General features: G+C 31.2%; 58 protein-coding genes (1 of these 58 running past the window's edge). 17 read left to right on the top strand and 41 right to left on the bottom strand.

Annotation, left to right across the window (positions count from 1 at the left end):
- The 3 genes in view from ACKTSW_RS01315 to ACKTSW_RS01305 are tightly spaced (at most 53 nt apart) and all read right to left on the bottom strand, a layout consistent with a single transcriptional unit that may run on beyond the window.
- Positions 1-426 carry the beginning of a TonB-dependent receptor gene (locus ACKTSW_RS01315; protein WP_408023474.1) on the bottom strand. 2,076 nt of this gene lie to the left of the window's left edge, so 426 of the gene's 2,502 nt are visible here — the first part of the coding sequence; the start codon lies at positions 424-426; its stop codon lies beyond the left edge, outside the window.
- Positions 413-1,324, bottom strand: a complete 912-nt coding sequence (locus ACKTSW_RS01310; RefSeq protein WP_408023473.1) for a FecR family protein — start codon at positions 1,322-1,324, stop codon at positions 413-415. Before ACKTSW_RS01310 ends, ACKTSW_RS01315 begins: the two co-directional genes overlap by 14 nt.
- A 53-nt stretch (positions 1,325-1,377) precedes the next feature.
- Complete coding sequence (locus tag ACKTSW_RS01305; protein ID WP_408023472.1) at positions 1,378-1,896, bottom strand: RNA polymerase sigma factor; 519 nt, start codon at positions 1,894-1,896, stop codon at positions 1,378-1,380.
- Between the two features lie 129 nt (positions 1,897-2,025).
- Here ACKTSW_RS01305 and ACKTSW_RS01300 point away from each other — a divergent pair, with 129 nt between their 5' ends.
- Entirely contained in the window at positions 2,026-3,420 is a 1,395-nt protein-coding gene (locus tag ACKTSW_RS01300) for a hypothetical protein (protein WP_408023471.1), read from the top strand.
- A 63-nt stretch (positions 3,421-3,483) separates the two neighbouring features.
- Here ACKTSW_RS01300 and ACKTSW_RS01295 read toward each other — a convergent pair whose 3' ends face one another.
- From ACKTSW_RS01295 to metG, 4 genes are all read right to left on the bottom strand, one after another.
- Positions 3,484-5,607 (bottom strand): Tex family protein, encoded by a 2,124-nt coding sequence (locus ACKTSW_RS01295; RefSeq protein WP_408023470.1) that lies wholly within the window; start codon positions 5,605-5,607, stop codon positions 3,484-3,486.
- 154 nt (positions 5,608-5,761) lie between these two features.
- On the bottom strand, positions 5,762-7,189 hold the full coding sequence (locus tag ACKTSW_RS01290; protein WP_408023469.1) for a hypothetical protein: 1,428 nt from the start codon (positions 7,187-7,189) through the stop codon (positions 5,762-5,764).
- Positions 7,190-7,264: 75 nt separating this feature from the next.
- Positions 7,265-8,761 (bottom strand): hypothetical protein, encoded by a 1,497-nt coding sequence (locus ACKTSW_RS01285; protein WP_408023468.1) that lies wholly within the window; start codon positions 8,759-8,761, stop codon positions 7,265-7,267.
- Between the two features lie 66 nt (positions 8,762-8,827).
- Positions 8,828-10,882 (bottom strand): methionine--tRNA ligase, encoded by a 2,055-nt coding sequence (gene metG / locus ACKTSW_RS01280; RefSeq protein ID WP_408023467.1) that lies wholly within the window; start codon positions 10,880-10,882, stop codon positions 8,828-8,830.
- Between the two features lie 77 nt (positions 10,883-10,959).
- On the opposite strand from metG, the gene ACKTSW_RS01275 reads away from it, so the two are divergent.
- Positions 10,960-11,352, top strand: a complete 393-nt coding sequence (locus tag ACKTSW_RS01275; protein WP_408023466.1) for a hypothetical protein — start codon at positions 10,960-10,962, stop codon at positions 11,350-11,352.
- Between the two features lie 82 nt (positions 11,353-11,434).
- Entirely contained in the window at positions 11,435-12,352 is a 918-nt protein-coding gene (locus ACKTSW_RS01270) for a S66 peptidase family protein (protein WP_408023465.1), read from the top strand.
- Here ACKTSW_RS01270 and ACKTSW_RS01265 read toward each other — a convergent pair.
- The gene (locus ACKTSW_RS01265) at positions 12,349-12,558 is read right to left on the bottom strand and encodes a YgaP family membrane protein (protein WP_408023464.1); all 210 of its coding nucleotides are present in this window, start codon (positions 12,556-12,558) and stop codon (positions 12,349-12,351) included. The two genes, ACKTSW_RS01270 and ACKTSW_RS01265, sit on opposite strands and share 4 nt — an antisense overlap.
- A gap of 39 nt (positions 12,559-12,597) precedes the next feature.
- On the opposite strand from ACKTSW_RS01265, the gene ACKTSW_RS01260 reads away from it, so the two are divergent.
- Positions 12,598-12,957 carry a YraN family protein gene (locus ACKTSW_RS01260; RefSeq protein ID WP_408023463.1) on the top strand — a complete coding sequence of 120 codons (360 nt, stop codon included), beginning with the start codon at positions 12,598-12,600 and terminating at the stop codon, positions 12,955-12,957.
- A gap of 63 nt (positions 12,958-13,020) precedes the next feature.
- Here ACKTSW_RS01260 and ACKTSW_RS01255 read toward each other — a convergent pair whose 3' ends face one another.
- Complete coding sequence (locus tag ACKTSW_RS01255; RefSeq protein ID WP_408023462.1) at positions 13,021-14,400, bottom strand: TlpA family protein disulfide reductase; 1,380 nt, start codon at positions 14,398-14,400, stop codon at positions 13,021-13,023.
- A 173-nt stretch (positions 14,401-14,573) separates the two neighbouring features.
- On the opposite strand from ACKTSW_RS01255, the gene ACKTSW_RS01250 reads away from it, so the two are divergent.
- The gene (locus ACKTSW_RS01250) at positions 14,574-14,888 is read left to right on the top strand and encodes an SDR family NAD(P)-dependent oxidoreductase (RefSeq protein WP_408023522.1); all 315 of its coding nucleotides are present in this window, start codon (positions 14,574-14,576) and stop codon (positions 14,886-14,888) included.
- Positions 14,889-14,951: 63 nt separating this feature from the next.
- On the opposite strand, the gene ACKTSW_RS01245 is transcribed toward ACKTSW_RS01250, so the two are convergent.
- Positions 14,952-15,308: a hypothetical protein gene (locus ACKTSW_RS01245; RefSeq protein WP_408023461.1), complete on the bottom strand. Its 357-nt coding sequence runs from the start codon at positions 15,306-15,308 to the stop codon at positions 14,952-14,954.
- Between the two features lie 81 nt (positions 15,309-15,389).
- Between ACKTSW_RS01245 and ACKTSW_RS01240 the strand changes: the two genes are divergently transcribed.
- On the top strand, positions 15,390-15,920 hold the full coding sequence (locus tag ACKTSW_RS01240; RefSeq protein WP_408023460.1) for a CvpA family protein: 531 nt from the start codon (positions 15,390-15,392) through the stop codon (positions 15,918-15,920).
- Between the two features lie 63 nt (positions 15,921-15,983).
- Here ACKTSW_RS01240 and ACKTSW_RS01235 read toward each other — a convergent pair whose 3' ends face one another.
- The 14 genes from ACKTSW_RS01235 to ACKTSW_RS01170 all read right to left on the bottom strand — a co-directional run bounded on the left by ACKTSW_RS01235 (position 15,984) and on the right by ACKTSW_RS01170 (position 30,185).
- Positions 15,984-17,846, bottom strand: a complete 1,863-nt coding sequence (locus ACKTSW_RS01235) for a SulP family inorganic anion transporter (RefSeq protein ID WP_408023459.1) — start codon at positions 17,844-17,846, stop codon at positions 15,984-15,986.
- A gap of 118 nt (positions 17,847-17,964) precedes the next feature.
- Positions 17,965-18,594: a carbonic anhydrase family protein gene (locus ACKTSW_RS01230; RefSeq protein ID WP_408023458.1), complete on the bottom strand. Its 630-nt coding sequence runs from the start codon at positions 18,592-18,594 to the stop codon at positions 17,965-17,967.
- Between the two features lie 21 nt (positions 18,595-18,615).
- Positions 18,616-19,413: a universal stress protein gene (locus ACKTSW_RS01225; protein WP_408023457.1), complete on the bottom strand. Its 798-nt coding sequence runs from the start codon at positions 19,411-19,413 to the stop codon at positions 18,616-18,618.
- An 11-nt stretch (positions 19,414-19,424) separates the two neighbouring features.
- A complete protein-coding gene (locus ACKTSW_RS01220; RefSeq protein ID WP_408023456.1) occupies positions 19,425-21,005 on the bottom strand; it encodes a SulP family inorganic anion transporter in 1,581 nt (526 codons plus the stop codon).
- A gap of 181 nt (positions 21,006-21,186) precedes the next feature.
- Complete coding sequence (locus tag ACKTSW_RS01215; protein WP_408023455.1) at positions 21,187-21,486, bottom strand: hypothetical protein; 300 nt, start codon at positions 21,484-21,486, stop codon at positions 21,187-21,189.
- A gap of 57 nt (positions 21,487-21,543) precedes the next feature.
- On the bottom strand, positions 21,544-22,296 hold the full coding sequence (locus tag ACKTSW_RS01210; RefSeq protein ID WP_408023454.1) for a tetratricopeptide repeat protein: 753 nt from the start codon (positions 22,294-22,296) through the stop codon (positions 21,544-21,546).
- Positions 22,296-24,059: a BatD family protein gene (locus ACKTSW_RS01205; protein ID WP_408023453.1), complete on the bottom strand. Its 1,764-nt coding sequence runs from the start codon at positions 24,057-24,059 to the stop codon at positions 22,296-22,298. The genes ACKTSW_RS01210 and ACKTSW_RS01205 overlap by 1 nt, the downstream gene beginning before the upstream one ends.
- Positions 24,060-24,111: 52 nt before the next feature.
- Positions 24,112-24,936, bottom strand: a complete 825-nt coding sequence (locus tag ACKTSW_RS01200) for a tetratricopeptide repeat protein (protein WP_408023452.1) — start codon at positions 24,934-24,936, stop codon at positions 24,112-24,114.
- 28 nt (positions 24,937-24,964) lie between these two features.
- On the bottom strand, positions 24,965-26,002 hold the full coding sequence (locus ACKTSW_RS01195) for a VWA domain-containing protein (protein ID WP_408023451.1): 1,038 nt from the start codon (positions 26,000-26,002) through the stop codon (positions 24,965-24,967).
- A gap of 5 nt (positions 26,003-26,007) precedes the next feature.
- The gene (locus ACKTSW_RS01190; protein ID WP_408023450.1) at positions 26,008-27,015 is read right to left on the bottom strand and encodes a vWA domain-containing protein; all 1,008 of its coding nucleotides are present in this window, start codon (positions 27,013-27,015) and stop codon (positions 26,008-26,010) included.
- The gene (locus ACKTSW_RS01185) at positions 27,002-27,919 is read right to left on the bottom strand and encodes a hypothetical protein (RefSeq protein WP_408023449.1); all 918 of its coding nucleotides are present in this window, start codon (positions 27,917-27,919) and stop codon (positions 27,002-27,004) included. Before ACKTSW_RS01185 ends, ACKTSW_RS01190 begins: the two co-directional genes overlap by 14 nt.
- A gap of 9 nt (positions 27,920-27,928) precedes the next feature.
- Positions 27,929-28,795 (bottom strand): DUF58 domain-containing protein, encoded by an 867-nt coding sequence (locus tag ACKTSW_RS01180; RefSeq protein ID WP_408023448.1) that lies wholly within the window; start codon positions 28,793-28,795, stop codon positions 27,929-27,931.
- Positions 28,795-29,124: a hypothetical protein gene (locus ACKTSW_RS01175; RefSeq protein ID WP_408023447.1), complete on the bottom strand. Its 330-nt coding sequence runs from the start codon at positions 29,122-29,124 to the stop codon at positions 28,795-28,797. Before ACKTSW_RS01175 ends, ACKTSW_RS01180 begins: the two co-directional genes overlap by 1 nt.
- 71 nt (positions 29,125-29,195) lie before the next feature.
- Positions 29,196-30,185, bottom strand: a complete 990-nt coding sequence (locus ACKTSW_RS01170; RefSeq protein ID WP_408023446.1) for an AAA family ATPase — start codon at positions 30,183-30,185, stop codon at positions 29,196-29,198.
- A 224-nt stretch (positions 30,186-30,409) separates the two neighbouring features.
- On the opposite strand from ACKTSW_RS01170, the gene ACKTSW_RS01165 reads away from it, so the two are divergent.
- Positions 30,410-33,007: a TonB-dependent receptor gene (locus tag ACKTSW_RS01165; protein ID WP_408023445.1), complete on the top strand. Its 2,598-nt coding sequence runs from the start codon at positions 30,410-30,412 to the stop codon at positions 33,005-33,007.
- A 46-nt stretch (positions 33,008-33,053) separates the two neighbouring features.
- Here the strand turns inward: ACKTSW_RS01165 and ACKTSW_RS01160 are convergent, their stop codons facing one another.
- On the bottom strand, positions 33,054-33,821 hold the full coding sequence (locus ACKTSW_RS01160; protein WP_408023444.1) for a UDP-2,3-diacylglucosamine diphosphatase: 768 nt from the start codon (positions 33,819-33,821) through the stop codon (positions 33,054-33,056).
- Between the two features lie 94 nt (positions 33,822-33,915).
- Here ACKTSW_RS01160 and ACKTSW_RS01155 point away from each other — a divergent pair, with 94 nt between their 5' ends.
- Positions 33,916-34,362, top strand: a complete 447-nt coding sequence (locus ACKTSW_RS01155) for a nucleoside deaminase (protein ID WP_408023443.1) — start codon at positions 33,916-33,918, stop codon at positions 34,360-34,362.
- Positions 34,363-34,429: 67 nt separating this feature from the next.
- Here ACKTSW_RS01155 and ACKTSW_RS01150 read toward each other — a convergent pair whose 3' ends face one another.
- A complete protein-coding gene (locus tag ACKTSW_RS01150) occupies positions 34,430-34,924 on the bottom strand; it encodes a methylated-DNA--[protein]-cysteine S-methyltransferase (protein WP_408023442.1) in 495 nt (164 codons plus the stop codon).
- Positions 34,917-35,681 carry a TatD family hydrolase gene (locus tag ACKTSW_RS01145; protein WP_408023441.1) on the bottom strand — a complete coding sequence of 255 codons (765 nt, stop codon included), beginning with the start codon at positions 35,679-35,681 and terminating at the stop codon, positions 34,917-34,919. The genes ACKTSW_RS01150 and ACKTSW_RS01145 overlap by 8 nt, the downstream gene beginning before the upstream one ends.
- 81 nt (positions 35,682-35,762) lie before the next feature.
- Between ACKTSW_RS01145 and ACKTSW_RS01140 the strand changes: the two genes are divergently transcribed.
- Complete coding sequence (locus ACKTSW_RS01140) at positions 35,763-36,242, top strand: retropepsin-like aspartic protease (RefSeq protein WP_408023440.1); 480 nt, start codon at positions 35,763-35,765, stop codon at positions 36,240-36,242.
- A 61-nt stretch (positions 36,243-36,303) separates the two neighbouring features.
- On the opposite strand, the gene ACKTSW_RS01135 is transcribed toward ACKTSW_RS01140, so the two are convergent.
- Together ACKTSW_RS01135 and ACKTSW_RS01130 are read right to left on the bottom strand one after the other, a co-directional pair.
- Positions 36,304-37,491, bottom strand: a complete 1,188-nt coding sequence (locus tag ACKTSW_RS01135; protein ID WP_408023439.1) for a pyridoxal phosphate-dependent aminotransferase — start codon at positions 37,489-37,491, stop codon at positions 36,304-36,306.
- A 25-nt stretch (positions 37,492-37,516) separates the two neighbouring features.
- Entirely contained in the window at positions 37,517-38,608 is a 1,092-nt protein-coding gene (locus ACKTSW_RS01130) for a fatty acid desaturase family protein (RefSeq protein WP_408023438.1), read from the bottom strand.
- 146 nt (positions 38,609-38,754) lie between these two features.
- Between ACKTSW_RS01130 and rsmG the strand changes: the two genes are divergently transcribed.
- Complete coding sequence (gene rsmG / locus ACKTSW_RS01125; protein ID WP_408023437.1) at positions 38,755-39,384, top strand: 16S rRNA (guanine(527)-N(7))-methyltransferase RsmG; 630 nt, start codon at positions 38,755-38,757, stop codon at positions 39,382-39,384.
- Here the strand turns inward: rsmG and ACKTSW_RS01120 are convergent.
- The 5 genes from ACKTSW_RS01120 to chrA form a co-directional block, all read right to left on the bottom strand.
- Positions 39,381-40,007 carry a low molecular weight phosphatase family protein gene (locus ACKTSW_RS01120; protein WP_408023436.1) on the bottom strand — a complete coding sequence of 209 codons (627 nt, stop codon included), beginning with the start codon at positions 40,005-40,007 and terminating at the stop codon, positions 39,381-39,383. The two genes, rsmG and ACKTSW_RS01120, sit on opposite strands and share 4 nt — an antisense overlap.
- 2 nt (positions 40,008-40,009) lie before the next feature.
- Entirely contained in the window at positions 40,010-40,480 is a 471-nt protein-coding gene (locus tag ACKTSW_RS01115; protein WP_408023435.1) for a DUF6428 family protein, read from the bottom strand.
- Positions 40,481-40,528: 48 nt separating this feature from the next.
- Positions 40,529-40,858 carry an ArsR/SmtB family transcription factor gene (locus ACKTSW_RS01110; RefSeq protein WP_408023434.1) on the bottom strand — a complete coding sequence of 110 codons (330 nt, stop codon included), beginning with the start codon at positions 40,856-40,858 and terminating at the stop codon, positions 40,529-40,531.
- A 79-nt stretch (positions 40,859-40,937) separates the two neighbouring features.
- Positions 40,938-42,170 (bottom strand): DEAD/DEAH box helicase, encoded by a 1,233-nt coding sequence (locus ACKTSW_RS01105; protein WP_408023433.1) that lies wholly within the window; start codon positions 42,168-42,170, stop codon positions 40,938-40,940.
- A gap of 49 nt (positions 42,171-42,219) precedes the next feature.
- On the bottom strand, positions 42,220-43,341 hold the full coding sequence (gene chrA / locus ACKTSW_RS01100) for a chromate efflux transporter (protein WP_408023432.1): 1,122 nt from the start codon (positions 43,339-43,341) through the stop codon (positions 42,220-42,222).
- Between the two features lie 155 nt (positions 43,342-43,496).
- On the opposite strand from chrA, the gene ACKTSW_RS01095 reads away from it, so the two are divergent.
- Entirely contained in the window at positions 43,497-44,132 is a 636-nt protein-coding gene (locus tag ACKTSW_RS01095; RefSeq protein WP_408023431.1) for a YceI family protein, read from the top strand.
- A gap of 60 nt (positions 44,133-44,192) precedes the next feature.
- Here ACKTSW_RS01095 and ACKTSW_RS01090 read toward each other — a convergent pair whose 3' ends face one another.
- From ACKTSW_RS01090 to pruA, 4 genes are all read right to left on the bottom strand, one after another.
- Positions 44,193-44,555, bottom strand: coding sequence for a hypothetical protein (locus ACKTSW_RS01090; RefSeq protein ID WP_408023430.1), 363 nt, complete (start codon positions 44,553-44,555; stop codon positions 44,193-44,195).
- Positions 44,556-44,601: 46 nt separating this feature from the next.
- Positions 44,602-45,513 carry a glutaminase gene (locus ACKTSW_RS01085; RefSeq protein WP_408023429.1) on the bottom strand — a complete coding sequence of 304 codons (912 nt, stop codon included), beginning with the start codon at positions 45,511-45,513 and terminating at the stop codon, positions 44,602-44,604.
- A 118-nt stretch (positions 45,514-45,631) separates the two neighbouring features.
- Positions 45,632-46,027 carry an RDD family protein gene (locus ACKTSW_RS01080; RefSeq protein ID WP_408023428.1) on the bottom strand — a complete coding sequence of 132 codons (396 nt, stop codon included), beginning with the start codon at positions 46,025-46,027 and terminating at the stop codon, positions 45,632-45,634.
- Between the two features lie 119 nt (positions 46,028-46,146).
- The gene (gene pruA, locus ACKTSW_RS01075; RefSeq protein WP_408023427.1) at positions 46,147-47,772 is read right to left on the bottom strand and encodes an L-glutamate gamma-semialdehyde dehydrogenase; all 1,626 of its coding nucleotides are present in this window, start codon (positions 47,770-47,772) and stop codon (positions 46,147-46,149) included.
- A gap of 140 nt (positions 47,773-47,912) precedes the next feature.
- On the opposite strand from pruA, the gene ACKTSW_RS01070 reads away from it, so the two are divergent.
- Genes ACKTSW_RS01070 through ACKTSW_RS01055 form a run of 4 tightly spaced genes read left to right on the top strand, consistent with a single transcriptional unit; the run spans position 47,913 to position 52,385 of the window.
- Entirely contained in the window at positions 47,913-48,629 is a 717-nt protein-coding gene (locus ACKTSW_RS01070; RefSeq protein WP_408023426.1) for an NRDE family protein, read from the top strand.
- Positions 48,630-48,659: 30 nt separating this feature from the next.
- Entirely contained in the window at positions 48,660-49,334 is a 675-nt protein-coding gene (locus tag ACKTSW_RS01065; protein ID WP_408023425.1) for a hypothetical protein, read from the top strand.
- Positions 49,335-49,341: 7 nt separating this feature from the next.
- Positions 49,342-51,051, top strand: coding sequence for a hypothetical protein (locus tag ACKTSW_RS01060; protein ID WP_408023424.1), 1,710 nt, complete (start codon positions 49,342-49,344; stop codon positions 51,049-51,051).
- A 5-nt stretch (positions 51,052-51,056) separates the two neighbouring features.
- Positions 51,057-52,385 (top strand): hypothetical protein, encoded by a 1,329-nt coding sequence (locus ACKTSW_RS01055; RefSeq protein WP_408023423.1) that lies wholly within the window; start codon positions 51,057-51,059, stop codon positions 52,383-52,385.
- Here ACKTSW_RS01055 and ACKTSW_RS01050 read toward each other — a convergent pair.
- From ACKTSW_RS01050 to ACKTSW_RS01040, 3 genes are read right to left on the bottom strand one after another with little or no spacing between them, the layout of a single operon-like run.
- Positions 52,382-53,494 carry a DUF3667 domain-containing protein gene (locus ACKTSW_RS01050; protein WP_408023422.1) on the bottom strand — a complete coding sequence of 371 codons (1,113 nt, stop codon included), beginning with the start codon at positions 53,492-53,494 and terminating at the stop codon, positions 52,382-52,384. The two genes, ACKTSW_RS01055 and ACKTSW_RS01050, sit on opposite strands and share 4 nt — an antisense overlap.
- On the bottom strand, positions 53,494-53,880 hold the full coding sequence (gene apaG / locus ACKTSW_RS01045) for a Co2+/Mg2+ efflux protein ApaG (RefSeq protein ID WP_408023421.1): 387 nt from the start codon (positions 53,878-53,880) through the stop codon (positions 53,494-53,496). Before apaG ends, ACKTSW_RS01050 begins: the two co-directional genes overlap by 1 nt.
- Positions 53,881-53,931: 51 nt before the next feature.
- Positions 53,932-55,164 (bottom strand): type IX secretion system plug protein, encoded by a 1,233-nt coding sequence (locus tag ACKTSW_RS01040; protein ID WP_408023420.1) that lies wholly within the window; start codon positions 55,162-55,164, stop codon positions 53,932-53,934.
- Between the two features lie 162 nt (positions 55,165-55,326).
- Here ACKTSW_RS01040 and ACKTSW_RS01035 point away from each other — a divergent pair, with 162 nt between their 5' ends.
- The gene (locus ACKTSW_RS01035; RefSeq protein ID WP_408023419.1) at positions 55,327-56,679 is read left to right on the top strand and encodes a Na(+)-translocating NADH-quinone reductase subunit A; all 1,353 of its coding nucleotides are present in this window, start codon (positions 55,327-55,329) and stop codon (positions 56,677-56,679) included.
- 3 nt (positions 56,680-56,682) lie between these two features.
- Positions 56,683-57,671, top strand: a 989-nt coding sequence (locus ACKTSW_RS01030) for an RnfABCDGE type electron transport complex subunit D (protein ID WP_408023418.1), incomplete at its 3' end; no start/stop codon positions are given.

Below are 57,671 nucleotides of genomic sequence, written 5' to 3'. Positions count from 1 at the left end.
TACCTTTTCAGAATTATTTCTCGTTTTAAGCTCAAAAAAACCATTATTATCAGTAGTAGTATAGTTGGTTTTTGCTTTAATAGTAGCACCAATTAAAGGTGCTTTTGTTTCGACGTCTTTCAAATAGCCACAAATTATTACTGGTGATGAAATACCAACTATTTGGGCATTTAAACGTGTAAAAATAAAATCTGTTTGTACCTCTAAGTTTTTAAGCTTTTCTTTTAAACTTAATTCTTTGGGAACAAGAAATACAGTGGTTTTTTTAATTGAATTACTATCATAATTAAATTGGATATTGTGAGCGTCAGCAATTTGCTCCAATACTTCTTTAAGAGGAGTTTTTTTTGGAACTTTTTGTGCTTGTAAACCAAAACAAAAAGACCAGAGGAGTATTAAAAAAAAGAAAGAATTATTGTTCTTCATCCCAAATAATAACCTGTTGCTTATTTTTAATTTCGTAAGATAAATTAAATGGATGAGTGATGGCTTTTAAAGCGTTTTCAAGATTATTGTTTGTAAATGCACCCGTAAACCTCATGCTATCATTACCTATAATGTTAATTTGCACCTTAACGTTGTATTGTTGCTCAAATTCAAAAATTACATCAGCAAACAATGTATTATCAAAAGCACTCATATTTTTTAGCCATTTTGGTTGTGCTAAAACAGTATGAGTATGCTGTTCAATATTTTTAACAATGGCAAATTCTTTTCCAGCTGGTAGTTTTGTAATTTTATTTTTGTAGGTAACCTCTACCAGTCCTTCATAGCAAGAAACTTTAAAAATACTATCTCTGTCAAGTACGTTAAATTCTGTTCCTAAAACACTTACAGTTCCGTTAGGAGTATTAACATCGAAACGCATTCCTTTTTCTACATCAAAATAAGCTTCACCGTTTAATTGCAAACTTCTTTGCTTCTTCCATGTAGTAGTATTGTACTCAAGCCTTGAGAGTTCATTTAATTTTACAATAGAATTATCAGGAAGAATAATACTTTTATTATCGGCATATTGAGTTTTAATAACTTCAGACTTCTTATTGTTGAAAAAGTAGAAGATACCTAAACCAATGATAAGTATTGCAGCAATTTTAGAGATTAATGTTATCCAACTTGAAGAGAGTGTAGACTTTTTATCAGGTAAACGATTTTCTAATGTTTCAAAAGAAGGGATAGAAATATGTTTGTCAGCTTTAAAACGTTGACTTTCTTGTATAATTTCTTCATAAAAACTAGCATCCTTTAAAGCATTAAAGGTAGCTTGCTCTTCGTTGGTTAATTCGTTGCGTAACCATTTTTGTATTAAATAATCCTTCTCCATAAGTAATTGCCTGTATTATTAAAACACTTTATTTTGTATAAATCCCAAAACTTTTATTTAAAATCCTCTAATTGATCTTTTAATTTTTTAAATGCCGAATAAATTCGATGCTCGGCAACCTTTTTGGTAACTCCTAATATTTTTCCTATTTCCTTATGGGTTTTACCATCTATTTTACTCAACATAAAAGCAACACGTTCTTCTTCCTTTAAGTTTGATAACGCTTTTTCATAACGTAGTAAAAACTCTTTTTTACGAAGTACAAACTCAGGAGATTCGTTGGTGTAGTCTTTTGGTTTTATTTTTTGATGCTTAAAAACTACTTTTTGATGTTTTACTGCATTTAACATTAAATTATTAGCTACTGTGTAAAGAAAAGACTTCGCTTTTTCAGGAAGTACTTTTGTACAGTTTTCCCATAACTTTATAAAAGCATCTTGAGCTTTATCGGTAGGATTTAAAGTATTTCCATATTTATAGTATAAAAAATTACTTAACTCTTGAGCGTGCTTTTTATAGAATAATGAAAATCGTTTTTTATCACAAATGTTATTATGTAGAGGCTTAGACAAATTAAAATAGGGTTTTTAGGTTCAGAAAGGTATAAAAAAATATTTTTTCGGGAGATTAAAGAAGTTAGTTGTTTTATAATAAAGGCAATTGCAATAACAAGTTAAATTAAAATAAATCACCAAGAAATTATGAAACTTTTAAAATCCTCCTTATTAGTATTAAGTGTTTTACTATTTCTTTCTTCGTGTAGAACAGAAGAAATTCAAATTGTAGACCCCCCAATTCAAAATGCTCTTGAAGCAAATTCTAAAGTAGCCAACTTAATGAAAAGTACTGTTTTAAAAGACGGTTCTGATGATAATATTATAGATGGTGCTAGTTGTTTAAGTATAAAGTTACCAGTAACGGTTACCGTAAACTCAAAAGAAATAATAGTAAACGATGAAGATGGCTATGAAGAAATAGAAGATCTTTTTGATCTTTTTGATGATGATGTTGATTCTATCGTTATTTCTTACCCTATAGAAGTTATGTTAAGTGACTATACCATAAAAACGGTTAATTCTGACGAAGAGTTAGAAGTTTTAGCACAAAATTGTAAAGGAGATAATGAAGAAGATGATGATATTGAATGTTTAGATTTTTACTACCCGCTTACGGCATCTGTATTTGATTCTAATTATGAACTAATACTTACAATCAAAGTTAACAATGATGAAGAAATGCATGAGTTGATAGAAGATTTAGAAGATTACACTGCAGTAACCATCGATTTTCCTTTTAAAGTTATTTTAAATGGTGATACTTACGTATATATAAATAATATGCAAGAGTTAGAAGAAGCTATTGAAGCAGCAAAAAACAGCTGTGACGAAGATGATGATAATGATTATAATGATGATGATTGTGATGACTGTACTACAGATGGAGTTAAAGAAATATTTGCGAATTGTAATGAATGGACTTTAGAGAAATTATATATTGATGAACAGTACCTTACAGAAGAGTTTAAAAATTTTACTTTTTCTTTTACCGAAAATGGTGGAATTAAAGTAGATAATAACGGAACTATTTTAGAAGGAACTTGGGAAGCATCAGGAAGTGAAAATGACATTAAATTCACAATAAATATTCCTGATCTTTCATATTTTAATGCTACTTGGTACTTACATGAAATAAAAGAAGATTCAGGTGAAGTGAGATTTCACTTCGTGCTTAACGGAAATCATCTTCGCTTTAAAAGTCAGTGCTCTATAGTAAAAGATGAATTAAGTGATGTTCTATTAGCAGATGGCAGTGCTTGGGTAGTTGAAAACTATAAAAATAATGGAGTAGATGAAACAGAAACTTTTACAAACTACGAGCTTTACTTTTATTCAGGTAATGTCGTTAAAGCAAAAAAAGATGGAGTTGTTATTGAAGGTACTTGGGAAGTGTCTAGTGATTCTAATGTTTTAGCATTAAACTTTCCTGATGCTCCAGTAAACGAATTTAATAAAGAATGGGTAGTTGCCTTAACTTCTGAGAATGAAGTAGTCTTAGAAACAAATGATAGAAGGCTGGTCATAAAACGTGTCAATTAAAGGAAGCCATATTCTTTGTATTGATTTTGATTAGGATAAACCAGCTAAAAATAGCTGGTTTTTTTATTTCTCAAGTTTTAATTGAATACGTTTTCTAGCAATATCTACTTCTAATACTTTAACCTGAACGTGTTGGTGTAAACTAACATGCTCATTTACATCCTTCACAAAAGTATCAGAAAGGTTAGAAACATGTACTAAGCCACTTTCTTTAATACCAATATCTACAAAACAACCAAAGTTGGTAATGTTATTTACAATTCCAGGAAGTACCATACCCGTTCTTACATCATCAATAGTTTTAATGTGTTCATTAAAACTGAAAGCTTTTGCCTTTTCACGAGGATCTAACCCCGGTTTTTCCAACTCTTTTACAATATCGTGTAATGTTGGTAATCCGTAAGAATCAGTTACATACTGTTGTAGTTTGATTTGTTTTAAAGCAGATGAATTTCCAATTAAATCATCTACTTTTTTACCCAAATCTTTTGCAATTTGTTTAACCAAAGTATAACGTTCAGGGTGTACCGCAGAATCATCTAGTGGGTTGTCACCATTTTTAATACGTAAAAAACCAGCAGATTGTTCAAATGCTTTTCCACCTAAACGAGGAACTTTTTTTATAGCTGTTCTATTAGTAAAAGCTCCATTTTCATTTCGGTAATTCACAATGTTTTCAGCCAATTTAGGACCTATACCAGAAACATAGCTTAATAATGAAGCACTGGCTGTATTTATATTTACACCTACTTTGTTTACACAATGCTCTACAACGGTGTCTAATGATTTTTTTAATTGCGTTTGATCTACATCGTGTTGATATTGTCCTACACCAATTGATTTTGCTTCAATTTTTACCAATTCGGCCAACGGGTCTGCTAATCTACGTCCGATAGATATTGCACCACGAACAGTGACGTCGTAATTCGGAAATTCATCACGTGCAATTTTTGACGCTGAATAAATAGAAGCTCCCGCCTCGCTTACTACAAATATTTCTACTGGATTTTTAAAGTAGGTGCGTTTTACCAATCGTTCGGTTTCTCTCGAGGCAGTTCCGTTACCTATGGCAATGGCTTCTATTTTATAAGCATCAGCTAAAGAACTAAGTTTATTCGTTGCCTCTTTAGCTTGATGTTGAGGTGCATGCGGAAAAATAGTTTCGTTATATAGTAAATCACCTTGGGCATCTAAACAGACCAACTTACATCCTGTTCTAAATCCAGGATCAATAGCCAGTATGCGTTTTTCACCCAGTGGAGAACCTAATAGTAATTGTTGTAGGTTTTTAGCGAATACGTTAATTGCACTTTCATCTGCTTTTTCTTTGGCAATGGATAAAGCTTCGTTTGATAGTGCAGGAAATAATAAACGTTTGTAGGCATCGGAAATGGCAAATTCAATTTGTTCAGCACATTCGTTATGTGAACGAATAATTCTGTCTTCTATTTTTTGAAGTGCTCGTTCGTCATCAATACTAACTTTTATGCGAATAAAACCTTCTTTTTCTGCACGTAAAATAGCTAACAACCGATGCGAAGGAATTCGACTTAGGTTTTCTTCCCAATCAAAATAATCTTTAAATTTTTGAGCAGCTTCGTCTTCCTTTTTGGTTTTAACGACTTTGGTTGCAATGGTCGCAAAACGCTCTAATTGATGACGAATGTTATTTCTTACATCCGTTCGTTCGTTAATCCATTCCGCAATAATATGGCGAGCGCCTTCTAACGCTTTTTCTTCAGAGTCAACTACGTTGTTTATATATTTTGAAGCCGTAAATTCCAAATCGTTTACACGCTGACTCATAATCATTTTAGCCAAAGGTTCTAAACCGTTTTTACGAGCGGTTTCTGCTTTGGTTTTTCGTTTCTTCTTATAAGGCAGGTAAATATCTTCTAAGGTAGTTAAATCTTCTGTTTTTTCAATTTTAGCTTTTAACTCATCAGTTAAAGCATCTTGTTCTTCAATGGCTTTTAAAATAGCTAGTTTTCGTTTTTCTAATGTTTCAAACTGTTCTTTTAGTTGTACAATTTGACCAATTTCAACTTCATCTAAATTTCCTGTTTTCTCTTTTCGGTAACGAGCTATAAAAGGAACTGTACAATCTTCATTTAATAACTCAATAGTATTTTGAATTGATTTTTGTGAGATTTGTGTACGAGAGGTTATATAGGAGATAAGTTGCATAGTTTAATTAAAGGTGTAAAAAAAATATTTTTTGGCTAATGGTAAATAGAATCCAAGGATGGTAGAGTTGCTAGTTTTGAATATATCAATGGCTTGAGGAACTTCTGTATTTTGTGAACTAACCTCATAGATACCATCTTTTTCGGTAATTAATTTAGGTTTTATAAAGTTTGTTATCATATATATTCTCTTTAATTCTTCCAGCTTTATGATTAAAATTTTCATCAAAAAGACAATGAATACGAACTGATTTTGTAGTTAAATAATTAGTAAAAGAATTAAAATCAGTTTGTGAAAAATTACTAGTATCCATTAAGTTGGGAGAGAAACCTGCTAACCCCATACTTAAAATAGTTGAAATAGTGTTTATACCTTTAACTGTTTGCTTTTCGCAACCTATTACTATTTCATAACCATCTTTATTGTTTGTAACACCAATTCCTACATTACTTTGAGACACTTTTCTTAAAAACTGTTTAGTTTGCTTGAGGCTTCTATACTCTTTAAATGCCCCTCCTTCTTGAATAATGGGAGAATTTTTAAATTTTATGGAGTCACTAGATGTAGTTATAAACTCTTTTAAAAGGTTTTTATTTTCCAAATTGTAAATAGAGAAATTTAAAATGTCTTTTGAAGCAGTAATTTGAAAAAACAAATTATTATGAATAAAAGAATTAGATCTTTTATTCATACTACTGACATTAAAAAGAGGTTTTTTTATTTTTTGGAATGTATAAGTACCGTGTTCTAAGTTTAGTGTTAAAATTTGAGTATAGAACCTGTTTTTATCTAGAGTGATAATAATATCACTTTCGTTAATGTATAATTTATTTAATCGAGAAGAAAGCTCTATGGAAGTAGGAGGAACTTGACTTCTTTTAGTTGTTGTAGAAAAACTTTTGTAAACAAACTCATTTTTATATGGGCTATCATTAATTTTTGTAAGTTCATAAACAATGTTTTTAATTTCCGAATGATTAGGCTTCGTATAATCAGTTAAGAGTTGTTTTAAAGACGTTTCTTTTGTGTCTGTTATAAAAAACTTTTCATTTTTAAAATCAAAAACAGTTGAAGTTGTTTCCTTGTTTATCGAATAATTTCGTGAGACTATATTAGATGTTTTCTCATCTAGAAAAAGTATGTGAGCTTTATCTCCTTTGTTAACACTTTGAAGAAAGCGAAGATTTTTTGTATCAAAACTATCCTCAATTAATAGAACTTTATTAGTGTCAAAAAGGAATTTAATTATAGCAAACTTTGTTCTCTTGCTGTTGGAAAGAATGAGAGTATAGTTATCCTTTTTATCATATATTTTTCCAATAAAAACATTGTATTTATGTTTTTTGATTTCAAAAGAAAGTTGTTTTTTAAGATTAAAATTTTCATTCAATAAGTAGGCATAAATAGCTTTATTTTCAAAGAAAAAAGTCGAAGTATTGCTATTATACTTATTAAATATTGAAAATGATTTTTGAATTGATTTAGAAGAATTCTTAATTTCAAAATTAAGACTACCAACTTGTTTTTGTGAATACGTATAAATCAGATTCATCATTATCAATCCAAAAACAATTTTTTTCATGTCAATTTTATTAAATAAACTCATAAATTTCTTAGGTTTCAAATATAGTAATTGACGTTAAATCGATTTGATTTTTTAATTTATGAATTTTAATAGTTTGAAAGATTTTTCTTTTCTATCATAATTTATGTAAATATAAAAATCTTTGTATTTAAATATTCCATTGTAAGGATTGAATTCGTGACTTTTAAAGGGATCCAAGGAGAAATTTGAAAAAGGGGAACTAGACTTTTTTGAATCTAAATAATTACTAATTTTTTCAAAAGCATTCGTGTTTTTTTCGTTTTTTAAATGAGAAAATTTTTCACCTAAAATGCTAGAAAATTTTATAAAGTTAAATTCATCTGAATTTATGTAATAATAAAAACTACTGCAAATATTGTTAGAATAAGAAACAGAGTAACCATTTGGCAAAGTTAAACTGCTAGTACCAAAAGAACCTCCTCCAGAACTTCTGGTAGCTGGACCTAATGAACCTCCAATGGTTAGATAATATTTATTATTATTTAAAAAAGCATTAATAGCAGGATTGGCATAATTCATAGTGTTAAAGAACTTCTTCGTTTTTTTTAATTCATTGTGTTTTTTGTAGGTATCAGTACGTGTTTCAATAGATGAGTTTTTAAATTTGATTGTATCTGTTTTTGACACTGAAAATTTTTTTATAATTTTTCTGTTTGTTAAATCTATAATATTAATGTTGAGTTTTTCTTTAGAAAAGGTAAGGGAAAAGATTTTATTATTAAGTAAATATGAGTTGGATTTCTTTTTATGTCTTTTTATATCTTCTTGAGGAGTCTTTAATTTAAAAGAAGAGGCAATAAAACTCTTTAAATCTATTTTGACAATTTGTGTAAAATCTGAGTTGTTATTTAGGGTAAAAATAACTGATTCATCTTGAACATACATTTTTTGTTTCTTTGAAGAAGTTTCTATAGAATTAGGAGTGTTCTCATCAAACTTAAGTAGAGGTAATGATTTCATTAAAATAGACATTAACTCTTTTTTTTCACCAGAAGATGATACTAAGTCTAGCTTATCCAAATTAACCTTATTTCTTCGTGGTTTATCTTTATCAAAAGTATAGAAGTATAAACCATTAACTTCTTTTGAGCCAGATATAAGGTAAAATTTATTATTTATACTAACAGATTGTAGATAGGTTTCATAATCTTTAAGAAGTTTAAATTCTTTAGCTATTGAAGCATTTTCATTTAAAGAAAAATAAATTTCTAAAAAATCATTTTCTTTATTTTTAAGATATAGCTTATAATCTCCATTTTCTAGAAAATTATACCCGATAATGTCTTTGTATTTTCTCTTTTTGTTTTCAAACAATAGTTTACTTTTAATAGAGAAAGTATTATCAAAATTATAAGAGTATACATTTTTGGCGTCAGCAAAGAAAATTGAAAAGAAATTATTTTGGTGATTTACCAGAGTATAAATGTCTTTTATGTTAGAGTTATTATCTTTCAGTGAATTATTAAATTCAGCCAGTTTTTGTTGACCAAAAAGCATTGTGCTAAAGGCTAATAGTAATAGAAAGGTAGTTGTAAAAATCTTTTTCATGCTAATTTATAATATAAAAAACCTCGCATAAAATGCGAGGTTGCGAATATAATAAATACTGTTTTCTTAAGCAATAAACTCTCCGTTATTCACCTTTTCAGAAGGCTGAACAAAAGCTAATTTACCATCAGGAGTATCAGTCATTAAAATCATTCCTTGACTTTCTACTCCGCGTAATTTTCTTGGTGCTAAATTACATAGCACAGATACTTGCTGCCCAACAATATCTTCTGGTTTAAAGCTTTCAGCAATTCCAGAAACTATCGTACGTGTGTCAATACCAACATCAACGGTAAGTTTTAGTAGTTTTTTTGTTTTAGCTACTTTTTCAGCTGCAACAATAGTTCCTACTCGAATATCCATTTTTGTAAAATCGTCAAACTCAATGGTATCTTTTTGAGGCTCTACTACTTTATTAGCTGCTTCGTTTGCTTTTTTTGTAGCTTCTAATTTATCTAACTGTGCTTGAATTGCAGTGTCTTCAATTTTAGAAAATAATAATTCTGCTTTATTAATTTGATGATTTTCGGCTAAGAAAATGTCTTTTTCAGTAATATCATTCCAAGAAAGATTGTTGTCAAGATTTAAAATTGACTTTAATTTTGTTGAAGTGAATGGTAAAAACGGTTCTGATACTACCGCTAAACCAGTTGCGATTTGCAAGGCAACATTCATAATGGTTTTAGTACGTGCTTCATCAACTTTAATCACCTTCCAAGGCTCTTCATCAGCTAAATATTTATTACCTAAGCGAGCTAAATTCATTAGCTCTTGTGAAGCTTCTCTAAAACGATAACGCTCAATAGATTTTGCAATGATATCAGGAAACTGTTTTAATTGCTCTAAGGCGTCTTTATCAGCTTCTGATAAATCACCAGCAGTAGGAACCACTCCATTATAGTATTTGTTAGTTAACACCACAACACGGTTGATAAAGTTACCGAAGATGGCTACTAACTCATTGTTGTTTTTCGCTTGAAAATCTTTCCAAGTAAAGTCGTTGTCCTTACTCTCTGGTGCATTGGCTGTTAAGGTATAACGCAATACATCTTGTTGGTTAGGAAACTCTTCTAAATACTCATGTAACCAAACTGCCCAGTTTTTAGAAGTTGATAATTTATTACCTTCTAAATTTAAAAACTCATTTGCAGGTACATTTTCTGGTAGAATAAAATCACCATGTGCTTTTAACATGGCTGGGAAAATAATACAGTGAAATACAATATTATCTTTACCAATAAAGTGTACTAGTTTAGTATCGTCTTTTTTCCAATAGTCTTCCCAGTTTTTGCCTTCGCGTTCTGCCCATTCTTTAGTAGAAGAGATATAACCAATAGGAGCATCAAACCAAACGTATAATACTTTTCCATCGGCACCTTCAACTGGCACAGGAATTCCCCAATCTAAATCACGGGTTACCGCACGAGGACGTAACCCGTCATCAATCCAAGATTTACATTGCCCTAATACATTAGGTTTCCAATCGTTTTTGTGTCCTTCTAAAATCCATTCACGCAAAAAAGCTTCGTGTTTATCTAACGGTAAAAACCAGTGTTTGGTTTCTTTTAAAGTAGGAACATTTCCTGTAATTGCCGATTTAGGATTGATTAAATCGGTAGCGTTATGACTAGTTCCACACTTTTCACATTGATCTCCATAACTTTCTTCGTTTCCACATTTAGGACAGGTACCAACAACAAAGCGATCAGCTAAAAACTGACTAGCCTCTTCATCATATAATTGTTGTGTAACTTCTTCAATAAATTGACCATCATTGTATAATTTTATAAAGAAATCTGAAGCAGTTTTATGGTGAATTTCAGCTGAGGTACGAGAATAGTTGTCAAAAGAGATTCCGAAATCTTCAAACGATTTTTTAATGATTCCGTTATACTTATCAATAATATCTTGCGGAGTAACACCTTCTTTTTTAGCACGCATTGGTATTGCAACCCCGTGTTCATCAGAACCACAAATATAGGCTACATCTTTTCCTCTTTGACGCAGATAACGCGCATAAATATCTCCAGGAACATACACCCCTGCTAAATGCCCAATATGGATTGGTCCATTGGTATAAGGTAATGCTGCTGTAATTGTATATCTTTTTGGTGTACTCATGTTTTTCTACTAAAATTAAAGGGCAAAAGTACGAAAAAGCAATTTTTTATACTGTTATAAATTAGGTACATTTACTAATGATTGAGATGCAAATTAAAAAATTAAGTAATTTGAATATAAATTGGAATTCCAAAATCAATATTATTGATTTTCAAACTTGGATGAACGGAGGGTCTTTAACTTTACTTTGCGAAGATGAAAATGAAGAGAAATTTAAAATAGATTTTGTTCAAAACGTTTTTTTTGAAAGAGATAAGAACCTCAAATTACCAGGGAGGATTTATTTGAATGATACTTTAATACAACAGAGATCAGAAAACGAGTATGATATAATTCATAATCTAGAAAACTTAGACTTAAATTCGCTAAAGAAATTAGAGAAGAAAATATTAAGAGATAAAATTATGTATATGAAATCTAATCAGTATTTATTAGATGTAGGCAAGGTTATTTTATATGAAAGAAAATAAGTAAAACGAAATTATGGTAATCAAATTTTTAAAATTATTTTTTTTACTGATAATTACATCAGTCTATGCACAAAATAACACTATGAAGTTAATTACACCACCTTACTTACAAAAAGGGGATACTATCGCAATTGTTGCTCCTGCAGGAGTTCTAAAGAACCGTAAACACACAATAAATAAAGCAAAAGAATTAGCCGAAAGTTGGGGGTTAAAAGTGGTATATGGTAAACACTTATTTAATCAAAACCATCATTTTGCAGGTACTGATGAAGAGCGTTGTCAAGATTTTCAAGATGCATTAGACGATCCGAGTATCAAAGCGATTTGGGCTGCACGTGGTGGGTATGGCTCTGTGAGAATTTTAGATAAGTTAGATTTCACCAAATTCAAACAACAACCAAAATGGATTATTGGATATTCTGATATCACAGCATTTCACAACCATATTCATAATTTAGGAATAGAAACTATACATGCTATGATGGGGACAAGTATGGAAGAAAATCCAGAAGATTTAGTACAAACCATTGCGACTTTTAAAAAAGCATTGTTTGGAGCAAAATTAAATTATAAAATTTCTGCTTCAAAAAAGAATAGAGTTGGCGAAGTTTCGGGGGAGTTAGTAGGAGGTAATATTGCTATTTTAACCTCAATGTTAGGGTCGGATAGTCAAATTTCTACCAATGGAAAAATCTTATTTATTGAAGAGATAGGAGAATATAAATATTCGATTGATAGGATGTTACAGAGTTTAAAACGGGCAGGTTATTTTGCTAAAATTAAGGCAGTTATTGTTGGTGATATGACTAAGATTAAAAAAAACACGACCCCATGGGGAAGTTCAATAGAGCAGTTAATTTTAGAGGTTGTTCCAAATAATGTTCCTATACTATTTAATTTTCCAGCAGGTCACGAACCCGATAATAGAGCTATGATAATGGGAAGAAAAATTAAGTTGTCGGTTAGTAATAGTAAGCAATGTTTGGTACTATTTAATTAGCTACTTTTTGTCTTACAGGTATTTATTCCAAACAAGGTGTATAGAGGACAAAAGTTGATGAAGCTTGTTACTAAAAGTATAATTGCAAATACAAGTAAAACATAACTAAAAACTCCTGTAATAACATTAAAATAAGACAGTGCAGCAATAATTAAAGCAACCAAGGTTCTAAGCGCTTTGTCGGTTTTTCCCATGTTTTTTTTCATGATAAAAGAATTTTAAGGTTACTCAAATATAAGTTTTAAATGGCACAACACAATGAACTTGGTAAGAAAGGTGAACAATTGGCAATAGATTACCTTGTTAAAAATGGGTATACTATTGTTGAAAAAAACTACCGATTTCAAAAAGCAGAGATTGATATTATTGCTCAAAAAGAACACTTACTTTCTGTTGTTGAGGTTAAAACACGATCGACTGCGTATTTTGGCAATCCACAAGACTTTGTGAATCTAAAGAAAATAAAACTCTTAGTTTTAGCTATTGATAATTATGTAAGTGAAAGAGATTTAGATGTAGAGGTTCGTTTTGATATTATTGCTATTATTAAGCAACGACATGAGTTTATAATTGAACATATAGAAGATGCCTTTTTATATTTCTAAAAAATAAGAAAGCACAACAATTTACTATTGTCGTGCTTTTTTATATGATACAAGTATTGTATACTATTCGTTTATACTATTAAAATATTTTTCAACGTCTTCTACATGATCTGGCATTGCAATAATCTTCTTGTTTCTATCTAAAACAAAGTAAGAAGGTGTTGCAAGTAATTGATATTTTCTAACAGTTTCATTATCCCATTTATTATCAGGATGAGTACCAATAGCATTATGCCACTTAGGTAAATTCTTTACAAACTCATTCCATTTAGTTTCTTCATTTTCTATACCAAAAGAAACTACAGAAACTTCTTTATGGGTTTGCATAAATTTGTATAATTCTGGGATTTCTTTTACACAGTGAGGACATGCAGTACTCCAAAAAACTAATAAATAGTTATTACCGTCGTTTAGTGTAGATAACTTATAATCTTGTTCAACTTCTTTCCAAGAAAAATCAGGAGCTATTCTACCTACAGTAGCAAGTAATATTTCTAACTTTTCTTTTTTGAAGTCATCATCTTGATCTTCAGTTGGAAGTTGTTCGTAATATTCAGAAAACATCCAATCTACCGCTGGTCCATTACGTTTATCTGTTAGAGCATTAATTAAATATTCAATAACTGCTTTTCTTAATTTTTTTGAAGAAACTTTATCCATTACATTAACAATAGCTTTTCTCATCAACTTTTGTTGAATCATTTTTTCTTCAGAAAAATTCAAATAAAAAACATAATCGTTAATCTTATCAATTAAAAAAGAAGAGTTGAATAAAGTTTCACTTTTAAAATCAATATATTCAAAAAAGTTTTCAGTAGTTGCAGACAAATAATCCTCAATACTCTCATGAGGGTTAGAGGAGTTATAGCGGCGAGAAGCTTTTATAAAACTATTTACTAGCATTCCTTCAGATTTGTTTTCATAAGTTTCTTGAACATCTTCAAGTTCCTTAAGCTCTTTTTTGTAAGCCTTTTTATCGTCTTTAGATTGTGTTTGAATATAAGCAGCTTGAAAAGAGTCTATTTTCTTTTGTATAGCATTATATTCTTGTAGATATTCTTTATACACTTTATTTTCTCTAGAGCTTGTAAAAAGAACAGATTGATCTGGATATTTTGGATTAAAAACAAATTCAACATTTTCTTTATTAAATAAGAAATCAACAAAACCTACTCCAGTATTTCTGTAGGTAGCTCTATAGGCTCCTGGAGTAGCGGTATTAGGTAGTTCAAAACTAAATTTTCCTAAAACTTGTTTTTCGCCACCTATGGCAACAGTATCAAATTTAATTGTTGTATTGGAAAGAAATTTCTGTTTAGCTCCTTCTATTTTATATAATATAACCCAGTCTCCTTTATCAGGAGGGGTCATTGTACCTTTTACAGTGTATTGTGCATTTACAAGTGATGTTGTGAATATTAATAGAGCCAGTAATTTTTTCATCATAATATTTTAAAGGGTTATTAATAAGGTTTTAAAACTAGTCATTTACAAACTTCTATCCAAGAAGTGTACCACTTTTATTTTTCCTTACATATTTTGGAAAATTTTTTTAATTATTTGAAAACATGAACTTTAAATAAGAAAAAAAACGGGTTACAGATGTTTTATTCGGAATCAGTAAATCTCTAGCATTAGAGTTATCTAATTACGGAGCAAAGTTAATTATATCTTCAAGAAATGAAAGTGTTTTAAACGAAGTTAAAAATAGGTGTAAGTTTCCTGAAAATGTTGTGGTATTACTATTAGATTTGGAAGATTATAAAAGTCTTCCAACTAAAGTAGTTAAGGCAATTTTGTTTTTTGGTAGTATTGATGTTTTAGTAAATAATGAAGGTATTCATCCAGATAGGTTTGCTAAATTGATATTAAAAGCAATAAAAAATCAAAAAGAAGAAGTTTATATTGTTAGAGCGAAGGAAAAAAACTAGGAGTGTACACCAAACATTTTTTCTAAATTTACTATCAAAAATGATTAGAAAATTAAGTATTACTTAGTTAAAAAAGTTTATTACTTCAAAATAGTTAATAATTGCCTCTTTCATTAAAACCGATTGTTCTCCTGGTTTTAAACTAGGAAGCTCAGTTATCGTTTTATAATGAGGCCAACCATCACTATCAAAAAAGTCAAATTCATAATAACCATACGGTTCTAGTAGTTTACAAATGGCAATATGCATTAAGTTAACTTTTTCGTCTTTTTTAAATTTACGGTGGCCTTGTCCTAATTCTTGAACACCAATTAAATAGATAATTCCATCAATATTCAGTTGGTCTCCATCTGCAAACTGGTGTGATAAAGCAGTTACCAAAAAATTCCATTTTTCTTTTAAATTTGTTTCTTTTGTCATTTGTGTTTTTTGAAAAAGCAAAGATACAAATGAGTTATGTATATTTGAACATAGAATTTACAGTAGAACACTTTTACGTTTATGAATACTTTTGATATTATTATTGCGGCATTATTGCTTTTTGGTTTTGTGAGAGGCATAATGAAAGGATTGTTTGTTGAGGTAGCTTCTTTGGTAGCTTTGGTGGCAGGAGTTTATGGAGCTATTCATTTTTCATATTTTATTGGCGATTGGCTAAAAGACAGTATAACTTGGGATGAAAAGTACATTTCATTAGCTGCTTTTGCAGGAACTTTTGTTGTAATTATTGTAGTAGTTGCTCTATTAGGAAAAATATTAACCAAAATAGCTGATTTTGCTTCGCTAGGAGTTTTAAATAAAATTTTAGGAGGTGTATTTGGAGCCTTAAAAATAGGGTTAATTTTAAGTGTAATTTTTATCTTTTTCGGAAAAATGAACGATACTATTCCGTTTGTAAAACAAGAAAATTTAGATGAATCTATTTTATTTAAACCCGTAAAGAAAATAGCACCAACAATTTTTCCTTCTATTATTAAAGATGAAGAAGGAGAAAAAGAAGAAAAGGATGAAGATACCGAAATGATTATATAAAAAGAGCAGATAAAAATATCTGCTCTTTTTATAATAAGTTAAATAACGAATAAACGCACTCCTTTATATCGAGTCTTCTACATTTTGTTTTATCCATTCTAAACAATCAACAAACGAGTTAAAGATGTGTTCTTTAGAAATTAAATCAGGAATAATATCGATACGCTCCATCATGTAGCGAGGTTGTTGTAGTACATCTACTAATAAAACAGTAATTCCGTTTTTTTCTAAATCTACCAATATATCTTCCAAAGCATACAAACCAGATTGATCAATGTATTGCATTCTTTCCATTCTAATAATAACATGGGAGGCGGTAGCAGGAATTTGTTTAGCTAACGCTTGAAAATCACTCGTAGAACCAAAAAACAAAGGTCCTTTAACATGTTTTATAAATACTTCTTCCGATAACTCTTTAGGAAATTCTTTTTCATCAGCCCACGTTTCTTCGTTTAGAGAAGTAACACCTGAATGTTCAGCAGTTAAATCTCCTATTTTTTTCATAAACATTAATGAAGCAATAACTAAGCCAATACCTACGGCATAAACCAAGTTCCAGAAAGTTGATAATACCAAAACAACTAACATTATTATAACTTCTGAACTAATTTTAAGAGGGCCTAGCTTAACATCTTTAGGTAAATTAGGAATTGCTTTTAAACCTTTATAATCCATCACACCTATACCAACTGTTATAAGAATTCCTGCTAATACTGCTGCAGGAATTTTAGAAGCGATGGGACCCAATCCTAATAAAATAATTAGTAGCATAATACCAGCAATCATTCCAGATAGTTTGGTTTTACCTCCTGAATTGATATTTACCACGGTACGTATTGTCGCACCAGCACCTGGTATTCCACCAAAAACTGCAGCTATGGTATTTCCAATACCTTGACCTACTAACTCTTTATTAGGTTTGTGTTTTGTTTTGGTCATGTTATCTGCAACTACAGAAGTTAATAAAGAATCAATAGCCCCCAATAAGGCTAAGGTAAGTGCCGTAAATATGTATGGAGTAATACTGGATAAGCTAAAACTTGCAAAAATTTCCATATTAGGAAGAGGAAACCCTCCTGGAATCTCCTCAATAGGGCGATAATTTAACCCAAAAACTAAAGCTATTCCTGTCATTACAACAAGTGCAACTAATGTGCTTGGTACTGTAGTTGTAATTCGTTTAAATCCGTAAATAATAAATATAGTGCCTAAGGCAAGTGCTAACTCTAACCAGTTTATTTTTTTTAATGCTTTAGGTAATACTTTTAATGTACCTAAAACACCAGAAGCTTCTTTTCCAGCTAATGTTTTACTTTCTTTTAATATATCTGCTTGTGTAGTAGATTCAGCTCTTTTAATTGTTTCTTTAATATCTTCAAGGACTAAAATACCTTCTCCAGCTTCTTCTTTTAAAATATTTTCTAAAATAAGTTCTTCTGCTTGTGGTTTAAATTGGTTTACATATTCGACATCTTCCTTGGCATAATAACCTATCGAAGGTAAAATTTGTGTTACTAATATAATTACTCCAATAGCGGTCATAAAACCAGAAACTACAGGGTAAGGAATGTAACGAATATATTTACCTAACCCTAATAAACCTAATCCAATTTGAATTATACCAGCTAATAAAAATACGGTTAAAATTGCAGGTAATGCTTTGTTAATGTCTCCGTCATTAGCTGCTAAAATGCCTGCAATTACTACCATACTAACGGCAGTCATGGGTGCGGTTGGGCCTGATATTTGAGTATCTGTACCACCAAATAAGGCAGCAAAAAAGGCTATAAAAATAGCACCATACAAACCTGCACTGGGACCTAACCCAGAAGAAACTCCAAAGGCAAGTGCTAAAGGAAGGGCAACGATACCCGCCGTAATTCCACCAAATAAGTCTCCTTTAAGGTTTGAAAAAAGATTTTTCATATGAGCTAATTATTTTTTATGCCACTAAGATAATTATTCTAAAATTAAAAAAGAGGTTCTAAACTTAGTTTAGAACCTCTTTTTTAATTAAATCAAATTAAGATGAAATGATGAATTTTTATTCGAAGAAACTTACAGAGCCATCTTTAATATTGTACATAGCCCCAACAATCATTATCTCTCCACTGGTATGCATTTCGGCAAGTACACTACTTTCTTTTAAAATCTTGTTTATGGTTAATTTTACATTTTTCTCTGCAACGGTATCTACAAAATCTAAGTTAGATGAATTTCTTAAGCTAGGATCTTTAGGTTCAGTAACAGCTTCTACTGCAGGTTTTATTTTATTTAGCATACTTGTTAAGTTACCTAATTCGGCATTATCACAAGCTCCTTTAATCGCTCCACAGCTTGTGTGTCCTAATACAACAATTAATTTTGTTCCTGCCAATTTACAAGCAAATTCCATACTTCCTAAAATATCTTGGTTAACAAAGTTACCAGCAATTCTAACACTAAAAATATCTCCTAGACCTTGATCAAAAACTAGTTCAGCAGAAACCCTTGAATCTATACAGCTTAAAATAGTAGCAAACGGAAATTGACCATCTCTGGTGTCGTTTACTTGTTCTAATAAATTACGATTAGCTTTTAAGTTGTTTTGAAATCTTTCATTTCCTTCCTTCAAGTATTGTAATGATTTTTGAGGAGTCATTGTGGCTTGTGTTTCTTTAGTATGTGCTTTCATAATATATATTTTAAGATTGTTTTAAATTGATGTTATTAACAAAGATGTTTTTAATGTATTAATAGCTTTGTTAATGTCTGACTTTGTTAGAGAGTTGTCATCTTTACTTCTATTGATATGTAAGATATGAATATTGTTTTTCAATAAATAACTTGAAAGATTTTTAATGGTGTTATCATTTTGATCGAAAACATAATTTATTGATGTACTACTAGAGGAATTATCTATACCATTTATAGTGTTATTTTTTTTAGCAATATTAAAAGATACTATTGGTTTTGATATATTATTTAAAAAGTTTTTAACTATGCTTTTTTCCAAAGAATCTTTTTCATTATTTAATAAGCCTAATGCAATAGGTTTGTTAGGCTCTAAACTATTATTACTGTCTGCAAAGAAAATTGTACTATCATTATTTTTTAAAATGAAGCTAGTAAGATTATCACCAATGATATTCAATAAACTAGTCTTCTTTTTACCTAATATAATAATATCTGGTTGAGTTTCTTTAATATGTTGGTCTATTTCATTTTTTACATTGCCAAAAGAAAACTTGTAATCGATAGCTATACCATGTTCTTTAGAGATAGGTGTTATTAAGTTCTGGATTTTCCTATTGATAGAATTATATTCTTTATTTAAGGTACGCATTGCTGATAATTGACTTTCTTTCTTTACAACATCAGCTGGTTTTTTTACATGAAAAAAATTAATGTCAGCGTTAGTCATTTGAGCAATACTAACAGCGCTTTTAAGAGTACTATTAGTTGTGTCTTTTAAATCAGAAAGCACCAATATTTTGTATTTGTTCTGTTCCATGGTTTAAGGTTTTAAGCTATTTTAGGTCTTAACTTAAAAAATTGAATAAAACTATCAGGGTTTTCTACCACACCACGTTCTGAAATAAGTTTAATGTTGATGTTTCTTTCTTTAGCTTTGAAAGCAAAATCTTCTAAAATCTCAACAATATCATTATCTAAATATCTAGTTTTTCTTACATCTAACTCTAAATAAGTGTCTCTTGGTAAACTATCTAATTCTTTTAAAATAGCTCCTTTATTAAAGAAGGTTACTTCTTCTGCTAATGTCATTTTTATTTTATGTAACCCATTACTTTTATCTTCAATATGTAAAAAGTGAGAGTTTTGATAGCTTTTAATTAAAATAACAATAATTCCTACTGCTAATCCTAAAGAAATACCTGTTAATAAATCAGTAAATACAATACCAGTTACAGTTACGATAAAAGGTATAAACTGTTTCCAACCAAGTGCATACATTTGTTTAAATAAACTAGGTTTTGCAAGTTTATAACCAACGACTAATAAAATTGCAGCTAGTACAGATAAAGGTATTTTATTTAATAAAGTAGGAATCAATATTACTGAGATTAGTAAAAACATACCATGTATAATTGCTGACATTTTAGATTTACCTCCTGATTGAATATTAGCAGAACTTCTTACAATTACTTGAGTAATAGGTAAGCCTCCAATTAAACCAGATAATATATTACCTGTTCCTTGTGCTAATAATTCTCTATTTGTAGGGGTTACATTTTTATCCGGATCTAGTTTGTCTGTAGCTTCAACACAAAGTAATGTTTCTAAACTAGCTACTAAAGCAATAGTAAATGCTGTTACCCAAACTTCGTAATTAGTAATAGCACTAAAATTAGGGAATGTAAATTGTTCGAAAAAGGAAGCCGCACTTTCTGGAATTGGTACACTTACTAAATGTGAAGCTTGTATTGATAATGTTTCGTTTCCTTGAGTTAAAGTGAAAAATAAAATTCCTGTTACAACAGCTACTAGAGGCCCTTGAATTAATTGAAATATTTTTCCTTTTTTACTTAAAACTTTATCCCAAAGAATCAAAATGGCCAATCCGATAAAACCAATGACCATAGACCCCATAGTAATATTATCAGTAATGCTTAAAATAGCTGAAAAAGTATTTTCTCCAGAGGCTTCAATAAAGCTGTCAGCTCCTTCTGGTTCTGCATCATATCCGAAAAAGTGAGGAACCTGTTTCAAAATAATAATGATACCTATACCAGTAAGCATTCCTTTAATTACTGACGAAGGAAAATAATAACCTATTATCCCTGCTTTTAGAACACCAAAAAGTATTTGGATAATACCTCCTAAAACTACAGCTACTAAGAAGTTTTCGTAACCACCCAAAGAAGCAATAGCTGTTAGTACAATTGCTGCTAAACCAGCTGCAGGACCACTAACTCCAATTTTTGAACCACTTAGGGCTCCAACTACAATTCCTCCAACAATTCCAGCAATAACTCCTGAAAAAAGTGGAGCTCCACTGGCTAAAGCAATACCTAAACATAAAGGAAGAGCAACGAAGAATACGACAATACTTGCAGGTAAGTCGCTTTTAATAGTTTTAAACATAATATATGTGTATTTTTTTAGTACCCTAAACCTCAGTTTAGAGCGCTTTTTTATTTGAATAATTGATTTTTATACGAAGAGAAATCCAAGATAATTATTGATAATAACACTGTTACATCAAAATAGTACTCAAAGCTTTCTACTTATGTGCTACCTCAAACATAAGGTAGTTTACTTGGTTTTATGCAGTAAAAAATTCGGGAGGTGGAGTTAGTATTTTAGGATACTGTGAAACGTAATTTTTAGATTGAAAACGAACGTTTTTCTTTTTTTGAATTGTCTTAAATAAAAATGAAGTGTCGTTATTGTTAGGATGAGCCTTTAGTTCATCAATCTTTATATGTTTAGTGTTCTCTTCTTCTTCGTTAAGTTCAAGAAAGAAAGAAATATCCTGGTCTTGATCTACCAACGTTAGTATCATAGGTGTCACAATAATACTTGTGAATAAGAAGATAAAAAAGATAGCAGTTTTAGATTTCAAATGAGTTTTTTTTTAGCTTAAAAAAGCTAATGTAATTATTTTTTTAGACTTTAAATACTATAATTCTTTCAAATTTTGAGAATTAACCCAGCCTATTTTACCATCTACAAGCTTTATTTTTTTCCAATTATCTACAGAATCTAATACATAAACTTTGGTTCCTTCGTGTAATGTGAAAATTTCATTAGAGCTATCAGTAGGTTCATTATTAACTGAAACTTCTTCAGTAAAAATAATAGCCTCAATAGTGTTTTTAGTTTGGTTGTATTGTGAGTAAGTGATTGTTAAAGAGGTTATCAAAAGAAAAAAAGAAATAATACTAGCTGTAAAATAAGCTCTCTTTTTATTTGGAGTATAGGCAAAATAAAACAGCAAAAATAAAATCGAAGCAATAAAAGAAAATACAATGGTAATTATTGCCCAAGTGTTATAAGTAAACTTTTGTAAATAATTTTCATTGAATTTTTGAAAAACGGATTTAGGTAATGCTTCAATCCTATCAAGAGTTAAACGTTTTGCTATAATTAAGTTGTTTTTAGCATCTTCATTTAACGGGTCTAATTGTAATGCTTTTTCATAATTATAAATAGCAGGAGCTGTTTTATTTATCTTATAGTAACAGTTAGCCAAGTTGTAATACACTTCTGAAGACACTTGGTTCTTAGCTTCTATTTGTTCAAATAGTTTAATAGCTTCTTCGTATTTTCCTTCTTTGTATAAAGAATTTGCACTTAAAAATAAATCACTGGCGCTTTGTGCTAACGTAATTGTTGACACAAATAAGAATAAATATATAACTAACTTTCTCATTATAACTGTCTGTCTAATTGCGTTATTACTTGCTTTGCTTTTTCATACTCCTCTTTCATTTGTAGATTGGTAATTGGAGTATATCTAGCAAAATCACAATTGTTAAATACTTCAATAAAACTACTAATGGTTTTTTTATTAACGTTTTTATCAGTCAATAAATCAGTAATTTTTTCACGACTTATATCAGAAGCTTCTACACCTAATTTTGCTTTTAAGTAATTATGTAAAGCTCTTTCTAAGGCTTCATAAAAAGCTTCTTTATTACCTAATTGTTTTTGTGCTTCAGATAAGTACTTCTTAGCAAGTTTGTCTGCCTTTCGCAGTTTGTTACCTAATACATCACTATTACGTTCTTCTTTCTTTTTCTGAATAAATACTCCAACAGGAATAGCTAAAATAGGAAGTAATAAAAGAATATAAAATAGGGTAGATTTAAAGAAATCATCTGCTTTTACAGGTTGTAAATCGGTATTTGTTTGAATGTATCTAAAGTTATTACCTGTAACTTTTACATCTTGTTTCGCTACAGTATTCGTGTCTGAATTTGTCGGAACTTTTTTTCCTTCTAAAACATCAACATATAAATCATCAGTAGTAATGGTTTGATATACTTTTTCTTTTGGGTTAAAATAAGAAAAGCTAGTTTTCGGAATTTTATACTTTCCTTTAAATTCAGGAACAACGGTATAGCTATCGGTAACTGAACCCGATAACCCTGTTCCAGTAATACGAACGTTTTCTTTTCTTTCTGGTTGATATACTTCTAATTCTTTAGGAGTTTCAACTTTGGGGAGTTCAAATAGCTTTAAATTTCCTTTACCATTAACAGACACCTTAATTTCTGATGATTCGTTAGCCTTTAAGGTATTTTTACTTAAAGAAACATCAAAAGAAAATTCACCTACAGCACCTGCAAAATCTTCTGGTTTGTTTTGTAGAGGTAGTGCTTTTGCATTAATTACTTTCTTAGCAGAAGAAAATTCCTTACGAACTTGACGAGTGATCACATTACCAAAGAAATCAGCTCTTCCTGAGGGTACTGCGACAATTATATCCATTTTCATAGGATCTATTGTTAGTTTGCCAGAAGTTGTTGGAATTAATAGTGCTTTGTGTAACACTGCATAACGATAATTTTCTCCATTATATGTACCGGTTTTAACTGGCATCCCGTTTTGTTTAATTTCTTGATTCCAAAACCCGTTATATTGTGGGGCTTCTGTAATAGCATTGTCATAAATACCAACATTATCACTAAAATATAAACGATATTCTACATAAATTCCTTCACCAACATAAGGCTGAGACTTAGAAACTTCAGCAACCAAATGAATGTTTTGTTCAGCAATATAGTTAGGGTCATTAGGGTTTTTAGGTGTTTCTACTGCGTCTAAAACAATAATTTTTATAGGATTAGACTTTATTGTTTCTCCTTCAATTTCAATACTTGCAGAAGGTATATTAAACTCTCCTTTTCTTTTAGGTTGCAGTATGTAAGTGTATGATTGATTAAAAGAAACTTTACCATTTATCCAAGATTGACTTACTGATTGGCTAGGGCCACCAACTATTTTAAAATTGGTAAAATTAGGAGCTTTAAAGTTATCGGCTCCTTGTTTGTTAATTGAAAACTCAATACGTAATCGTTGATTTACTCCCAATTTATTTTTACTAACAGTTGCTGTTAACGCACTGTCTTGTGCATTAATGGCGAATGTTATAAAACTAATTAATAACGATATGTGTACTTTCAACTTCATGTTAATTTTCAAAAATGTATAAAACTAATTAAGATTATTAAGAATTGGAATATTACCAGTCTTTTTCTTGTTTTACTTTTCTCCCTTTTGATTTTTTTGCGTTCATTTTTTTCTGCGTTTTGTTTTCCTCATTATTTAAACTCTCTAACAATTGTTTCATTTGTTCTGGAGTCATTTTACCTTGTTGAGGTTGAGGTTTTTGATTTTGTTTGTCTTTTTGGTCTTGATTAGGTTTTTGTTGATTTTTTTGATCGTCATTTTTTTGATCTTGTTTATCATCTTTTTTATCCTTATCGTCTCCTTTCTGATCTTTATTCTTGTCGTTCTTTTTGTCTTTGTCGTTTTGTTTTTGTTGATCTTTCTGATCTTTATTTTTTTGGTCTTTATTTTTATCCTTATTGTCCTTCTGATTTTGTTGTTGTTTTTTAGCTGCTTTTTGGGCAACAGCTAAATTATAACGTGTTTCGTCATCATTTGGGTTTCTACGCAAGGAGTTTTTAAAGGCTTCAACTGCTTGTTCATATTGTTTTTGCTCCATCATAGCATTTCCAACATTGTGATAAGCTTCAGCTTGAGCCATTTTGTCTTTTGAAGTTTCAGTAGTTACCTTAAATTGTTCTACAGCTTCTTTGTATTTTTTTTCTTGGTATAACGTATTACCAAAATTATAACTTGCTTTTTCATACTTGCTATTTTTACCTAAAGCTTTTCGGTAGGCAATAGCAGCTTCGTTAAACTTTTGTTTATTGTATAGTTTATTTCCTTCTCTCAATAAAGTACGTGCTTCACGCTGTAATTTAAGCGTGTCTTGTTGTGCATTTACCATTGCAGAAATTGCAAGAATAACAATAAATATTAAATTTCGTAAACTTTTCATTCTATACCACATTAATACTTAATTGAGTTTAAGACTCCTCATTAAATAAATCTACTTTCTTCAACCATTTGGTTTTCTTATCAAACAAAAACATATCAAGAATTAAAAATAACAACCCAATAGCTACAAACCATTGAAACTGGTCTTTATAATCAGAAAATTGTTTTGTTTCAAATTCGCTTTTTTGTGCGTTTCCAATAATTTTTTCAATAGCTTCTACTGGATTTTCAGTTTTATTACCATCAAAATATGTACCATCAGATGCGTCAGCAATTCCTTGTAAAACATCAGGTTTTCTTTTGGTAATTACTGTTTCTCCCATTCTATCTTTTTTATAACCAATAAGTGCGCTATTTAATTTGATAGGGATGGGGCCTCCTTTTTCAGTACCTACACCAACGGTGTATACTTTAACACCTTCATTGGCAATGTTTTGAGCAACTTGTTTCGTTTCTTCTTGGTGGTCTTCACCATCTGAAATAATTATTAAAAAACGATTAGTTTGCTCATCATTATCATAATAAGTATTCGCCAGAGTTAAAGCTTCATTAATAGCAGTACCTTGACTTGAAACCATATCAGGATTTGCATTTTGCAAAAACATTTTTGCTGCTGCATGATCAGTAGTAATAGGAAGTAGCGGATAGGCATTACCTGCATAGATAATAATACCAACTCTATCACTTCCTAATTTATCAATAGTTTTAGAGATAATTTGTTTTGCTTTTTCTAGTCGATTAGGAGCAATATCTTCTGCTAACATACTTTTAGAAACATCTAAAGCAAATACTACATCAACACCTTCTCTTTTTACAGTTTTTAGTTTAGTTCCCATTTTAGGATTTACTAATGATAGAATAAGAAAAGACAATCCTATTAAAAAAAAGACAAGTTTTAATACCGGTTTAAAGGTTGATGTATTTGGTGCTATTTTAGATAAAAGAAAGGGATTAGCAAACTTTTTTTGAGTTCGTTTTTTCCACCATAAAACTAATAGGAAAACCACAACTATTACAGGAATAATTGCAAAAAGATAAAAATATATTGGTTCTTCTAGTTTATACATCTTTTTTAAATAAAACTTTTAAATAATGTGTTTTTTAGTGTGAATTCTATTAATAAAAATATCCCTGCTAGAAAAACTAAAAAGCGATATTTTTCAGAGTAATTATAATATTTAAATTCCTCTATTTTAGTTTTTTCTAACTTGTCAATTTCATCGTAAATTTCTTTTAATTTGGTATTGTTAGTTGCTCTAAAATATTTTCCATTAGTTTCGTTGGCAATATGTTTTAGTAAATTTTCGTCAATTTCTACCTGTTGATTCTTAAAAGATATTTTACCAGTTCTAGGGTCTTTTGCCCAAGGAAAAGGAGCCATACCGTTAGTTCCTATTCCAATGGTATAAACTTTAATTCCGTTTCCTTTGGCTAATTCGGTAGCCGTTTTAGGGTCTACAAATCCTGCATTGTTTACACCATCGGTTAGTAAAATAATAACTTTACTTTTAGCTTTGCTCTCTTTTAACCTATTAACAGCAGAACCCAAGCCCATTCCAATGGCTGTTCCGCCTTCTAACTGCCCCCATTTAATTTCCGAAATAGTTCTTTTTACAATAGACTTATCGCTAGTAATTGGAGTTTGTGTAAAACTTTCTCCAGCATATACTACAATACCAATTCGATCATTTGGGCGTCGGTTTATAAAGTCGGTTGCTACTCTTTTTAAAGCTTCTAATCGGTTTGGTTTAAGATCTTTTGCTAACATACTAGCTGAAACATCCACAGCCATAACAATGTCAATTCCTCGATTTGTTTTTGTCTTTTTGCTAACAGCCACATTTCTAGGACGTGCTAAGGCAACTATTAAGCAAGATAATGCTAATAATCTTAAGAGATGTAGTAGAGGTTTAAATTTAGGTAAAATAGAACCACCTGCTTTAAAACCTTTAGTACTAGGTATCTTTAACTGTGCACTATCTTTTTTTTGGGTATAAAAACTCCAAAAAGCTAATAAAGGAATTAATAGTAGCAGCCATAAAAACTCAGGGCTATGAAACTCGAAATTACTCCACTTCATCTTCTTCTACTTGTTTTTTAGGTTTTAAATTATCAATAATAAGTTTTGCGTCTTTTCGATCTTCTTCTATTTCATGTGATAAAGGTTTCGATTTTGCAAACTTAACTAAATCAGATTCTTGTAAAAGACCTTTTAATTTATCAATAATTTCCTTAGAAGTTTCTATTGACTTGATGTCGTTAAAATCTTTTAAAACATCAATTAATTCATCTGTTGTACTTTCTAAGGCAGGAACACTTAACTCTCTTTCAATATAACCTCTAACAATATCTGTTAATTCACTATAATACTTTTTAACCTGATTGTTTTGCCATAATAATTTTTTGTCTAGTTCCTCGAGTTTCAGCATAGCTTCTTCATAAGGAGCTAATAAAGGAATAACGACAGCCTCTTCTTGTTCTTTTTTCTTTTTGAAAACAAAGAAATAGAGTAGTAATACTATAGCCACAAAGGCTATTATAACCCACCAGACATATTGTTTGAAATCGTCAAATTGATATGGTTCCCCCTTAATTCCTTTAATTGGGAATTTTTTAACTTTGGTAGTATCAATAGGTACTGTAGCTACATTAACTAATAAACTATCGGTTAAATAAGCTTGATTTCTAATAAATATTTGCTGTTGAGGAATGTAAAAAGCACCGCTATCAAAACCTGTTAAAATATATTTTCGGATGAGCTTGTTTTCAATAGTGTCAATTTTGAGTGTATCTACAACTTCTAACCCTTTTAGATTTTCTAACTTAGGAATGATAACATTTTCAGTTTCATCAATAGATATTTTATATTGAAACTGTTCACCAATTCTGATGTTTGTTGTGTCAATTTCTGCTTTTACCTGAGGTTGCTGTGCAAAGGTAAAAGAAGTTAAAAACAAGCATATGTAAAGTAGTTTGTGTTTCATTGTTTGTTCTTATCCTTTTCGTTTAAAATAACCTAACAATTTTCGTACATAACTTTCATCAACTCTAGTATTGATGGTTCCTGCACCACTTTTAGTAAAAGTGGTTTCAAAATAATCAGTTAAACGCAAGGCGTTAGCTTTGTACCGGATTCTAACCGATTTAGAACTCGTGTTAATTAACTGTGTTTTCCCCGTTTCAGCATCTAGCATAGAAACCATTCCTAAGTTTGGTATTTCCTCGTCGTGTTCATCATATACACGTATGCCAGTTAAGTCATGCTTATTACCAACAATTTTTAGTGTACGTTCGTAGTCGTCATCCATAAAATCAGAAAGCATAAAAACAATCGCTTTCTTTTTCATGATATTAGACAAAAACTTGAGAGCTTCACTAATATTAGTTTGCTTACTTTTTGGTTGAAACTCGATAAGTTCGCGTATAATTCGTAATACATGACTTTTCCCTTTTTTGGGAGGGATGTATAGTTCAACTTGATCAGAAAATAAAATTAAACCAACTTTATCGTTGTTTTGAATAGCAGAAAAGGCTAATGTGGCTGCAATTTCTGTAACGGTATCTTTTTTAAATTGATTGGAAGTACCAAAAAACTCAGAGCCAGAAATATCTACTACTAACATCATAGTAAGTTCTCTTTCCTCTTCGAAAACTTTCACATAAGGTTCATTGTAGCGAGCGGTAACATTCCAATCAATAGCCCTAATATCATCTCCATATTGATATTGGCGTACTTCAGAAAAAGTCATACCTCTACCCTTAAAGGTAGAGTGATATTCTCCTCCAAAAATGTGATTAGACAATCTACGTGTCTTTATTTCTATTTTTCGAACTTTTTTTAGTAATTCTTTTGTATTCATTAATTTAACCAAGATTCAGGCAATGGAGGTAACTCCATTTCTGTATATTCAACGCTTTTTTCAAAAGCTAAAAAAGGTGCTTCCTGTATTGATAAATTTACATTATTCTTTTCGCCAATTTCTTTTATTACTTCATGTATACTTTTTTGTTGACATAAAACCAAGCTATTCATTATCACATTTGATTCTGTTTGTAAGTCGAAACAGTTTACATAATAACTAGGTTCGTTGTCTTTGTATACAATAGCCTCTGTGTTTTTTTTCTTTTTTAACTCTAAAATTTTTTTTGTTCCTTTTAGTGTTTTGTACGTTGTTAATTTAAAAGTCATTAATAGCTAATTTAAGGGAATTAATATGGAATAGTAGGTTTGGTTAGCTATAAACGAGTATGTATATTTTGTTAAGGTACTTGTACTTCATTTATTATTGAATTTATAATATCTAAAGATGTAATGTTTTCGGCTTCAGCTTCATATGTAATTCCTATTCTGTGGCGTAAAACATCGTTTACTATAGCTCTAACGTCTTCGGGTATTACATATCCTCTTCTCTTAATAAAAGCATAGCATTTAGATGCCTTAGCCAAGGCGATACTACCACGAGGAGAAGAACCAAAACTAATTAATGGTTGTAGTTTTTCTAAATTATATTTTTCAGGATAACGAGTAGCGAAAACAATATCTAAAATATATTTTTCGATTTTTTCATCCATGTACACTTCATTAATTACATTACGAGCTTTAATGATTTGTTCTATTGAAATAACAGGATTAATTTTTTGAAAACTTCCGTTTAAGTTTTGACGCATAATTAGCTGTTCGTCTTCTAATCTTGGATAGTCAATTACGGTTTTTAACATAAAACGGTCTACCTGTGCTTCAGGAAGCGGATACGTTCCCTCTTGTTCTACTGGATTTTGAGTAGCCATTACTAAGAAAGGCTCGTCTAATTTAAAAGTTTCATCACCAATAGTAATTTGACGCTCTTGCATAGCTTCTAATAAAGCAGACTGTACTTTAGCAGGAGCACGGTTAATTTCATCAGCTAATACAAAATTAGCAAAAATTGGACCTTTTTTAATTGAAAAATCATTTTCTTTTACATTGTATATCATAGTACCCACCACATCTGCGGGTAGTAAATCTGGAGTAAATTGAATTCGGCTAAAGCTCCCGTCAACGGCTTTTGATAGTGTATTAATTGCTAGGGTTTTTGCAAGTCCAGGAACACCTTCCAATAAGATATGTCCGTTTCCTAAAAGCCCAATAAGTAATCGCTCAATCATGTGTTTTTGACCTACAATTACTTTATTCATTTCTGCAGTTAATAAGTCTACAAAAGCACTTTCTTTTTCTATCTTTTCATTGATGGCTCTTACATCTATATCCATAGTGATTGAAATAAATTAGAATTTTATAAAACAAAACTACAATAATAAGAAAATAACAGCTGTTAAAGTATAGTTAAAGCTAAAAACATAAATATCATTTATTTCTAATAAATAGTGGAATTATTTATTATTTATTTACTTTTGTTAATTAAAATTTGCTTTTTATATTGAAAATTAACATTTTTAACGCTTTCAATTTTAAATAAACTTAAATAATTTTACTTATGTATAAAAAAAATAAGATAATAGTCTTTATGTTGTTGATGTGTTTTACATCAATGATAGGGCAGACTATAAAAGGTAAGGTAACAGACGAGAGCGGAACTCCGCTTCCTTTTGTAAATGTTTTGGAAAAAGAGACAGTTAATGGAGTAAGTACAGATGAGCAAGGAGAATTTGTTCTCAATGTAAAAAAAATGCCTACTACTCTAGTGTTTTCTTTTGTGGGCTATACTACGGTAGAAAAAACATTATATAATGTTTCTTATGTTACAATAATTTTGAATGAAGATAATGTTTTGGACGAGATTGTGTTGACAGGAAACCGTTCTAAACCAAGAACAATTTTAGATTCTGCAGTGCCTATTGATAATATTAGTGTAAGAGAATTACAGGCAACAGGACAAACTAATATCGATCAGATGTTAACCTACACAGTTCCTTCTTACAATTCAAGTAACCAAACTATATCAGACGCAACAGCTCATTTTGATCCAGCTGATTTGCGCGGACTAGGACCAAGTAGAACATTAGTTTTGGTAAATGGAAAACGAAAAAACCAAAGTGCTTTGGTATACGTGAATGATACACCAGGTAAAGGTGAAGTAGGGGTAGATATGAAAAGTATTCCTACAGCAGCTATCGAAAGAGTGGAGGTTTTACGTGATGGAGCTTCTGCTCAATATGGTTCTGATGCAGTAGCGGGTGTTGTAAATATTATTTTAAAGAAAAATATTGATTTTACTCAAGTTAATATAAACTCAGGGGTTACTAAAGAAGGAGATGGATTTAATATTGATGGAGATGTTAACCATACATTTACTTTTGGAGAGGGAGGTTTTGTAAATACTACACTAGGTTTAAGTTATCAAGAGAATACGAATAGAGCAGGTGAACCAGGTAAAGATGATTTATTTGGTGTAGATAATCAATGGACAAGAGATAATCCAGATTTAGGAATGATAATAGGGCAACCAGAAATGAAAAAAGGGGACTTATTTGTAAATGCTGAGTACCCTTTAAATGATAATACAAAACTATATGCTTTTGGTGGGTTTAATATGCGACAAGGAAAAAGCTTTGCTTTATATAGACCGCCATATTGGATTACTGATGATTTTGGATTGTTAACTCCATCTGGAGAAACATATAATGGGTTTCAACCAACCTTTGAAACAGATATTCAAGATATTTTATTTACTGCAGGAAGTAAGTTTAAGTTAGGAGAGTTTGATGCAGATTTAAGTGCAAATTTTGGTAGAAATAATGTAGATTACACCATAGGGAATACCATCAATGTTAGTTTAGGAGCGAATAGCCCTACATCATTTGATGCAGGTGCGTACGCGTTTAGTAATATTGTTGGAAATTTTGACGTAAGTCGTTCTTTTGGTGATGTTAGTATTGGGCTAGGTGTCGAAGCGAGAGAAGAAAGGTTTGAAGTAACCGCAGGAGAAGAAGCGTCTTATGTAGATGGCGGAGCACAATCATTTCCAGGACTACAACCTAGTAATGCTTTAGATGAAAAAAGAACTAATATAGGTGGTTATGGAACTTTAGATTGGGATGTTTCTGAAGACTTTTTAATAGGAGGAGCTATTCGTTATGAAAACTATTCTGATTTTGGAGATAACATTTCTTGGAAAATGAGCTCTAGATATAAAATAGGAGAAGCAGGAGTTTTACGAGCTTCTTACAGTACTGGGTTTAGAGCACCTTCATTACATCAAGTATATTTGAGTAATGTACAAACCTTAGTCTCTGGAGGTACTATCTCAAACCAAGGAACGTTTAATAATGTAAGTCCAGTAATTCAAGCTTTAGGAGTAGATCCATTATTTGCAGAGACGTCAAAAAATATTTCAGCAGGTATTACGGTTAAAGCCTCTAATAACTTTACAATATCGTTAGATTATTATAATGTTAGAGTCGAGGATAGAGTAGTATTCTCAGGTGAAATAGGAGGAACTGATGATAACGGTAACCCTAATGCCACAGTACAACAAATTTTAGATGATTACGATGTAACAAGTATCAAGTTCTTTATCAATGCAGCTGATACTAAAACAGAAGGTTTTGATTACACCATGCGATATAAAAATATTGATTTCGCTGCAGGGAAATTAGGGTTAAATTTAGCATTAAATATAAATAGAACTACATTGGAAGGAGAAGTAAAAACTCCAGACAATTTAGCAAACTACAAAAATGCTATTTTTAATAGAAAAGAACAATCAAGAATTATTAGTTCAAGACCAAATACCAAACTATTGTTTGGAGGAGATTATAAATATAAAAAGTTTACAGCCTTTTTAAATAATACTTATTTTGGAGAAGTAACATGGCAACATGCAACTGACCCAAATAAAGATCAAACTTTTACTGGAAAAGTAATAACTGATTTGTCTTTTGGATATGAAATCTCTGATATGATTTCTATCAATGCTCAAGTGAATAATTTATTTGACGTATATCCAGATGAAATTGATACAAAAGGAGATGTGGTAACTGACTTAGGAGGTCGTTTTAGATATCCTTGGGAGGTAAACCAATTTGGTTTTAATGGAATGACTTTTAGAGGTGGGTTAACCTTTAAATTTTAAACTTAACTTATTTGATTATAAAAAAGCACCTCTTGAGGTGCTTTTTTTATGAGTTATATTCTTTTAAGAATAGTTTATCGTTTTCAAAAACAGCATAGGTGTAATACTGGATCCAATCACCAGTATTCAAATAAGTACTATTTTCTTTAAGTTGAATTTCTAACGGGAGATGTCTGTGTCCAAAAACAAAATAATTGTAGTGTTTAGTTTCTAACTTTCGCTTACAATACTGTACTAACCACTCTTTATCTTCGCCTAAAAATTTGGCATCTTCATCACCAGAAATCAGTTTGTTTTTTACTGACATATATTGTCCTAATCGAACACCTAAATCTGGGTGTAGCCAACGAAACATCCATTGGAATAGCGGGAATGTAAACACTTTTTTCATGCGTTTATACCCTTTGTCTCCTGGTCCTAATCCATCACCATGACCAATTAAAAATAACGTATCGTTGATTTTAAATTCTTGAGGAGAATGATACACAGGAATATTTAATTCCTTTTCAAAGTAATCATACATCCATAAATCATGATTTCCAACAAAAAAGTAAATCGGAATACCGCTATCTTTTATTTCAGCAAGTTTACCTAAAACGCGCACAAATCCTTTAGGAACAACAGTTTTATATTCGAACCAAAAATCAAATAAATCACCTAGAATAAAAATCGCTTCGGCATCTTTTTTAACTTCGTTTAACCATGCAACAAACTTTTGTTCACGAGGAAAACTAGCCTCAGAAGTTGGAGCTCCCAAATGTTGATCGGAAGCAAAATAGACTTTTCTATTTTCAGAAGTGTTGATTGAAATCAAATCGTAAATTTTGGTAAAAATAAGTATTTTACTGAGAGTTCGTGCAAACAAATTTTGGCTACATTTGTTTAAGAACTTATATGAAACCAAGTATATGAATCCGTTTGATGAGACTTACTTTATGAAAAAAGCCTTACAAGAGGCTGAGCTTGCTTATGATAAAGGAGAAGTTCCAGTAGGTGCAGTAATCGTTTTTAATAATCAAATTATTGCTAGAGCGCATAATTTAACAGAGTTGTTAAACGATGTTACGGCGCATGCCGAAATGCAAGCTTTTACTGCAGCAGCAGATTTTTTAGGTGGAAAATATTTAAAAGATTGTACCTTGTATGTTACACTTGAACCTTGCCAAATGTGTGCGGGAGCGAGTTACTGGACGCAAATAGGGAAGATAGTATATGGAGCAAGTGAACCAAAACTTGGTTTTAATGTGTTGAAAACAAAATTACATCCAAAGACAAAGGTAATATCAGGGGTTTTAGAAGAAGAATGTAGCTTTTTGTTAAAGAAATTTTTTATTGAAAAACGGAACTTAAATTGACGATAGTCATTCCGAACTTGTTTCGGAATCTTATTAAGAATGCTGAAATTAAGTTTAACTAAACAACTTAAAACAATGTTTGTTGTTTTGCTCCACTTTCGTGCTCTAATAACCATTTTTTACGCCAAATACCGCCTGCATATCCTGTTAACGAACCATCAGAACCTACAACTCTGTGGCACGGAATAACTACCCAAATAGGGTTTTTACCGTTAGCAGAAGCTACAGCACGAATTGCTTTTACATCACCTAATTGTTTGGTTTGTTCTAAGTAGGTTCTAGTTCTTCCGAAGGGAATGTTTAATAACTCTTCCCAAACCGATTGTTGAAAGCTTGTTCCCTGTGGATTCAGTTGAAGATCAAACGCTGTTCTTTTTCCAGCAAAATACTCATCAAGTTGAGCGACACAATTTTGTAAACAAGATGGAGTCTCTTTTAGAAAGCTAATTGTATCCGAAGTATCTTCGTCCAATACAGAAATCGATTGGATTCCGTTTTCATCGCCATCAATTTTGGCAATTCCAATAGGAGTTTTATAATATGCGGTTTGTAAGTTAAACACCAAAAACGTCTTTAGAATTCTGTGTTGTAATTTCTGAAATTTCATCGAAAGATAATCCGTAAATATCCACCAACTTATCCACAACATTAGTTATGTAGCTACTTTCATTACGTTTCCCTCTGTATGGAGTTGGAGCTAGGTATGGAGAATCGGTTTCTAACACAATATGTTTAATATTAATTTGATGTAGGAATTTGTCAATCTTTCCATTTTTAAAAGTAGCAACACCGCCAATTCCTAATTTCATATTGTAAGAAATTGCTTTTTCAGCTTGTTCAAGTGTTCCTGTAAAACAGTGAAAAATTCCGTATAAATCATCTCCTTTTTCAGTTTCCAAAACTTCAAAAATTTCATCAAAAGCATCACGGCAATGAATTACAATCGGTAGTTTTTTTTCTTTAGCCCATTGAATTTGAGTACGAAAAGCTTCTTGTTGCTGGGGTAAAAACGATTTATCCCAATATAAGTCGATACCAATTTCACCAATCGCATAAAAATCACGTTTGTCTAGCCATTCCTTTACATGCGCCAATTCCTCTTGGTAATTTTCTTTTACCGAAGTAGGATGTAAGCCCATCATTAAAAACACATCGTTTGGGTAGTTTTTTTCTAAATCGAACATACGTTCAGTATAAGAACTATCAATCGCAGGAATAAAGAAACGAGAAATACCAGCTTCTTTGGCACGTTGTATCATTTCATTTCTATCTTCATCAAACTGACTAGAATATAGGTGTGTATGGGTATCTGTTATCATATTTTTTTAAAGAAAGACCTTTCGCTAAGGCTCAAGGTGACATTGTATTATTGTATCTTTGTGATGACAAAAGTACAAGAAATGACAAGTTTGAAAAAAGTATTAGGGAAAAAGAAATACATCAAAATAAAACTTAAAAAAATGGTGACAAACCATTTAGAGTTGAATGCAGAGATAAATGGTGTTAAAGGAAGGTTTATTTTAGATACAGGCGCTTCTAATTCGTGTGTTGGATTAGAGTTGATAGAACGTTTCAAACTTATTTCTGAAGAAAGTGAAGTAAAAGCTGCTGGAGCAGGTGCTACTGATATGGAGACGCAAAAGTCAGGAAACAATTCACTGAAAATAGGAAAGTGGAAGACAAATGAATGTGATTTGGTTCTGTTTGACTTAACTCATGTAAATACAGCTTTAAAACAACATGATGCTGATGAGGTAGATGGAATTATAGGAGCAGATATTTTAGAAGCTGGAAAAGCATTTATTGATTATAATAAGAAAACATTGTACTTAAAGAAACTTAAAAAGAAAAAAGTAAGGAAATTAAAAGTTCCATTCTAGAACATAAAAAATCCGTAAGAGATGTCTTACGGATTTTTTTATGCTTAATTGTTTAAGTTAATTAACTTAAAACCTTTTTAATTCTCTTAATTGCTTCACGTAATTGTAATTCAGAAGCTGCATATGATAAACGAACACAGTTTGGTGCACCAAAAGCTTCGCCAGTAACAGTAGCTACATTTGCATCTTCTAATAACAACATAGAAAAATCGTTTGCATCTTTAATCTCTTTTCCTTGAATGGTTTTTCCGAAGAAATCAGAAATATCAGGAAATATATAAAAAGCACCTTCAGGTACATTTAATTTGAACCCTTCAATTTCTCCTAACAAATCAAGAACTAAGTCTCTACGTTTTTTAAACTCATCTACCATATATTGTACTTTTTCAGGAGATGCTTTTACAGCCGTAATGGCTGCACGTTGTGCAATACAGTTCGTTCCTGAAGTAATTTGGCCTTGCATTTTAGTACAAGCTTTAGCAATCCATTCAGGAGCGCCAATATAACCAATTCTCCACCCTGTCATAGCAAAAGCTTTTGCTAACCCATTAACAGTAATGGTGCGGTCATACATACTCTCAATAGCTGCAAAACTAAACGGTTTTGTTCCGTAGTTAATGTGCTCGTATATTTCGTCTGATAATATATATATATGAGGGTGTTTTTCTAACACTTTTGCCAAATCACGGTATTCTTTTTCGCTATATATGGTTCCACTTGGATTGTTTGGCGAGTTGAAGAAAATCATCTTTGTTTTTGGTGAAATAGCAGCTTCTAATTGTTCTGGAGTGATTTTAAAATCATTTTCAATAGAAGAAGGAATTTCGGTAAATTTAGCTTCGCATAAAGTTGCTATTGCTGAATAACTTACCCAGTATGGTGCAGGTAACAAAACTTCATCACCAGGATTTAATAATACCTGAGCCACATTAGCAATAGATTGTTTTGCTCCTGTTGAAACAACTACTTGATTTGGAGCGTAAGTTAAGTTATTATCACGCTTAAATTTTTCACAAATAGCTTCTTTTAACTCTATATACCCATCAACTGGAGTGTATGAATTATAATCTTGGTTGATGGCTTCAATAGCAGCATCCTTAATAAAATCAGGAGTGTTAAAGTCTGGCTCTCCTAAACTTAAACTGATAATATCTCTACCTTCAGCTTTCAATTCTCTTGCTTTAGCAGCCATAGCTAAAGTTTGAGATACAGGTAAACTGTTAATTCTGTTTGATAATGCGTTTGACATTGTGTTGTTATGTGTGTGTGTTGATTTATGCTAATTGTGGTTTTTCTCCTAATTCAGCTAAATGCTTAAAGTGCTCAATAATCGCTCTTCGTGTAGTTTTGTATTCGTTGTACGGAAGGTTAAATTCTTTAGCGGTTTCTTTAACTATTTTAGCCAATTTATCATAGTGAACGTGAGAAATATTAGGAAAAATATGATGTTCTACTTGATGGTTTAATCCACCAGTATAAAAATTAATAAACCAGTTTCTAGGAGCAAAATTTGCTGTGGTGTATAATTGGTGAATAGCCCATGTATTTTTCATGTTTCCGTCCTCATCAGGTAATGGTGTTTCTGTTTTTGGAACGATGTGCGCTAATTGAAAAACAACACTTAAAATAATACCAGCAGTATAGTGCATTACAAAAAAACCAATTAATACTTTCCACCAAGCAATATTCATTATAGCGATTGGTAGTACAACCCAAAGAGCATAATACATTACCTTTGAAACCACTAATTTTGTCCATTCTTTAGCTGGGTTTGGAAATTCACCATATGATAATTTACGCTTTAAATAACTACGCATTTGTTTAAAATCGGTAGTAATAGCCCAGTTTATTGTTAACAATCCGTATAAAAAGATTGAATAATATTTTTGAAACTTATGAATCCACAACCATTGTGAGTGTTTAGAGAAACGGATAATTCTACCAGCATCCATATCTTCATCATGATCTTGAATATTTGTGTAGGTATGGTGTAGTACATTGTGTTGCACTTTCCAGTTGTATACGTTTCCTGCTAAAATATAAATGCTACTACCAAAAAGTTTGTTTACCCATTTTTTGCTTGAAAAAGATTCGTGGTTGGCATCATGCATTACATTCATTCCTACTCCAGCCATACCAACACCCATTAAGACAGTTAAGGCTAATTTTAGCCACTGAGACATATCAATAGTTAAAATTAATATGAATGGAATTAAAAATAAAGCTAACATTATAATAGCTTTTGAATAAAGCTTCCAGTTACCAGTACGTTTTATATTATTTTCTTTAAAGTAAGTGTTAACTCGTTTATTTAAAGTTCTAAAAAACTTAGCATTGTCTATTCTTGAGAAGTTTACTGTCTTCATTTGTTGTTTGTTTATATCGCAAAAATAAACGTTTTTGTTTCATTGTTATTGCTTAAGACTAACTTTTTAACTAGATTAATATCTTTTATATAAAAATTAACAAAACCAATTAGTTTTTTATTTTTGCAACGGAAAAAAATCACTTCATGAAACTTATAAAAAAATACTTTAACAATTTATCGGAAGAACAATTAGAACAATTTTCTAAGTTGCAAGAATTATATAAAGATTGGAACTTAAAAATTAATGTTGTTTCTCGAAAAGATATAGATGAATTGTATTTGCGTCATGTATTACATTCGTTAGGAATAGTAAAGGTAATGGAGTTTAAGGCTGGGGCTAAAGTCATGGATGTAGGTACAGGTGGTGGTTTTCCAGGAATTCCGTTAGCAATTTTATTTCCAGAGACACAATTTCACTTGGTAGATTCTATTGGAAAAAAGATAAAAGTGGTAAATGAAGTTGCTGAAGGGTTAGGTTTACAGAATGTAAAAACTACTCATGGCCGTGTTGAAGAGGTAAACGACACGTACGATTTTATTGTAAGTAGAGCAGTGGCACAAATGGAAACATTTCATCGTTGGGTAAAAAACAAAGTGCATAAAAAGCAAAATCATGCACTTAAAAATGGGATTTTATACCTTAAAGGTGGCGACTTAAGTGAAGAACTTGCGAACTTCCCAAAAGCCACCATTTATAATTTACCCGATTTTTTTGAAGAAGATTTCTTTGAAACCAAAAAAGTAGTGCATCTACCAATAAAATATAGAGGTTAAAATTTTATAGAGGAGAACACATAGTGCATTTCAGCTGCAATTTGTAAGCTTCTTTCTAAATATTTTTGTTTTTCATTAGGAGTTCCATCAAATAATTTTGGATCTTCATAAGTAACCGACACTCTTTTTTCAGCTCCAGCAATGAAAGGGCAACCTTCATCAGCTTGTGAACAGGTCATGATAGCACAAAATGCAGAAGCAGGGTTAAATTCATCGTCAAATTTCTTAGAGAACCCTATAATTGGAGATATGTTTTTTGCGTACTTTATAGAATGAACAGCATTTTTTCCGTTAGATAGCTGCTGAATATGAAATCCGTTAGAAACTAAGGTGTCAATAACTGTTGAGTTTATAGCAGTGGCTTCTGTTCCTCCTGAATAGCTATATACATTTGGAATTTGGTAATAATAAGCCATGGTTTGTGCCCATACTTGCGATAAATGACTTCGCCTTGAGTTATGTGTGCAAATAAAATTTAGGTTTATAGCCTCTTTATTATCAAGTTTCTTCTGAGTGTATTGAATAAGAGGCTGTAAAACTTCTTTGCGTTCTTCTGAAACAGTAGGTAAACTTGAAAGAGTTTCTTGTATCTCAGAAAATAAAAATGAGGTTAGTGTTTTCATGCTTAGCAACATCCTGAATTTGGTTCACACGTTGTTTGTTTTTGTAAATCTGATAATTTTACTCTAGGTTTTTCTGTTGGAATACCACAATTATCTTTCGCTAAACAATCGGTTTGTTTCGTAGTTAATAAGAAGTTGGTTCCGTCAAAACCCAATCCGTATTTACCAATCGTGCTTCCTTGGTATTCAACTTCAATTTCTAATTCTGTAGGAATGTTTAATACTTTTTCTGATAACTCAATGATATGAATTAACTTCTCTGGATGTAAACGATGATCATAGTCATTAGCATTCCATAATTGAAAATTCACGACTTCTTCATTTCTAACTACACCGCCACAATCGATAAAGTTTTTGGTGATTTTTCCTACTTCTGTTACATGAAAATGATTAGGAACTAAGCTACCGTCAGGTAATTGAAAAGCAATAGTTTTTAATGTGCTTAAATGTTGTTTGATTTCTGATAGTTTCATGGTATTTGTGTCTATTGTAATATTGCGATTAATTTAATTAAATTTTTTTTAGCAACAATTTTGATTATTCATGTCAAGATTTAAAAAAGTAGAAAGTAATGTTTTAATTTCTTTCCATGTGGAAGGGTTAATACAATAACAGACACTAGTTCCGTCAATAGTACCTTTGATAATGCCAAGTTTTTTGAGCTCTTTTAAATGTTGTGAAATAGTAGGTTGTGCCAAACCTATCTCATTTACCAAATCACCACATACACAAGAATTCAATTTAAACAAGTGTTGTAAAATAGCAATACGGGCTGGATGCCCTAATACTTTTGCAATACTAGCTAATTGGTTTTGTTCTTCAGTGAATATTTCAGATTTGGTTAACCCCATTGTTTAATTATTACATTGCAATATTACGATTAATAAATAAAAACCACAACATTTTATCTTGTTATTTTTAATAAAAGGTTTAATACCAGCGTTTTTTCTTCTTTTTTGAAGCTTCTGATTTTCTTCCTTTTTTGTGTTTACTAACAGTATTGGGTTGTTTTTTAGGCTTAGGTTTTGCTAAAGGAAATGGATGGTCTTCTACAATTTTTATAGTTCTATCCATAAATTCTTGAATAGCTTTGATGTAAGAAGTTTCATCAGTGCTACATAACGAAAAGGCAATTCCAGATTTACCAGCTCTACCTGTTCTACCAATTCTATGTACGTAGGTTTCAGGAATGTTTGGTAAATCAACATTAATTACTGCGTCTACCTTGCTAATGTCAATTCCACGAGCAGCAACATCAGTCGCAATTAAAATGTTGGCTTTGTTATTTTTAAAATCTTCAATAGCTTGGTTACGTAAATTTTGTGATTTGTCACCGTGTACGCTGGTAGCTTTATAGCCGTTCTTTTGAAGTGTTTTCTCTAACTTATCAACCCCAAATTTGGTACGACGAAATATAATAATACGACCTTTTATGGTATTGCGTAATAAGTGCAAACACAAATCGACCTTATGTTTTTTTGGTGTGTAATACAGCAACTGTCCAATGTTTGTTGAAGTAGTTTCAGTAGGTGAAATATCTACCTTTTCAGGATTGCGTAGCATTGATTTTGCTAAATCACTTACCTTATCGGGTATCGTTGCAGAAAAAAGTAAGGTTTGCTTTTTACGCGGACATAATTCTTCAATCTTTTGAACGTCTTCAATAAAGCCCATGTCTAACATCAAGTCAGCTTCATCTAAAACAAAAGTTGTTAGCTGGCGCACATCAATGCTTCCTTGTTTGTGTAAGTCAATAAAACGACCAGGAGTAGCAATTAAAATATCAACACCTTTTTCTAGAACGTCTTTTTGTGGTTGTGTAGGCACACCTCCGTAAACAACGGTAGTTCTTACATTGGTATATTTACTATATGTTTTACAGTTTTCTTGAATTTGAATAGCCAATTCACGAGTTGGACTTATAATCAATGTTTTTATTTTTTTAGCTCTTTTTTCTACATCAGCTTCTTTGGAAAGTTCATGAATAATAGGCAATGCAAAAGCAGCCGTTTTACCTGTACCCGTTTGTGCAGCTACAATTACATCTTTTTTAGCTAATACTAACGGAATTACTTCTTGTTGTACCAAGGTTGGTTTATGGTGTCTTTCTTCAGTAAGAGCTTTTAAGATAGATTTGTTAAGGTGTAGGTCTGAAAACTGCATTCAATTATTTTTTTGCAAAGGTAGGTTAAAACGAATGATATTACAGGGTTTAGCAATAAGTTAAGATATAACCTAAAAGCGCACCTCCTAAAACAATAAATGCACTGTTTAATTTTTTTAAATAAAAAACAGCGAGTAGGCTTATAATAGCAATAACAATAGTACGCCAATCAGTTATGGCATCTTTTGCCATTTCAAAACAGACAGCAATTATCAGAGCCACGGCAGCTACATTTACAGCATCTAAAATAGCACCAATAAGCTTCGATTTCCTCATTTTAGGAATCAATGGGTTTAAAACTAAAACAAAAAAGAAAGATGGTAAAAATATCCCTATGGTAGCAGCAAGTGCGCCAGTTATTCCATTCATTTGCCAACCAATAAAAGTAGCGGTAGATAAAACAGGTCCTGGAGTTATTTGCCCTACAGCAACGGCATCTATTAGTACTTGTCTTGAAAGCCATCCGTTAGCAACTAATTCTGCATCTAAAAAAGCAAATAACACATAACCGCTTCCATATAAAATTGCTCCAACTTTTAAAAAGGTTAATAAAATTTTCAGATTGTTGGCTTGAAGCGTTTCACTTGCCTGAAATAGAAAAAAGGGAAGTATGCTGGTTAAATTATTACGGTTTTGGTTGAAAAAATAGAGTAACGCACCTAGTAAACCACAGCCAAACAAAGCTGCTATTTCGTTAACACCTAAAAGGCAGGCAACTAAAGTGATTAATCCTAAAATAGCTAAAGATGTATTTTTTACGGCTTTTTTACCTAATCGATAAGCTGCCATAACAATAATGGCAATTACTGCGGGTTTTATTCCGTAAATAAAAGGTTCAACTTTAGGAAGCTGACCATATTCTTGGTATAACCATGCTACTATTGATGTAATTACTACGGCAGGAAAAATAAAACAAAAGCCAGCGACAATTAACCCTTTCCAACCAGCTCTTTCATGTCCGCAATGCATGGTCATTTCAGTAGAGTTGGGTCCAGGTATTAAATTAGTAGCTCCCATTAAATCTAGAAAATGTTGCTGAGTCATCCATTTTCTTTTTTTAACAACTTCATCTTCCATCATGGCAATATGCGCAGCAGGTCCACCAAAAGCAATACAACCTAGTTTAAAAAATAATTTGGCGACTTCTTTAAGTTGAGTTTTTTGTGACATTTTAAAATGTTAGAAAAATAGACTTTAGTAGTTTTTGGAGGTAAATTTAAATAAAAGTACACTGGTTAAAGCTTTTTTACACTTTTTTGACAATTGATTTACACTTTTAACGGAAGGTTACAATAGTTTTGATGAAAACTTTAAATACGAATATTATGAAAACCATTAAAAATAGAATTTTGTTAGTTGGGGCGTTATTAACTATTGTTTTGATTAGCGGGTTTGCTAAAAGTACTTCAACAGTTACAACAAAAGAAAAAAAGGAGGTAACCGAAGTTGTAAAAAACAAGACGATTAATATGTTTGTAACACACGGACATTGTAGTACACCATTTGGAGGTATTGTAGACAATTTAAAAGTAGCTATTCCTGTACGAATGGATGCTGGAAATCCGTTAGAAAACATGCGTATTTCTTTTGAAGTTGATCCAAACTCATTTAAAGCGTGTAGAGGTGATGTGGCTGATTTAACCAAAAGAGTTAAAACCAAAGGAGTATTTATTAGCGATAACAACGAAAAAATAAGGTTTAGAACTACGAATGTGTATGTGATGGGAGTAGATTGGTATCAAATTAATGGGATTATGTCTATTAAAGGGGTTGAAAGAGAGGTGAAGTTTTTTGCAACTGGAATTAGAAATTCATACGAAAGTATGTCTAGCGAACTGGTATTACAAGGGCAAGTAAATTTATTGGATTGGGGGATTGATTATGATAAGTTAGTAAACGGACAGTCATCAGATGTTCCTACCAAATGGTTGTATTTGAATATGAAAATTGAGTTGAGTTAAAGATTTAAAACTTAAAAGCGTGCAATATTTCTATTAAATATTGTACGCTTGTGTTAACTTTTAATTTCTTTCGATAAATATTTCTATTGAATTTGTTTCAATTTTTTTCCCAAACAAATAACCAATCATAAGACTGTGTTTTCTTAAGATTAATGAATTCTGTCCTTTAAATTCTATTTTATAATTACCTCCTTTGTTAACGGAAAAAGAAAATATTCTTTTAGTTCTTTTTCTTTTATAGTAAGATTGAGATTTCAATGTTGCTTCTTCAGGTTTAATTACTTCTTCTCCATTGACCTTAGATAACAAAAAATTAAAACTTAATAAATCAACATACCACCCACCTATAAGATAAACATCATAAACTCCCATAGGTAAATTTATAGTTTTTTCATTTTCATAAATATTAATTGGTCCAATCAACGTTCCTCTTTTTAGCGAAATTAATTCAAATGGGGTTAATATAAAACTAAAAAATAGACTGTTCAGAAAGCGTAGTAAACTCTTCCAAAAAGCGCATACCTCTGTAGGAATTTCCTTTTTTGTTCAATTTAGGGCTCCATACTGCAATCGCATACTGGTTAGGATGTATGGCAATAATTCCTCCACCAACACCACTTTTTCCTGCAAGCCCTACTTTAAAAGCAAATTCACCAGATTCGTCATAAAACCCACAGGTTTGCATCAACGCATTAATTCTTTTCGATTGACTTTTAGTCAATATTTGTTCGCCCTGTCTGGTTTGTCCATTATTGGCTAAGAAGAAAAATAATTCAGAAAGTTGTTCGCACGTCAGTTCCAACGAGCATAAATCGAAATAGAAATCTAGCACTACTTCAGGGTCGTTGTAGATGTTTCCGTAAGACTTGATAAAATTACACAAGGCAACATTTCTGTAGCCTACCGATTTTTCAGAAGCTGCAATTTTAGCAGAGTAGTTGATGTCTTTATTGGTGGAAAGACTTTTAATGAAATTTAATAAATCTTCCTTCGGGTTTACCAAACTACTAATTAAAATATCTGCAATAACAATAGCACCAGCATTGATAAACGGGTTTCTAGGAATACCATTATCCGTTTCTAGTTGTATCAATGAGTTAAAACTATTACCAGAAGGTTCTACACCCAATCTGTCCCAAATAGATTCACCAAGATACTTATACGCCAAACAAAGGGATAACACTTTGGCGATACTTTGAATAGAGAACTTTTCTTGAAAGTTTCCTAAACCAAAATTGGTGTTAGCAACTGTTGAAATATGTACACCAAATTTTTCAGCATCAATCGTAGCTAATTCAGGAATATACGTAGCTAACTCACCTACATTCTCAATAGGAGCTATTTTTTGATATACAGTTTCAAGTATTTCTTTGTAATTCATTGTTATTTAAACACTAATATGTGTTAAACGAAATTAGTTGAATTCTGTTTGAAAACAAATAAAAAAGAATTTTTAAATATTCAAATTATTTGAAAAGCTACATTAAAAAGAGAGTTGTTTAATTGTCATAAACAACAACTGAGTTTACAATTGAATCGTGAATTGCTTGTTTATTTTTATTAGTTGAAACAGTAAAAAAAGAAGCCCATCCAAGAGTTACTTTTACTAAAAATCTAATAAAGGCTTGGCCAAAATTAATTTTCTTTCCGTTGTCTAGTTTTTGAATCCTTATATTACTTATTTTATGGCCAGCAGTAGAGCCTAAAAAAGAAACCATTAAAGGTTCATATAAAATAAAGATGAATGCAAAAGCAATCATTTTGGCATAGTCGGGTATTTTTTCAAACTGAGAGAATAAATCTGTAGTAGTAGCTATAAGTAGAATCACAATAATTGAGTCTATAGAAGCTGCTTTTACTCTAACAAATATTCCTGGATAATTTGTCTTTTCCATATTTTGAGGTCATTTTAATAGCGAAGTTAAAAAAACAGCTTCTAAGTGAAACAAAAAAGCAACCTCATTTGAGGTTGCTTTTAATTTATAGTAAGATTCTTTGTTCGGAATTTCTTTTCTTATCCTAAGAATGGGTAACGGTAATCTACAGGAGAAACAAAAGTTTCTTTAATTAAACGAGGAGATACCCAACGTAATAAGTTTTGAGCAGATCCTGCTTTATCGTTTGTTCCTGAAGCTCTAGCTCCACCAAATGGTTGTTGTCCTACAACAGCTCCTGTTGGCTTATCGTTTACATAGAAGTTACCAGCACAGTTTTCTAAAGCTTTCGTAGCTTCAGCAACTGCGTAACGATCTGTAGAGAATACAGCGCCAGTTAAAGCGTATTCAGAAGTTCCGTCAACTAATTTTAACGTATCAGCCCAATCTGCATCTTCATATACATAAATAGTTACTACAGGACCGAATAATTCAGTTTCCATAGTAGTGTATTTAGGGTTAGTAGTTAAGATAACAGTAGGCTCAATAAAGTATCCTTTAGATTTATCGTAGTTACCACCAGCAAAAATCTCAGCATCCGCATCCGCTTTAGCTTGATCAATATATTTTGCTAACTTATCAAAAGAACCTTCGTGAATTACAGCAGTAATAAAGTTGCTCATGTCTTCTGGAGAACCCATTTTAAAAGAAGCGATATCTTCTTTTACATAGTTTAACGTTTCTTCAGCTAACGATTTTGGTAAGTATACTCTTGAAGCCGCAGAACATTTTTGACCTTGGAATTCAAAAGCACCACGAGAAATACCTGTAGCTACTTGTTTAGCGTTTGCAGAAGGATGCGCAATGATAAAATCTTTACCACCTGTTTCTCCTACAATTTTTGGATATGTTTTGTAGGTGTGAATGTTTTCACCAATCTTTCTCCATAATTCTTTAAATACATAAGTAGAACCTGTAAAGTGGATTCCTGCAAAGTCAGGAGAGGCTAACACTACTTCAGTAATTTCAACTGGATCACCATAAATTACGTTGATAACACCGTCTGGTACACCAGCTTCTTTAAATATATCTACAATTACTTTTGCAGAGAAAATTTGGCTATCAGATGGTTTCCATACTACAACGTTCCCCATCATTGCAGCTGATGCAGGTAAGTTTGCAGCAATTGCAGTAAAGTTAAATGGAGTAATTGCGTATACAAATCCTTCTAACGGACGGTACTCAACACGATTCCAAATTCCGTCATCAGAGTTTGGTTGCTCGTTGTAAATTTCAGTCATATACTCTACGTTAAAACGTAAAAAGTCAATCAATTCACAGGCAGCATCAATTTCAGCTTGATGAACAGTTTTTGACTGTGCAATCATAGTTGCAGCGTTAATCTTTGCACGGTAAGGGCCAGCAATTAACTCAGCAGCACGTAAAAAGATAGCAGCTCTTTGTTCCCATGGCATTTGTGCCCATTCAGTACGAGCTTCTAAAGCATTAGCAATTGCTTTTTCAGCATGTGTTTTGTTTCCAATATGATACTGTCCTACCACATGTTGGTGATCGTGTGGAGGTGTCATATTACGAGTATTTCCTGTTCTAACTTCTTCATTACCGATGTACATTGGTACATCTACAGATCCGTTAAAGTATTCTTTGTATTGTTTTGAAACCGCTTCACGCTCTGAAGATCCAGGAGCATAGCTTTTTACGGGTTCGTTAATGGCAGTTGGTACGTGAAAAAATCCTTTTCCCATTTGTATGTTGTTTGTTGAATTAAATTTCTTTCTTTGTTATTGAAAAAATCTATACTAGACTTTCTTAAATGACAAAGTTACGGTTATTTTAGGAATATTAAAACGGACAAAAGGCTGGAATTATTTAAAAGTAAAACAACATGTGTACGGTAACTTATTTACCTTTAGGGAATAACAACTTTATATTAACTTCAAATAGAGATGAAGATCCGAAGAGAAAAACAATAGCCCCCAAAACATACATTGAAGACGGGGTAAAGCTAACGTATCCTAAAGATGAATTAGCAGGAGGAACATGGATTGGCTTAAGTGAAAAAAAGAGGTTGGTTTGCCTATTGAATGGTGGTTTTACGAAGCATCAAAGAGCCGATTCATACAGAATGAGCAGAGGGGTAATCGTAAAATATTTACTAAAGGTTGATAATCCTGTTGAAATAATTAATCATTTTAACTTTGAAGAAATTGAACCTTTTACCATTGTGTTGGTTAATTGGAAAAGTAACTTAAAAGCATATGAATTGGTTTGGGATGGAACTAAGAAATATTTTCAGGAGTTGAATAATGAGCCTAAAATTTGGTCTTCATCTACATTATATAATGAAGAAATGAAAGAGTTAAGAAAAGAATGGTTTGCTGATTGGTTGTTGAATAACAAAGAATTTAATCAATCTAATATTCTCAAGTTTCATCATGATGAAACAAAAGGTAATCCTGAGATTTCTTTAAAAATGAAACGGAGCTATGTTGAAACAGTAAGTACTACATCAATTATTAAAAAAGAAAACGAAGTTGTGATGGATTACTACGATGTTTATGCAAACGTTGATAAAACAGAAGTTAAAATAACTAATGCTTAAAAAAGGCTTTTATATATTTGCAAAAAAACTATGATGAGTAAAAAATTGCTATTACTATTTTCTTTAATCTCTCTCTTTTTATTTACGAGTTGCTTTGAGTTTGTAGAAGAAGTAACTTTTAATAAAGATGGTTCAGGGAGTGCTGTGTTAACGATTAATTTGAGTAAAAGTAAAACAAAGCTAGCTTCTATGATGTTGTTAGATAGTGTAAATGGTTATAAAGTACCATCTAAAACCACTATTAAAAACAAAATAAATGAAATCGTTGGTAAAATACAGCAAACCAAAGGAGTTCATAATGTAATAAACACATTAAACTTTAATGAGTTTATTGTAACAGTTTCGTGTGATTTTGATAATGTTGAAGCACTAAACAAAGTCATTTCTAATTTTAGTTCAAAGAAACAAGCAGAAGCTGTTAAGAAGAACCAACACTTCAATTTTGATAAGGAGAATAAAACATTTACACGTAGCCATCACTTCAATTTAGGGAAAGAGTTTCAGAAAACAAAAATGCAAGACCGTAAAGTATTTGAAACTGCTACTTACACGAGTGTATATCGATTTGAAACACCTATAAGATCAAGTGCTAATAATAAAGCAAGAATATCACAAAGTAAAAAAGCTATTATGTTGCATTTACAAGCGCAAGATATAATAGCGAACAACCAAACAATAAAAAACAAAATACAATTAGAGAATTAAATTAAGGATGAAAAAAATTATTGCTACGCTACTGCTTTTAAACATAGTTACAGTTGTTAAAGCCCAACGATTAGAGTCTAAGATACCTAACAATGTAGATGTGTTAATTTCTGCCAATGCAGAAAATCTTTTTAAGCTAATAAAAGTATCTGATCTTGATGAGAATGCCATCGGAAAAGAGATTTTAAAAAATATTAATAGAAGGAGAGAAGAAAATAAAGTGTCCTCGGTTGCCAATGTAGGTATAGATATTACCTCGAATGCCTACTATTTTTTTAGTAAAACAGATAGTATTTCGTATCACAACTTTTACGTTGAATTAAATAACAAAGAATTGTTTGAATCAATGTTAAAAAAAAGAGATCAAAAGAAAATTAGAAGAATGGAAGGCTATAGTATTATTGAAGAACGTAATGCTATTAGAATTTGGAATGATAATTTTCTTTTATTTGTTAATGGAGATGTATCTAGAGGGTATTTCTCAATTCATAAAGAACGTTTAGAGAAACTTAAAGAGGAAAAAGAATATGATTATTCATTTAGAAAGAGAATAGGTAAAAGTTGGACCAAAAAATATGCGTTACATCTTTTTAATAATAGCGTTTCTAACTCTATTATTTCTAATAAGAAGTTTCAAAAAAGTAAAAATAAAAATGCTTCAGCAACATTTTGGGTTCGTAATTATGGTATGTTAATGACTAGTTTGTTTAAGTCCTTTGGAGATTCTTTCTACCCTTTGTATATGGAAGGAGATAATCAAAATATCTATGGGATTGAAGAGGTTACAGCAAATTTGTTTTTTGATAAAAATGAAGCAAGGGTTTTATTAGATATGTCGGTTAGTTCGGATATGAAAAACACTTTCAAAAAGATTTATAACAAAAGAATGAGCCGTAATTTGGTAAATAGTTTTGACCATGATAAGGCACTGGCTTTTTGGAGTATTTCTTTAGATACGGAAGAAATGTTAAAACAATATCCAGAAATGATACAAAAAATGTATGGTGGTATTTTACCAAAATATGAAGAGGAAATGGAGATTGTGGGAGATTTATTTTCATTAGTTATTGATGAAAAGGCTTTAGGTGAGTTGGTTACTGGAGATGCTCTTTTGGTGTTGAATGATTTTTCTAAAGAAGAAGTTGAGTATACAACATATAAATATGATAAAGATTATAAACGTAAAGAAGTAACAAAAACTAAAGAGGAATTTATTCCTGATTTTACGTTAATGATAGGCTCAGAAAAAGAAGACTTATTAAAAAAGTTTTTTAGATTAGGAGAGAAACATCAAGCACTAAAAATTGAAAATAACGTTGTAAAATTTACAACTAAAAAGTCTGATATACCATTTAATTTATATTCAGTAGTTAAAAACGATGTATTGTATGTAACAACCTCTCAAAAAGGAGCAATCAACATTGCTAGAGGTACAGAAAAATTCAATAATAAGAAGCATAGTAAAATGGTAAGAAACAATGCAATGGTATTATTTGCTGATGTAAACGCTATTTTAAATAAGATACCTAATAAGTGGATGAGTAATTCTGAAAAAGAAGCAATACATTTTTCTGCCAAACACTTAAATGATGCTGTATTTAGAGTGTCTAGAATGAAAGGAAATACAATTTCTTCTGAATTAAAGCTTTCTACACAACGAGCGGAAGAAAATACGTTAAAACTATTATTAGAATTCATCAATACAGTAGCGAAGTAAGCTAAATGATAAAAAGAATAGCATTAATATTTGCAGTAATATGCTGCATTATAATTACGGTTGGATTTTTTAGATATAATCCAACCGTAATTTATGGAAAAAAAGTACCAACTTCAGCTGAAACGATAGTCTATCTAAGCCTTCGAGAAATAGAGTATAACATACTTCTTAGTTTTTTAAAGCATCCATTTTCTCAGTTAGACGTTAAGAAACCTTCAACCACAAAAGAGGAAAAAAAAACAACTTTGTTAGATGAGGTAGAAGTGCCTAATAGTTTGTTTTTATATACCAATACAAGAGAGTTTAAAGACTTTTATATCAGTAATCCAATATCCGTAAAGCAAAATTTTATAGACGCTTTAAAAGAAGAGAAGTTTATAGCGCAAAATGCTAGTAAGACTACAGTTTATAGCAAAGGGATGATAAGTTGCGTAGTGAAAGATAACTCATTGCAATTGTTGTTAAAAAAACATAAAAAGGCACAAATATCCCCCGAGTTATTATTAACATTAAATCATAAAAGTTATTTTTCTGAAAACAATTTAATTTTTGAAAAAATAAAGAGTAGCGAAGCACCTGTGGCTGTAAGCACTTTAGAAGGAGACTTTTTTGAGTTCGTTGTAGATGGGGGTAGTTTAAGAATTCGAGGTGAATTGAGTAAGGAAAATGACTTATTTAAACCATTTAAAGCGGCATCAGTAGCTAGCTCGATAATAAGTGTGTCAGGAAAGCTAAATACCGAAATAGTGGCTAATGAATTAGATGAAGTTCTAAAGAAAAAGTTTAAAGAGCTTACAACATTGTCGTTAGATTCTATTACGGGTAAATGGGATGGAGTGGTAGAAGGAAACCTTACTTCTTTTATAGAAAAATCAGATACTATTGTAACTTATGAATATGATGATGATTTTAATAAGGTTGAAAAGAAGGAAATTCAGAATACAATAACCCCTGAGGTAACTTTAGAGTTACAAGGAGAAGATTTATGTAGTTATCTAAAAGAAAAAGAAGTGATAAAGAAGGTTGAGAATGAAGATTTATTAACATTAATGCCTTTGTTTACTACTTATAGCTTTTGTAAAGAAAATGGTTTAAAATTTGCTTCCGTAAAGGGACAAAAGTTAATCAAAGAAACCGATGGAAATAATAAGTTTTATTTCCTATTTAATATTACTGACTATCAACAAAAAGATAGAGGTATTTATTCTTTTAAAAGTAAATACCTAAATAAAGTAAATACAATACAACTGTTGGTAAGTAATAACAATCAGTTAAAAGCAGCTGTAGAGTTAAAAGACACTTCAAAAAACTTCTTTTTACAAGTGTTAGATTAATACAAAGCAAAAGCAACAAATGATATTGCTATAGAACCTAAGACAGCAAGTATAAAAAACATGGTGTTGGCTAGTATGTATTTTATAAATGTTTTAAAATACCCTTGGTTGTAAAACCTTTTCATTGCTATAAATAAGTATATCATAAATAGTAGAAAGAAAACAAATAAAAAGCTTTCAGAGTGTTTAAAAAAGTCTATAATATAAAAGATTGAAAAAAGAAGAAAGAGTACAGTTTGTACATGAAACACAAAAACTAAATGCTCTACATAAGTGTATTTTTTCCTAACGTAAATTAGTTTTAAAAACAACGTAAACAAAGGAAGTAATATAAAAAGTGCAATAGAAGCGTAAGAGAGTATTTGACGAAAAAACTTTTTAGTTTCATCTCTACTTAAAAAGACTGAGTTAAAAACCTTAGCACGAGAATACCAAAAACGATTGCTGAAATTTTTCTTCACGTTTAAGCTGTCTAAGGCAGCATCAATTGGAAGTTTAGAATTTTCTTTTTGAAACTTCATGAATTTTACAATCTTAAAAGTATCGATGAAGTTTTTTTTACTTGATTTTTGTTCAAAATTATAAGAAAGTTTTGTTGAGTCAAGTTTCTTTAATATCTGTTTAGCTTTTGCAGAATCTTGCTCTTCAAGTTGTTTGAAAACAACATCTTGAATGGAGTCTAGGTCTACTTTAACATTGCTTTTAAGGTCTCCATTTAGATTAATGGGTAAATTGTTATTAGTTGATTTTCCTATTCTTAATTCTTCAAATTTCTTATAGCTATCAGTCAGGCTAATAATTAAAAAAAATATAATAGAAGTAGCCAAATAAAAGCGAAAAGGATTGGTATATCTAATTCTTTTTCCTTGAATATAATCTTTTGAGACTTTTCCAGGGCTTATGAGTAATGGTATGAGTGTTCTCCAGAATTTTGTATCTAAAGAGAAGAAACCAGCAAAAAGTTCACGAAGAAAAACACTCAAGGTAATTTTTTTACCTCTGTTTTTTTGTCCACATTCAGGGCAAAATTTTTCGTTATGAGTAAAAGGACATCCACAGTTTAAGCAATTAGGATCTCTTATGACTGTAACTTTATTATTTTTTGCCATTAGTTTAGTATAGAAGTAGTTGTTAGTTGAAAAGTAGGGATAATTACTAAAAATTCTTCAAGTGTTTCAGTATTAATCATTTTGTAATTTCCTCCCATAGCTCCAGTTGTAGATAGTAAAAAACAATTAGAACTGTAGCTGTAAATATCATTGGGTTTTAAAGTTGGAGTTTCTCCAACTACGCCTTCACCTTCTACATATTCAGTATAGTTAAGGGCATCGAAAATAACCCAAAAACGTTCCAGTAGTTTTACAGTATCTTTTGATTTGTTTTCTATAGAAATATAGTAACCAAAAGCATAATATTGCTGCTGTCCCTTATAAATAAAGTCCCTATATGAGGTCTTTACAGAGATTTTTATGCCTTTTGTTATTTGTTGAAACATATGATAAAGATAGTTCTTTTTCAGTTTTCAGTCAATTTTTCAGCAAATAGCTCACCTATTTTGGTTAAAATAACCGTTACCTACACCAATAACTCTATCGTAAATTTCACCAAAAGGCTTGTAATAAACAATTACAGTGTACTCGTTTTCTGTTTGATAAAAAGAACCGTCAATTTCATGTAAATTAACCCTATTTTTTTTATCTAAAGTAACATAGCTGTAGTTGTAAAATCCTTGTTTAAAGGGTAGTGTTGTTTTGTATATTTTTTGAGAGAAATCATAGTTCATTTTGTTTTCTTCAGACAATTGGTAATTGTTAAAAGCACCATAAACAAAAACTTCTTTATTTTCAAAAGGCTCAAAAACATCTAAAGAAAAATGAACTAAAGAATAATCGGCTTCAGTATAGTCTCTGTTATCAACAACATCACGTTCAGTAGTTCTCACAACAAATTGTCCATTAATATCAGGGTTGTAGGTATATGTTTTATCTGCCCTAGGTTCATCAGTATAAAGATAGCTATGGTATAAGTTTTTCCGTTCTACTTTGGCAACATTTAAGCTCGAGTTTCTTATAAGCTTAGTGTCAAAATTTAAAAATTCATTTCCGCCCCAAAAATTAGTCTCAACAGTATGGTTATATATTAACTGCTGAGGTTTTATGAATATTGGTTGAAGATTTGTGATAACGGTATTCCAGTCATAATTTTGAAATAAAGAAACGTTTATTTCTTGTGTAGGTGTATTTATCTGTAAACCGGGGTGGTTTATAATGAATTGAACTGTTTGTTGCTTGTTTGTTGTAGTGGCATTTCTACTTCTAAAAGCTGCAACACCTACTGTGGTAATGTCTTCATAAAAAATACAACGTCTAGTAAATACAACGTCATAATTATCGTTGATAACAGAAATTAAATAATTACCACTTTTGGTGATAATCGTATTTTGATTTGGAATTTCTACAGTGTAATGAGTATATGGCTGTAGTGTGTTAAACGAATTCGAAAAATTAATGATTTCATTTTGGTTAAAACCTTCTATGTATTGATTGCTTGGTATGTTACTGGGTTTCCAGTTATGAGTCATGTGCTCAATTTTATATTGGTATTCTTTGCTGTCAGCTTCTAAGTCATCAAAAGATAGTTTTAAAACATCTCCTAAACGAACAATTGGAGCGTAAGAAGTAGGGTTGTTTTTAGGTCGTAATTGTACTGTTTTTATCTTTTGTGAAAAGCAAGAAACAGTTAGTAAAATAGCGATTAATAATAATTCTTTTTTTATCATAATATGACAAAAGTATCAAAATATACGCCAAAGATAGGATTTTTATTTAGAATAAATATAAATAGTAAGAGTTATCAAAGATAAAAATGGTTTTGTTCTAGAAAGGGTTTCAAAATTTTTAAATTTGCGTGTTTTTTAAGAAAATCAAATTAATCAGTTCCTATGTCAAAAGACATCCGTATTAAGAAAGGCTTGGACATCAAGCTAGTTGGTGATGCAGAACAGGTAACTACCGAACTTTCATTAGGTAGTGTGTTTGCAGTTAGGCCAAACGATTTTCACGGCGTTACCCCTAAGATTTTAGCGAAAGAAGGTACAGAAGTAAAAGCAGGAGAAGCACTTTTTTATTCAAAAGGTGATGAGCGCATTTTATTTCCTAGCCCTGTTAGCGGAAAAATTACAGAGATCGTTCGTGGAGCACGAAGAAAAGTTTTAGCAATTAAAATCACTGCTGATGCACAGCAGCAATACAAAGATTTTGGTAAAAAAGATGTGGACACAATGTCTGGAGAAGAGGTGAAAAATCACTTGTTTGCTTCAGGCTGTTGGCCGTTTGTAAAACAACGTCCGTATGACGTAGTGGCAAACCCTAATCAAGCACCAAAAGCAATTTTTGTATCAGCTTACGCAAGTGCGCCTTTAGCAGCTGATTATGATTATGCGTTAAAAGGAAAAGAGGCAGAGTTACAAGCAGCTTTAACAGCGTTAACAAAACTAACAACAGGTAAAGTTCATGTATCTATTGCAAAAAACTCAACATTATCTCCATTTAAAGATGTAAAAGGAGTTGAGTTGCATAAGGTTTCAGGACCACATCCAGTAGGGAATGTAAGTACTCAAATAGCACAAATAGACCCTATTAACAAAGGAGAAGTTGTGTGGGTAGTTACCCCTCAAGATATAGTAGTAATTGGAGAGTTATTGTTAACAGGTAAGTTTAACATTACCCGTACAATTGCTTTAGCTGGTTCTAAATTTAAAAGACCCCAGTATGTAACTGCTAAAGCAGGAGCACAAGTAGCTGATGTTACTGAAGGGAATTTAGATACGGATAATGCTCGTGTAATTAGCGGTAATGCATTAAGTGGTTTAGAAGTAGGTGAAGACGGTTTCTTAGGGTATTACGACAACTTAATTACTGCAATTCCAGAAGGAGATGATTACGAATTCTTTGGGTGGAATAAACCAATATTTAACAAAATATCTACATCAAGAGCGCTAACTTTTTCTTGGTTAAATCCAAAGAAATCATACGACTTAAACACCAATACCAATGGAGAGCATAGAGCTTTTGTGGTAACAGGTTCGTATGAAGAAGTGTTTCCGTTAGATATTTATCCGATGCAATTATTAAAAGCTTGTATGTACAAAGACCTTGATGAAATGGAAGGCTTAGGAGCTTATGAGATTGCACCTGAAGATTTTTCGATAACAGAATTTATTTGTGTGTCTAAACAACCCCACCAAAAAATAATTCGTGAAGGATTAGATTTAATGAGAGAAGAATTAGGATAAGATATGGGCTTAAAACAAAATTTACATAATTTAAAAGAAAAATATAAAGGTACTAAGATGGCACCTGCGTTTAACGCACTCCACACCTTTTTATATTTGCCAAATGAGACGACTCATGGAGGAACTCATATCAAGGCAGCCGATGATTTAAAACGTACGATGAATATCGTAATTATGGCATTAGTGCCATGTTTAATTTTCGGTATGTTCAATGCAGGTTACCAACATAATCTTCAAATAGAAGCTGTTTCAAATGCAACAGGTTTCTTTTCTGGAGAGTTTTGGAATATGGATAACTTCTTAATAGGTTTAACTAAAATTTTACCATTAGTAGTTGTATCGTATGTAGTTGGTTTAGTAATCGAATTTATCTTCGCTGTAATTAAAGGACACGAAGTAGAAGAAGGTTACTTAGTAACAGGAATGTTAGTTCCGTTAATTGTACCTGTAGATTTACCATTGTGGATGTTAGCAGTAGCAGTAGCTTTTGGTGTTGTAATAGGTAAAGAAGTATTTGGAGGAACTGGGATGAATATCTTAAACCCAGCCTTAACAATTCGTGCATTCTTATTCTTCGCATATCCAACCTGGATGTCTGGAGATAAAGTGTGGGTTGAAGGAGCTGTGGAAGCAGCAGGAACTGCAGATGCTATTTCAGGAGAAACTATCTTAGGAAGTTTAGCGCAATCACAACCATTAAACTATTCAGTTTCTGATATGTTCTTCGGATTTATTCCAGGTTCAGTAGGAGAAACATCAACATTATTAATCTTATTAGGAGCTTTATTCTTAATCTTCACAAAGATTGGAAGCTGGAGAATTATGTTATCTGCAGTAATTGGAGCTTTAGTAATGGGATTCATCTTCAATCAAGTAGTAGATATGGAATGGATTGGTGAAACAAGCAAGTTTTACGGATTAATGAGTTTAGATTTCTGGAAGCATTTATTAATTGGAGGTTTTGCATTTGGAGCTGTATACATGGCAACTGA

The sequence above is a fragment of the Tenacibaculum sediminilitoris genome, assembly GCF_964513795.1.
Lineage (GTDB): Bacteria > Bacteroidota > Bacteroidia > Flavobacteriales > Flavobacteriaceae > Polaribacter > Polaribacter sediminilitoris.
Note: the sequence above shows the minus strand (reverse complement) of the source record. Positions and strands in the feature narration are given on the sequence as shown.

Excerpts from the sequence above, each read along its gene's own strand:
- ACKTSW_RS01240 (WP_408023460.1), top strand. The coding sequence starts at position 15,390 with ATGAATACTTTTGATATTATTATTGCGGCATTATTGCTTTTTGGTTTT.
- ACKTSW_RS01205 (WP_408023453.1), bottom strand. The coding sequence starts at position 24,059 with ATGAAGTTGAAAGTACACATATCGTTATTAATTAGTTTTATAACATTC.
- ACKTSW_RS01260 (WP_408023463.1), top strand. The coding sequence starts at position 12,598 with ATGGCACAACACAATGAACTTGGTAAGAAAGGTGAACAATTGGCAATA.
- ACKTSW_RS01270 (WP_408023465.1), top strand. The coding sequence starts at position 11,435 with ATGAAGTTAATTACACCACCTTACTTACAAAAAGGGGATACTATCGCA.
- ACKTSW_RS01185 (WP_408023449.1), bottom strand. The coding sequence starts at position 27,919 with ATGAAACACAAACTACTTTACATATGCTTGTTTTTAACTTCTTTTACC.
- ACKTSW_RS01190 (WP_408023450.1), bottom strand. The coding sequence starts at position 27,015 with ATGAAGTGGAGTAATTTCGAGTTTCATAGCCCTGAGTTTTTATGGCTG.
- ACKTSW_RS01295 (WP_408023470.1), bottom strand. The coding sequence starts at position 5,607 with ATGCAACTTATCTCCTATATAACCTCTCGTACACAAATCTCACAAAAA.
- ACKTSW_RS01170 (WP_408023446.1), bottom strand. The coding sequence starts at position 30,185 with ATGGATATAGATGTAAGAGCCATCAATGAAAAGATAGAAAAAGAAAGT.
- ACKTSW_RS01055 (WP_408023423.1), top strand. The coding sequence starts at position 51,057 with ATGATAAAAAGAATAGCATTAATATTTGCAGTAATATGCTGCATTATA.
- ACKTSW_RS01080 (WP_408023428.1), bottom strand. The coding sequence starts at position 46,027 with ATGGAAAAGACAAATTATCCAGGAATATTTGTTAGAGTAAAAGCAGCT.
- ACKTSW_RS01060 (WP_408023424.1), top strand. The coding sequence starts at position 49,342 with ATGAAAAAAATTATTGCTACGCTACTGCTTTTAAACATAGTTACAGTT.
- ACKTSW_RS01095 (WP_408023431.1), top strand. The coding sequence starts at position 43,497 with ATGAAAACCATTAAAAATAGAATTTTGTTAGTTGGGGCGTTATTAACT.
- ACKTSW_RS01145 (WP_408023441.1), bottom strand. The coding sequence starts at position 35,681 with ATGATAACAGATACCCATACACACCTATATTCTAGTCAGTTTGATGAA.
- ACKTSW_RS01085 (WP_408023429.1), bottom strand. The coding sequence starts at position 45,513 with ATGAATTACAAAGAAATACTTGAAACTGTATATCAAAAAATAGCTCCT.
- ACKTSW_RS01180 (WP_408023448.1), bottom strand. The coding sequence starts at position 28,795 with ATGAATACAAAAGAATTACTAAAAAAAGTTCGAAAAATAGAAATAAAG.
- ACKTSW_RS01195 (WP_408023451.1), bottom strand. The coding sequence starts at position 26,002 with ATGTATAAACTAGAAGAACCAATATATTTTTATCTTTTTGCAATTATT.
- ACKTSW_RS01220 (WP_408023456.1), bottom strand. The coding sequence starts at position 21,005 with ATGTTTAAAACTATTAAAAGCGACTTACCTGCAAGTATTGTCGTATTC.
- rsmG (WP_408023437.1), top strand. The coding sequence starts at position 38,755 with ATGAAACTTATAAAAAAATACTTTAACAATTTATCGGAAGAACAATTA.
- ACKTSW_RS01130 (WP_408023438.1), bottom strand. The coding sequence starts at position 38,608 with ATGAAGACAGTAAACTTCTCAAGAATAGACAATGCTAAGTTTTTTAGA.
- ACKTSW_RS01140 (WP_408023440.1), top strand. The coding sequence starts at position 35,763 with ATGACAAGTTTGAAAAAAGTATTAGGGAAAAAGAAATACATCAAAATA.
- ACKTSW_RS01070 (WP_408023426.1), top strand. The coding sequence starts at position 47,913 with ATGTGTACGGTAACTTATTTACCTTTAGGGAATAACAACTTTATATTA.
- ACKTSW_RS01225 (WP_408023457.1), bottom strand. The coding sequence starts at position 19,413 with ATGGAACAGAACAAATACAAAATATTGGTGCTTTCTGATTTAAAAGAC.
- ACKTSW_RS01135 (WP_408023439.1), bottom strand. The coding sequence starts at position 37,491 with ATGTCAAACGCATTATCAAACAGAATTAACAGTTTACCTGTATCTCAA.
- metG (WP_408023467.1), bottom strand. The coding sequence starts at position 10,882 with ATGAGTACACCAAAAAGATATACAATTACAGCAGCATTACCTTATACC.
- ACKTSW_RS01120 (WP_408023436.1), bottom strand. The coding sequence starts at position 40,007 with ATGAAAACACTAACCTCATTTTTATTTTCTGAGATACAAGAAACTCTT.
- apaG (WP_408023421.1), bottom strand. The coding sequence starts at position 53,880 with ATGTTTCAACAAATAACAAAAGGCATAAAAATCTCTGTAAAGACCTCA.
- ACKTSW_RS01105 (WP_408023433.1), bottom strand. The coding sequence starts at position 42,170 with ATGCAGTTTTCAGACCTACACCTTAACAAATCTATCTTAAAAGCTCTT.
- ACKTSW_RS01230 (WP_408023458.1), bottom strand. The coding sequence starts at position 18,594 with ATGAAAGCACATACTAAAGAAACACAAGCCACAATGACTCCTCAAAAA.
- chrA (WP_408023432.1), bottom strand. The coding sequence starts at position 43,341 with ATGTCACAAAAAACTCAACTTAAAGAAGTCGCCAAATTATTTTTTAAA.
- ACKTSW_RS01110 (WP_408023434.1), bottom strand. The coding sequence starts at position 40,858 with ATGGGGTTAACCAAATCTGAAATATTCACTGAAGAACAAAACCAATTA.
- ACKTSW_RS01040 (WP_408023420.1), bottom strand. The coding sequence starts at position 55,164 with ATGATAAAAAAAGAATTATTATTAATCGCTATTTTACTAACTGTTTCT.
- ACKTSW_RS01290 (WP_408023469.1), bottom strand. The coding sequence starts at position 7,189 with ATGAAAAAAATTGTTTTTGGATTGATAATGATGAATCTGATTTATACG.
- ACKTSW_RS01065 (WP_408023425.1), top strand. The coding sequence starts at position 48,660 with ATGATGAGTAAAAAATTGCTATTACTATTTTCTTTAATCTCTCTCTTT.
- ACKTSW_RS01050 (WP_408023422.1), bottom strand. The coding sequence starts at position 53,494 with ATGGCAAAAAATAATAAAGTTACAGTCATAAGAGATCCTAATTGCTTA.
- ACKTSW_RS01235 (WP_408023459.1), bottom strand. The coding sequence starts at position 17,846 with ATGAAAAATCTTTTTTCAAACCTTAAAGGAGACTTATTTGGTGGAATT.
- ACKTSW_RS01275 (WP_408023466.1), top strand. The coding sequence starts at position 10,960 with ATGATTGAGATGCAAATTAAAAAATTAAGTAATTTGAATATAAATTGG.
- ACKTSW_RS01265 (WP_408023464.1), bottom strand. The coding sequence starts at position 12,558 with ATGAAAAAAAACATGGGAAAAACCGACAAAGCGCTTAGAACCTTGGTT.
- ACKTSW_RS01200 (WP_408023452.1), bottom strand. The coding sequence starts at position 24,936 with ATGAAAAGTTTACGAAATTTAATATTTATTGTTATTCTTGCAATTTCT.
- ACKTSW_RS01035 (WP_408023419.1), top strand. The coding sequence starts at position 55,327 with ATGTCAAAAGACATCCGTATTAAGAAAGGCTTGGACATCAAGCTAGTT.
- ACKTSW_RS01155 (WP_408023443.1), top strand. The coding sequence starts at position 33,916 with ATGAATCCGTTTGATGAGACTTACTTTATGAAAAAAGCCTTACAAGAG.
- ACKTSW_RS01310 (WP_408023473.1), bottom strand. The coding sequence starts at position 1,324 with ATGGAGAAGGATTATTTAATACAAAAATGGTTACGCAACGAATTAACC.
- ACKTSW_RS01245 (WP_408023461.1), bottom strand. The coding sequence starts at position 15,308 with ATGACAAAAGAAACAAATTTAAAAGAAAAATGGAATTTTTTGGTAACT.
- ACKTSW_RS01300 (WP_408023471.1), top strand. The coding sequence starts at position 2,026 with ATGAAACTTTTAAAATCCTCCTTATTAGTATTAAGTGTTTTACTATTT.
- ACKTSW_RS01210 (WP_408023454.1), bottom strand. The coding sequence starts at position 22,296 with ATGAGAAAGTTAGTTATATATTTATTCTTATTTGTGTCAACAATTACG.
- ACKTSW_RS01285 (WP_408023468.1), bottom strand. The coding sequence starts at position 8,761 with ATGAAAAAGATTTTTACAACTACCTTTCTATTACTATTAGCCTTTAGC.
- ACKTSW_RS01115 (WP_408023435.1), bottom strand. The coding sequence starts at position 40,480 with ATGAAACTATCAGAAATCAAACAACATTTAAGCACATTAAAAACTATT.
- ACKTSW_RS01165 (WP_408023445.1), top strand. The coding sequence starts at position 30,410 with ATGTATAAAAAAAATAAGATAATAGTCTTTATGTTGTTGATGTGTTTT.
- ACKTSW_RS01255 (WP_408023462.1), bottom strand. The coding sequence starts at position 14,400 with ATGAAAAAATTACTGGCTCTATTAATATTCACAACATCACTTGTAAAT.
- ACKTSW_RS01175 (WP_408023447.1), bottom strand. The coding sequence starts at position 29,124 with ATGACTTTTAAATTAACAACGTACAAAACACTAAAAGGAACAAAAAAA.
- pruA (WP_408023427.1), bottom strand. The coding sequence starts at position 47,772 with ATGGGAAAAGGATTTTTTCACGTACCAACTGCCATTAACGAACCCGTA.